Below are 50,217 nucleotides of genomic sequence, written 5' to 3'. Positions count from 1 at the left end.
GGAGCTTTGTTAACCTTTTGGAACCGCCGTATGCGGACCCGCATGTACGGTGGTGTGAGAGGACGGGGGCTTGCCGCCCCCTCCTACTCGATTGCCTTGCCGGACCGTTCCTAAGATAATAAGCCCTGCTATCACCGTCGGGAGCGGATTAAAAGGGTTGCCACATCAGCTTGCGGGCAGCGGCATAACGCTCGGAGACATATGGCCAGTTGACCACCTTCCACCAGTCTTTAGTGTAATCGGCGCGGTTATTCTGGTGCTTGAGGTAGTAGGCATGCTCCCAGACGTCCAGCGCCAGCAGCGGGACAACATCCCATTGCGACAGATTCTGGTGCTTCTCCGCGGTAAGGATCTCCAGCCGGCGGCTGCGCGGGCTCCAGACGAGAAGAGCCCAGCCGCCGCCTTCAACCTTATTTGCCGCCTCCGTGAACTGGGTCTTGAAAGCATCGTAGCTACCGAAGCTGCGTTCAATCGCGTCCAGCAAGGCTCCGGTCGGCCGCCCTCCGCCCTGGGGTGACATGACGTTCCAGAAGATAGTGTGCAGATAATGTCCTGCCCCGTTAAAGGCCAGCTCCCGCTCCCAATGTTTGACCAGATCAAAATCGCCGTTCTTGCGGGCTTCTGCCAGCTTGAGCTCGGCTTTGTTCAGTCCGTCTACATAGCTCTGGTGATGCTTGTCGTGGTGGATGACCATTGTTTTCTCATCGATGTAAGGCTCCAGTGCATTATAGGCATAGGGCAGCGGCGGGAGGGTGTGGCCGCCGACCGGTACGGTGCCCGGCTCACGCAGCTCCGGCTGCGGAGCCCCTGGGAAGGATGGTGCAAAAGGATCTGCGGACTCAGCCCTGAAGTCCGGCTGATACAGCTCCGGCTGGTCTATGGCGGCTTCCCGCATCAGTCCGGCAACCTGCCCCGGCGCGCTCAGCGTTCCGAGTACTGCCAGGAAATACTCTGATTCGCGGATAATATGCACAATCACGATTCCGGCAAGCGGCTGGGCATTTACCGCCGCACTCGCTTCCCGCAAAGCGTACAGCTGGCGGATGAACTCGCGGGACTGGCCGCAGGCGGTGTGGACCAGCTGCTCCGTATCGGCAGCAAGCCCGGTGTGCCCGGCAGGGCCTGATTCAAGCGACACCTCCAGCAGGCGCCGTGCGGCCTGCTCCGCTGCGCCGAAGACAACAGCCCATTCATCCAGCAGCTTGACGTAAGGCTGCTCCAGGCGGGGAACAATGCCTTTTATAACTTCGGTATGCTCCTTCTCCTGGGTTTTCCAGAAAATAATCTCTTCGAGAATGCGCACAGGCAGCAGCGGCCCGTAAATATACAGCATGGCTGGCAGACCTCCTGTCTTGGGCTCAATAACGGTTCATTATATGAGTCCGGAGAAGAGAATATGAGGATTACCGCCGGTCCTGTAAGATAACGCAAAAAAACGTGCAGAGCTGTATAGATACATTTCTGCACGTTTGGTATAGGGGCTTTTGCCTGTTATTTGCTTGCTGTGGAGGTTTTACTGCCCTCCAGTGACTGGGCCAGCTGCACATTGCCGAGAAAAGCAGAGACACGGCGCAGATACTCGCGCGGATGCTCCCGGAACAGCAGCTCATGGTGACTGTCCTCAATAATCCAGGAATCGGAGTAAGGATTGCTCTGATTGGCTGCCAGCTCCTCGGCAATCGGATAGGGTGCCTTGTCATCCTTCGTGCCGTGCATGAACAGGATCGGGAACGGATAATCCTCTTTTTTCACCTTGGCGTAAGGAATCTGGTTGAGTCCGGTTCCGTTCAGCACCGGGAACAGCAGCTCCATGATCTCCAGGGAAGGCTGGCGCGGAAGATCAATGTTTTGCTTAATATTATGGTACAGCGTATCCGGCTCCAGCAGGAAGGTGCTGTCCAGTATCATAGCATCGACGTCCTTGGTAACAAGCCCGGCCTGGAGCGCAGTGCCTGCTCCCATCGAGAAGCCCCATACAACAATCTCCCTGGCTCCCCGCTCCTTGGCAAAGTTAATGGCGCCGAGCAGCTGCTGGGATTCTTTTTTACCGCCTGTAGCAATATCCTTGTTAATCTGGGAGGCGAAGCCGTAGTCGAACATGACGACGTTGAAGTTCAGGCTGTGCGCGTAGTGGGCCAGATCATACATCGGAACCCAGGACTCCTCGCGGTTGGCGCCGTAGCCGTGGCTGAACACGATCGTCTTGGTTGAGCCTTCGGACGGAATGTACCAGCCCTGCATCGTCCGGCTGCCGTCCTGTGCCGGGAAGCTCACATCCTCATATTCCAATCCCTTGGCAATCATAGGTGTGGAATAGAGGGGGGCTACCGTGGGGTTGGACAGCACCCAGGCTATATAGCCATGCAGTGCGATGAAGCAGAAGACAAAAAAGAAAAAGACCGATAACAGCAACGCCACAATAATATGTTTGACACGGATCATCCGCAGAGAAATCTGATGCGCTGCACCTGGCTTTTGTTTATCAGGCTTGTGTGAGACCGGCGGGCCGGTACGGAGTGTTGCCAGATCCATATTTTCAACTCCCAAAAAGAATAATTCATATATTTAATCGTAGGTTGATGACCCTGCAAAGTCAATGAATTAGCCGCTTTTGTAATCTAAATGTAAACTGCGCTCCAGCCTTTTCCGGGCCTGTTATTATGCTGGACTTTCTCTGGAGTTTTGCTCTAAGATAGAGTTGACTATGTAGAATAATGTAACCGGGTTTCATTTAATGAAACAGGTAAGGGGAGAAGACTGTGGAGGACCGGAAACTGACTGTTCGCGCTGTTGAAAGGGCGCTGGATATATTACTTTGCTTTACCCAGGAGAGCGATTTAAGCCTGACGGAAATTGCCGGAAAAATCAGCCTGCACAAGAGTACAGTGCACCGGCTGCTGACAACGCTTGAGGAAAAAGGGTTCCTGCTGCGCAATGAAGCGACGGATAAATACAGGCTTGGCATCCGGATCTGGGAGCTGTCCACCCATCTGCCGACGCTTGATGAGCCTGCGGTGCTGCTGCTTCCGGCGATGGAGCGGCTGCGTGACCGGCTCGGCGAGACAGTCAGCCTCTATCTGCGCGATGACCTCGAGCGTGTGCGTATCCAGGCTGTCCAGAGCCATCAGGCTATCCGCCGTGTGGCACAGATCGGGGCCCGGCTGCCGCTGTCCGTGGGCGCATCCAGCAAGGTCCTTGCCGCGTACGCGCCATCGGAGGTCCAGGTGCGCCTGCTGGCAGACCCTGCCTGGCCGGAGAGCGTCGACCGCAGCCTCTATCTGGAGCAGCTCAGGGAGATCACCCGCTGCGGGTATGCGACCAGCTTTGAAGAACGGGAGCCTGGTGCGGCTGCAGTAGCGGTGCCGATTATAGGCCGCAGCGGCAAGGTGGTCGCGGCGCTGTCCCTTTCGGGACCGGTCAGCCGGCTGTCACGGGAGACACTGGAGGAATATGCGGTCATTCTGGCAGAAAATGCTGCCGAAATGGGCTTAATGATCGGATAGCCGGGAACCGGCTCCGATCCCGGATTGCCGTTATGAAAGCGGTTAATTTGGTTAAATAAATAGTAAAGCTAAGGTAAAACCGGAGTGAAATGGCAAATGGGGCAACAGCATGCCGGCCTGATCATAAATAGTAGATGAAAAATTGTATCTCCGCCCAAAATGAACTATGATAAAAAGCTATATAGAAGATAAAAAGCTATATAGAAAGTAGGAAGTGGCGATAGTATTGCGTATTTATAAGTTCTTTGATAATTCCGGGCATGGGGTGATTCTATGAACACAGGAGTACCCGATTCTTTGATGGGAGAAATGCAGCAGCTGCAGGATATGTTCGCAGCTGCAATGGATCAGGCAATAATGCTCACCGACCGGGAGGGGGTCATGATTACCCGTCCTGCCGCCGCCGGCAGGCATTACAGAGAAATGCTGGATTCCCTGCAAGACTCATTCCGGACTAATGGGCAGGTGCTGCAGCAGCTGGAGGGCTTGGCTGATCCTGCCGTCATGGAGTGGGTTCCGGGGCTGAATATTGTAGTTACCCCGCTGGCTGCGGGCTACGGCCGGATGTACTATCTGTGGGCAGGGTTTTACATGGAACGCGGCACGCGGGAGCAGGTGCTGACAGTGTTCGAGGACCGGATGCGGGAGCATCCTGCTTATGAACAGCTGCGGGCCGGCCTTGGTGAACTGCCGGAACTCGGCCGGGAGCGTATCGCAGAGCTCAGGAAGAGCATCGCAGCGCTCGGCAGCATCATATGCAGGCTGCTGTGCCCGGCACAGCTGGGCAGGGAAGGGGCGCTGCGTCTAAAGGAAGCGGCAGCACAGCTGCAGCATGCCGGGTCGCTCCAGGAGCTGGGGACGCTGCTGCTTGATGTGGTGACGGGTCTGCCCGTCCTGCTGTCTTCGGTACTGGTGCATTTCCAGACCGGGGAGCATGCCGCTCATACATACTATGCGAGGGGCTGGACACCGGAATCCGGAGAGGACTACGTAAGTGATCTGGAGGCCCGCTATACTCCTCAAGCGTTTCTGTCATCGGCCATAATCCGCGAGGCTGAGGCCAAGCAGATTCTGCTCGAATGTCCATTGCTGTCCGGAAATGAATTCAAAGGAGTCCTCTCTGTCGGATTCAGGCAGCGCGGTGAGGCTGAACAGTGGATGATCCAGCTGGAAACTATCGCGGCGATGGCCGGCGCGGCCATCCGCCTGATCGAAAGGGACAGCAGATACTCCAGGCAGTCTGAAGTGTTTCTTACCAATTTCCGCGATTTTCTCCAGAATAACAATGCACAGCTGTACTATCTTTCACTGGATGCTTCGGAGCTGGCTCATGATTTCGCACGCTATATGGGGCGCCCGGAGGCTGAAGCTGAATTGCTGAAGCGCGCGTGTCTGCTTGCCCCGTTCCGCAGCGATCTGTTGAGTGAGTATGGTTTCTTCCACTGGGAGATTGAGCTGATTGAGAAGGTGGGCCGGCTTCGTCTACAGCATCCGGCGGAAGATAAGCAGGGACTGCCGTTAACGGCTGAGCTGCTTCTGCTTGTTCTGCGGCACATGAGCGGACAGTCGGACCGCGAGCAGCTTGCCGGCCAGCCGCACAAGTGGATTGATCCATCCCGGTTCATTCTGGAGCCTGATGCGACAGATGCAGTTGAGGATGAACCGCTGTCCTTGTTCCAACAGTTTCTGCGAAGCCGCACCGATTCCCGGCCCAAGAAACGGGTTGTAAACGGGTCGAGGCTGCTGGACAGTGCGGCGCTGACACTTTCCAAGGAGGAATGGGGCATATCCCCGCGCGAGGAAGAGGTGCTGGAGCTGATTGTACACGGCAAAACGAACAAAGAGATTGCCAGCGCCCTGTTCATCAGTGAGCATACCGTCAAAAACCATCTGAGCCGGATTTTCAATAAAATGAATGTGACCGACCGCTCGCAGATCATTGCCCTTATTTATAAACGGATTCTGAATTCGGAACGGATTGAAATCTGATAGGTCCGATAAATAAAACAGCCCCCGCTGCTTCTTCTGGAAGCAGCGGGGGCTGTTTTATTTGGTCCGGCCGGCGGGCCGGATTATTCAAGCTGATAATTATTCTACAGGTAACGCAGTTTCCGAAGCGGTAGCATCAGCCAGCATCTGGCGGAGAACCGTCTGCAGAATACCGCCATTGCGGTAGTAGTCGATATCCACAGTGCTGTCCAGGCGGGCTATAACCGGGAACTCGAACTGTGTGCCGTCTTCACGGGTGGCTGTAACGGTTAGCTCCTGCCCCGGAAGCACATAGTTGTCGAGGCCGGTAATATTGAAGGTCTCGCGTCCGGTCAGCCCCATGCTGCTCCAGCCGTGGCCTTCCTGGAACTGCAGCGGCAGTACGCCCATGCCGACCAGGTTGCTGCGGTGAATCCGCTCGAAGCTCTCGGCGATAACCGCTTTGACGCCCAGCAGCAGTGTGCCTTTGGCTGCCCAGTCACGCGAGCTGCCTGTGCCGTATTCCTTGCCGGCAATAACGACCAGATTCTGGCCGGCCGACTGGTACAGCATGGAAGCATCGTAGATGGACATAACTTCTTCGCTAGGCAGGAAGGTGGTCACGCCGCCCTCTGTGCCCGGAGCAACCGCGTTGCGGATACGGATGTTGGCGAACGTACCACGCATCATCACTTCATGGTTCCCGCGGCGTGAGCCGTAGGAGTTGAAGTCAGCGCGTTCGACACCGTGGCTGCGCAGGTATTCCCCGGCAGGACCCGATGTAGAGATATTACCGGCCGGCGAGATGTGGTCCGTAGTGACGGAATCGCCCAGCAATGCCAGAACGCGCGCATTGTTAATATCCTTGATGTCGCTGACTCCGTCCGCCAGATTCTCGAAGAACGGCGGATTCTGGATGTAGGTGGAATTGTCATCCCACTCATACAGCTCGCCTTCCGGTACAGGAATCGCATTCCAGCGCTCATTGGCGGTGAACACATTCTCATATTTACGGCGGAACATTTCCGGACTGAGCGACAGCCCGATTGCTTCGCGGATCTCGGCAGACGTCGGCCAGATGTCTTTCAGGAAGACAGGCTCGCCCTGCGGATCATAGCCAAGCGGCTCCGTCTGCAGATCGATATTAACCGTACCGGCCAGGGCATAAGCCACAACGAGTGGAGGTGAAGCCAGATAGTTGGCTTTGACCTGGGCGTGCACACGGCCTTCAAAATTACGGTTACCGGATATAACAGCGGCTACTGTCATATCATTGTCAGTGATGGCCTGGCTGACTTCATCCGGCAGCGGGCCGGAGTTGCCGATACAGGTAGCGCAGCCATATCCGGCCAGATAGAAGCCCAGCGCCTCCAGCGGCTTCAGCAGATCGGCCTTCTCCAGGTATTCGGTAACGACGAGGGAGCCCGGGGTCAAGCTGCTTTTTACATAACCCGGTTTGGTCAGGCCCCGCTCTACAGCCTTCTTGGCCAGCAGCCCCGCACCGAGCATAACGCTTGGGTTGGAGGTGTTCGTACAGCTGGTAATTGCGGCGATAACAACGGCTCCTGTGCCCATCTTGCTGGTGGTTCCGTTCTTGTGCTGCACTTCAACCACTTCGGCGATCTTCTCATCGCTCAGGCCGTAGCCGCCTTTATCGACAGGCGTACGGATGATGCCTTCGAAATTCTCTTTCATGTGCGACAGCTCTACACGGTCCTGCGGACGCTTAGGTCCGGCCAGGGACGGAACAACAGACGCCAGATCAAGCTCGATGATATCGCTGAACTGCGGATCAGGTGTATCGGCAGTACGGAACATGCCTTGTGCTTTATAGTAATCCCCGACCAGCTCAACCAGCTCATCCGGACGCCCGGTGCTGCGCAGATAGGCCAGCGTCTCGTCGTCTACAGGGAAGAAGCCGATGGTTGCCCCGTATTCGGGAGCCATATTAGCGACAGTAGCACGGTCAGCGAGGCTGATATTAGCCAGACCCGGGCCGTAGAATTCTACGAATTTGCCGACAACGCCCTTCTTGCGCAGCATCTGGGTAACAGTCAGCGCCAGGTCGGTTGCAGTAGCACCTTCCACCAGACTGCCGGTAAGCTTGAAGCCTACAACCTCAGGTGTGACAAAATACAGCGGCTGTCCCAGCATCCCCGCCTCAGCCTCGATCCCGCCGACACCCCAGCCTACGACACCCAGGCCGTTGATCATGGTTGTGTGGGAGTCAGTTCCGACCAGGGAATCCGGATAGACTACGGTTTCACCGTCTACGGTCTTGGTGGCTGCAACGGAAGCCAGGTACTCCAGATTGACCTGATGCACAATTCCGGTTGCCGGAGGAACGGCGCGGAAATTGTTGAATGCGGTCTGCGCCCAGCGCAGGAAGCGGTAGCGCTCTTCATTGCGTTCAAATTCGACGTTCATATTATATTCGAGTGCATCAGCTGTACCGAATGCATCAACCATGACGGAATGGTCAATAACAAGATCTACAGGAACCAGCGGATTGATCTTCTTAGGGTCTCCGCCAGCCTTCTTGACGGTATCGCGCATGGCTGCAAGGTCGACTACGACCGGTACACCGGTGAAATCCTGCAGCACGATGCGTGCCGGAATAAACGGAATTTCCTTGTTGCGGTCGATGCCGCCGGACCAGCCGGCCAGCTGCTTCACATGATCTTCCGTGATGGCACGCCCGTCGTATTGGCGGACAGCAGCCTCCAGCAGCACTTTGATGGAAAAGGGCAGGGAAGAAATGTCGCCTGCACCTTGTTGTTCGAGGGAATTCAGATCATAGTAACGGTAAGTTTTGCCGCCTGATTCCAGGCTCTTGGACAGCGAAAAATGGTCCTTGCTTGGCATATATGCGCCTCCTTGTTTCATCTGGTGAAACATCATTTCAAATTGCTTATATTTAAAGTATAACGGTTACATAGATGAGAGTAAAGTTTTTTTTGCTGTTTTATCTGCCCGGTTTTGCATGGGCTGCAGCTGGTTTTCCGGTGTTGCCGCATATGTTTTTGTACACTATAACGGGATTTGGCCTGACATTGCAAACGTCCTCTGACTGCGTGAGGGGAAGCCGCCTGTCTGGCGGACCAATTTCCCCGCTCCCGCCTGTTTCTGCCTGTATAGCATCTCCTTTCCGTTCATATACATAGGACAGCAGCCAAATAGGGAGAGGCGGGTATGCAATGGAGCAGGAATGGAAAAAGAGTCTGTACGCTTATGTGGATCTGTTGAATAAAGGCCGGGTCGCTCCGGGATATGCGCTGGTTCAGGGCACCGTAAAGGATGCCCGTTTCTACAAAATGCAGGGTGAGCGTTCGCGCCGCATTGCACAGTGGTATGAACGGCGCAGCATTACGCCGCTTCGCGGCGAGACCGGGGTGCGGACGCTGCGGACTGTGCGGCAGAACCCCGGTGAGCTTGTAGCCGATGTGGCCCTGCACAGTGCTCTTTATTATGAAAAGGGCGGCATTACCCACCGGGAGGATAAAATTGAATCTGAACGGCTGACCTTTGTGCGTACAGGGAGCAGCTGGGAGATCGTGAACATTGAGCGCAGCGTGCCTGAGCGCAATTCCCTGCGGAGAGCGGCTGAGGCAGAACCGGCGGTCCGGCTGTCCAAATGGGGTGAGGTGCTGCCGGCGCCGCAGCCGTCACAGCCGCTGCTTAACCGCAAGATCCTGCGCGGTACTTCCGGTGCCAGAGAGGTGAGGTACCGCCGGGAGGAAGCGGTAGCTTATGCTGACCGGTGGTGGAAGGACGGCAATACGGAGTTTGAAATTTTTGAGGTGGACTGCACCAATTATGTCTCCCAATGTCTCTTTGCAGGGGGAGCACCGATCAACTATACTGGTAAAAGAGAAACGGGCTGGTGGTACAAAGGCTACAACGGAACCCAGGAATGGTGGAGCTTCAGCTGGGCTGTATCGGACAGTCTGGAGCGGTATTTAAGCGGACAGCGCAGCAGCGGACTCCGTGCAGAAGCCGTGGAGCGTCCGGATCAGCTAAGCCTGGGTGACGTCATCCAGTATGACTGGGACGGCAACGGCCATTACCAGCACAGCACAATTGTTACCGCTTTTGATGCGGACGGCATGCCGCTGGTGAATGCCCGGACGGTCTCAAGCCGCCACCGTTATTGGGATTACCGTGATTCCTATGCGTGGACCGACAGAACGGCCTACCGTTTTTTTCATATTAATGACTACTTATAATTCAGAAAGAGGTTAGGGCATGGGGAACACAAAATGTACCGTAGGACTGGTGTACGGGGGCAAATCCGGAGAGCATGAGGTTTCGCTGCAGACGGCATTTGCGGTCATGAACGCTTTTGACTACGATAAATATGAAATTATTCCATTCTATATTTCCAAGCAGGGGCTGTGGAAGGTCGGGGAGGCGCTCGCTGCCCCGTACAGCAAGATTGAGCAGCTGAAGCTGGAGGGCCCGGCCGGAGACATGGGCATGGCACTGAACACAGTATTCAGCGGACTGAGCGGGGAAGAGAAGATTGTCGATGTCATGTTCCCGCTGCTGCATGGCACGAACGGGGAGGACGGCACCATTCAGGGGCTGTTCGAAATGGCTAACATTCCGTACATCGGAGCAGGCGTTTTGGCTTCCGCAGCGGGTATGGATAAGGTTGTGATGAAGAAGCTGTTCGGTGAAGCGGGACTTGAGCAGTGCAAATACTGTTATTTCAGCGCCTCTGCATGGAAACGGAAAGGCCATGAGCTGATAGTCGGAGTGGAGGATAAACTGGGTTACCCGGTCTTTGTCAAGCCGGCCAATCTCGGTTCAAGCGTAGGTATCTCCAAAGCATCGGATAAAGAGAGCTTGATCAAGGCTGTTGAATTCGCTCTCCGGTATGATACGAAGGTTATTATCGAGGAATTTGTGGATGCCCGTGAGGTGGAAGTAGCCGTACTGGGTAATGAAGAGCCCGAGGCATCGGTTCCGGGTGAAATCGTCTCTTCCGGTGAATATTATGACTATGCGGCCAAATACATCGACGGCAAGTCGCAGATGCTGATTCCCGCCCCGCTTGATCCGGAAGTGGCCGACCGTCTGCGTGAAGCGGCGCTGCAGGCTTTCCGTGCCATTGAGGGGAGCGGCATTACCCGGGCAGACTTCTTCCTGCGGAAGTCCGACGGCAAAATTCTGATTAATGAAGTGAATACAATGCCTGGCTTCACCCCTTTCAGCATGTATCCGCTGCTGTGGCGGGAGACTGGCGTGTCTTACCAGACGCTCCTGGACCGTATGGTTGAGCTGGCGCTGGAGCGGTATCAGTTCAGACAAGGCCTTAAATACGATAATGAATAATTTATATTAAGCGAAGCGGCGGAGGCAATCCGGCCGGGAAGGAGAATCGAATAGCAATGGGATTTCTATCGGAATTCAATTCAGTCTGCAAGTTCAAGAATGAGCAGGAGCTATACGAACTGCTGGAGTACGGGCGTACCAAGATGGTCAAGCAGGGCTTCCGCGTCTACCCGACCGGCCAGAAGGTGATTGCCTACACACCAGAGAATGTGGCTGTGGCAATCGTGAAGATTTCCGCTTCCATCGCCGAGATCAATTTTCAGGGTAATGAGGTTACCGCAGTGGAGATGGATCTGGTGCGCAGGCTGAATGAGGAAGAATCACGGGTGCAGACTGCGCTTGCCTACGAGATGTTCTTCGGGGAAGAATAATGATTGTCCGCTTCGGTTATGTGGCCATGTCGACCGTCATCAAAGACTGCTCACCCTCCAAGACCATGACTATGGCCAGCTTTAACAAGCTGGATGACCGGGAGGCCGGCCTGCGGCGCCTGGAGCAGATCGCCAGGATGAACCTGCATAACACGCTGCGCCTCCTGAAGCATAATGTCGGCTCGGAGATTAAGCTGTACCGGCTGACCTCCAAGCTGATCCCGCTATCGACCCATCCCGACTTGCAGGACTGGAACCCTTTTACGGCGCTCGCCGGGGAGTTTGCCGAAGTCGGGGAATATATTATTAAGCACGGACTCCGGGTATCGTTTCACCCGGACCACTTCACGGTGCTGAGCACGCCCCGTCCCGAGGTGCTGGCCAGCTCCGTCCGTGACCTGCAGCACCATACAGACATGCTGGATGCCCTGGGGCTTCCGGCAACGGCCAAGAACAACATCCATATCGGAGGAGCCTACGGGGACAAGCCTGCGGCGGCAGAGCGCTTCAAAACGCATTTCGCCGGCCTGCCCTCCAGGCTGCAGGAGCGGATGACGCTGGAGAACGACGATAAGACCTTTAATGCCCCGGAGACCTTAGCCGTCTGCCGTCAGCTCGGCCTGCCGATGGTGCTTGATATTCACCACCAGTGGGTGAACAACGAAGGTGAGCTGCCTTGGGAGCTCTGGCCGGACATTCTCGATACGTGGAAGAGCAGGCTTGCCCTGACGGATGTAGGCCCGGGAGAGCTGCTCCCGCCTAAGATCCATGTCTCCAGCCCGCGCAGCCCGTCTGATCCCCGGAGCCATGCCGACGGGGTGGAACCGGCTCCGTTGCTTGCTTTTCTGAAGCGGATTGCCGCGGATACACCTGCTGTTGATGTAATGATTGAAGCGAAACTGAAGGACGGAGCGCTGTTCAGCCTGATGGAGGCAATGAAGGAGCTGGCAGAGGCCGGCAACGGAATTACCGTCCTGAGTGGAGGCAGCATCAATGTTGAGCCTTAAACAAGGTTAGACTTGATAAGTGCCCTGAAATAGGGTACGTTGAATGAAACTTAAGCGGCAGGGAGTGTGCTTGCTTATCTTGCAGTGTTTCACGGGAGAGCAATCAAGTTCAAGAAAGCGGAGTGAAGAGATGAATCCTTTGAATTCTGATAAACGGAATGAACGGGAGCCCTATGTGGTAACAAGCAAGGGTTATACGGCAGCGGCGATCAACGCTGCAGCCAAAGCGGGGGAATGGATCAAGAGCAGACAGGGACAAGTGAAGGAACTGGGCAGCAAGACGTCGGCGCAGGATCTGGTTACTGAAGTTGATAAAGGTGTGGAGCAGATGATCCGGCGGCTGATCCTGACCCATTATCCCGACCATGCCATCCTCGGGGAAGAAGGGGTGACTCCCGGTGCAGATGCAGTCACTGCCGCCCTCGAAGAAGGACGCAAGCATGAATATCTGTGGATTGTCGATCCGATTGACGGGACAACCAATTTCGTGCACGGTTTTCCTTTCTACTGTGTATCTATTGCCCTGGCGATTAACGGGGAGCTGTCGGTTGGGGTTATTTATGATCCGATCCGTGACGAAATGTTCGTTGCCGAGAAGGGCAAAGGCGCTTATATGCACGGTATCCCGACCGCGGTATCCAAGGAGACGGAGCCTGGCAGCAGCCTGATTGCCATGGGCTTCCCGCCGGACCGCACCTTCGCACAGCCGGCGAATATGGCCGGCCTGCAGCATATTCTGCCGCAGATCCGCGGCATCCGTGCCGGAGGCTCGGCTGCCCTGCATCTGGCATATGTTGCAGCAGGCCGGGTGGACGGCTATTGGGAAGTCGGCCTGAGCCCTTGGGACTGCGCTGCAGGCGTGCTGCTGGTGCTTGAATCGGGCGGCCGGGTAACCGATACGCTCGGTAATCCTTATGACATCGGTACACGTCATATTGTGGCAAGCAACGGGCAGATTCATGAGTTTCTGCTCTCCTCGCTGGAGGAAGCGGAAGCCACGGGATTCAAGCTTTAAGGAGGCAGCTGAAGGATGGAAGATTACGATTTGGAGCGCAGGCTGAGTGAAATGCTGAGTGAAATGCTGCAGGAAGGTGAAATGGAGCAGAGCGACCGTACAGCCAAGGAGGTCCGCCAGATTTCGCCCAAATACGAAATCCGGATTCAGACTGCACACGACCCGATTGTGGAAGAAACCCTGCGGTACCGCAAAATTGCCCGTGAGCTGGATGGCCGTTACGACAAATATCTGGAGCGTTCCGGTATAATTGATCATCGGCAGGATAAAGACAGCAAGCCGGCTTCAGGTTCCGGAGGCGGGCCGCAATAGAATAAGGTTAAGCTATGGAGCGGGTTTCCGGTTAACGGGAACCCGCTCTTTTGCTGCAGGCCGTTCAGATGATAGAATGGAATTATAACAATGTAGAGGGGTACGATGCTGATGGCTTGGAAAAAACTATGGGCCGCCGGAACAAGCGGCATGCTTCTGTTCACTCTGTTGCTGAGTGCAGGGGCGGAGCAGGCTGATGCTGCTGAAACAGCAGCAGGGCAGGGAACAGGGCAGGATGTCTTTCGCATCGTGGCGTTGGGGGATTCCATCACTGCCGGTTATGAGCCGGGGATGACGGATCCGAATACGAAACCTTACGGATATGCAGAGCGGCTGCTGGAGCAGGGCTGGTATCACGGCAGAAGTGCTCTGAACAATTACGGGATTCTTGGTCTGACCTCGGCAGGTTTACTTAACTATACCGGTGCTATCAAGAACGGCACCGTTATCCCCGCTGACGGTATTCAGGCAGGGCTGCCCGATCCGCGGATCAGCCAGTTTGCCCAGCTGACGCCGCAGATCAAGACGGAGCTTGCCGACGCGGATCTGATTACCATTACGATCGGCGGCAATGATGTCAGCAGCCTGTTTCTGAAGGTGAAGGAGCTGACCGCCGCTGATTTCGAAGCCCAGCTGGAACAACGCCTGACAGCTTACAGCACCAATGTAAAGGCGGCACTGGAGAATATCCGGGCGGTCAATCCTGCGGCAACCATATTGCTGGCGGATCAATATCAACCGGCTCCCAAGATCGCCCTCGGCGCCAATTATGCCACACTGATGGGTGCAGCGGAACGGTTTACGGCAGCTGCGGATAGCGTCACTGCCAGCCTGAATACGGCGGCTGCCCCGGTAGTTACGGCTCATGTTGCTGCCCGGTTCGCCGGAGTCGAGGCATCGCTGACCCATATTATTGGTGCAGGCGCAGCAGATTTTCATCCAACCCAATTGGGCTATGAGAAAATCGCCAGAGTGTTCGCCGAGCTGCAGTGGGGAGAATACCGTACACCTTCAGCTATAGCAATGACGGGTGCAGGTGCTGCGGCGGCTCCGATGTCGATCGTTGTAAAAGGAATAGAGCTGAATACCCCGAATAAGCCTATATTGAAGAATGGCCAGAACTTCCTGGCCTTGAAGGATATTCTCAATGCGGTAGGCGCCACGGGTAAATGGGACAACAAAACGTCCAGCGCAACCATTGTTTACGGCGGACGTACGGTCGTCATAACGATCGGGTCCAAGTTTATCAAGGTTAACGGAGTGAACCAGGCGATTGATACCCCGGCATTCCTGCAAAAAGTGGGCAAAGAGGACAAAACGTATCTGCCGCTCGCCGCACTCGCTACCGGACTTGGTTTTGACGTGAATTACAGCAGCAAGCTACGCACGGCATTCATAAATCCATAACAAGAACAATATTCTAAAGTATTTGTTGACCAGCTAAAAGCAAAGGTGGATGAATTGCGTTGTCTAGTACAAAATTCAAGCCAGACTATATCATTACGATGGATGATATCATTCGTGAGGGCGACCCCGTGCTCCGCAGTGTAGCTGCGCCGGTGGAGCTTCCGCTTGGGGCGGAGGACCGTGAGACGCTTGCATGCATGCTGCAGTTTCTCAAGAACAGTCAGGACCCGGAGCTGTCAGCCCAATATAAGCTGCGTTCCGGCGTAGGGCTGTCTGCGAACCAGATTGGCCTGAAGAAGCGGATGTTCGTCATGTACTCGAAGGATGAAAAAGGCAGAATCGTTGAGCATGCCTGGGTTAATCCGCGGATAATCAGCCATTCGGTCTCGATGGTCTATCTGCCTGAGAGTGAAGGCTGCTTGTCCGTAGACCGGCCGGTGCACGGCTTTGTACCCCGCTATGAAACAGTGAAGGTAAAGGGCTTTGACCTGGAGGGGAATCCGGTTACCCTGAAATTCAAAGGCTACCAGGCCATCATTATCCAGCATGAAATGGATCACCTTGACGGCGTTATGTTCTATGACCGGATCAATCAGGAGAATCCGTTCAAGCTGCCGCAGGATGTAGAAATCCGCAGCTTGTATGACCTGAAATAGTCATACAAATACCCCGCTGCCGGGGAGGCAACGGGGTATTTGTATGGAGCCGGATATGTTGGCGAACAGGTTATTTGTTCTCTGCCGCCATTGCCTGGAAGGACGCTTCAGCCGCCTCCAGGGTAGCATCAATATCAGCATCCGTGTGCGCCGTGGTCAGGAACCAGGCCTCGTATTTGGACGGGGCAAGGTTGATGCCGCGGTTTAGCATATGGCGGAAAAAGCTGGCGAACAGCTCGCTGTCTGTATCCTGTGCCTCGTCATAGTTCGTAATCGGATGCTCGCAGAAATGGGTGGAGAACGCGCCGCGGATGCGGTTGATTGTCAGCGGGATGCCGTGGCGGCCGGCCGAGGCCTGCAGCCCTTCGGTCAGGCGGATGGCCAGACGTTCCATTTCATCGTAGACACCCTCTGCGCTAAGCACTTCCAGACAGGCGATACCTGCCGAGATGGAAGCCGGGTTGCCGGCCATCGTTCCGGCCTGATAGGCCGGTCCCAGCGGAGCGACCTGCTCCATAACATGCTTGCGGCCGCCGTAAGCGCCGATTGGCAGTCCGCCGCCGATGATTTTGCCCAGTGCGGTCAGGTCCGGTGTGATGTCCTCATGATTATCAAGACCGGCATAGGTCTGGGTGGAGCCGTAGTGGAAGCGGAAAGCGGTAATGACCTCGTCATAAATGACGAGTGAACCGTTATCGTGAGCCAGCCTGCACAGCCCTTCAAGGAAGCCTGGCTTCGGCATAACCATACCGAAATTGCCGACAATCGGCTCTACCATTACTGCTGCCACATCTTCTCCCCACTTCTCCAGGGCTTCGCGCAGCCCGTCCAGGTCGTTGAACGGAACGGTGATGACCTCCTGGGCGATGCTGCCGGGTACTCCTGCACTGTCCGGAATGCCAAGCGTGGAAGGGCCGGAGCCGGCGGCAACCAGCACCAGATCGGAGTGGCCGTGATAGCAGCCGGCGAATTTTACGATTTTGCTGCGTTTGGTGTAGGCACGGGCAACGCGGATGGTAGTCATTACAGCCTCGGTACCGGAGTTGACGAAGCGGACCTTATCCATCGAAGGGATGGCTTCCTTGAGCATCTTGGCCAGCCTGATCTCAAGCTGGGTCGGCGTTCCGTACAGAATGCCGTTCTGCGCGGCTTCCGTGATTGCTGCGGTAATATGAGGATGGGCATGGCCGGTAATGATCGGACCATATGCCGCAAGATAATCAATGTATTCGTTGCCGTCCTCATCCCAGAAGCGTGAGCCGCTGGCGCGCTTCATGAATACAGGGGCGCCGCCGCCGACAGCCTTGAAGGAACGGGACGGGCTGTTAACCCCGCCGACAATATGCTGGAGGGCTTCCTGGTACAACTGCTCTGAATTACTGCGGTTCATTCTAATCATCCTTTCATACTGCTTGTGGGGGTGTCTTATGTAACCCTGGGCATGGGAACGGGCGAACAACGGGGAATTCCGCTGTCCGCCCGTCCTTTGGCCGAGTGGGGAACTGCTTAGTGGGCTTCTGCTGTTGCAGAAGGGCTGCTCTCAGGAGATACCTGCGGTGTTGCCGTAGGCTCCGGTTCGGCCATTGCATCCTGTACGAACTGCTTCAGCTCTTCTTCACTCTTGAACCCGATGACCGAGGCGCCGCTGCTGGTTCTTTCTTCAGTCAGCAGGTCCATTGGCGGAATCTGCTCGCTGCCGCCCATGGAGCTGTCATAACCGACTGTACCCAGCTTCCACATATCATTCATGTCCAGGTTCGTATCAATGAAAGGGGTAACCTGGGACAGGATGGACGGAAGCTTGATAATGGAGGTAGTGCTGATTACTTTGTCTGCTACGGCTTTCAGGAAGCCGCGCTGGCGCTCTGTCCGGGTGAAATCGGAGGTTGCGTCATGACGGAAGCGCACATATTGCAGCGCCATACTGCCGTCGAGATGCTGGAAGCCTTTTTTGAGATCAATGTCGTATTCGGGTCCGTCAGCTATGGTCTTGTAGAGCATGTCCTTCTCGACCTCATAATCCACGCCGCCGACTGCATCAACCAGCGCTATGAAGCCCTGGAAATCTGTATAAACATAATATTGAACCGGGATGCCCAGCAGATCGCTTACGGTCTGCATCGCTACCTCGGGACCATGTGTGATTGCTGTGTTAATGCGCTCCTTGCCAAAGCCTGGAATGTCCACGTAGGTATCACGGAGAATGGAAAACACATAAAACTTCTTCTTAACCGGATCAAGAGAGGCAACCAGCATGGTATCCGAGCGCGGAACCTCGCCTTTCTTCACGCCGCGTGCATCGACACCCATAAGCAGGATGTTAACAGGCTCGGTGCCTTCCCATTCAGGAGGCTGTGTAATTTCGGCTGAAGAGGTGGGGACAGCTGCAAAAGGTGAATTTTCTCCGGTCTTATGCAGATTGTCCAGCTGGGTGTAAAGACTGGTAAAGTAGTAAGTGGCGCCGCCGGCAATCAGGAGAAGTATAATAGCCAGAGTCCAGAGCAGCGGTTTCTTTTTTGGCTTGCCGGCTTTTGCGTGCCGGTTCTTTCTTGGAGGCATTTCGTTCTTCCTTTCGCATTCACATTCTCTACATTATAATTTCTTTTAGGAATACAAGCAATTTCGGAATATTTCACCAAAATGTTTAGCACGATCCGAAAGTAACAGATTAGGAGTGGTATACATATGACGAAACCAATCGAAATCGGACAGCAGGTCCCTGACTTCACGCTTCCTGCATCCACAGGCGGCGACATCAGCCTGAGCCAGTATCTTGGGCGTAAGGTGCTGCTTTATTTTTATCCCAAAAATATGACCCCCGCCTGTACCCAGGAGGCCTGTGAATTCCGTGACGCTCATGATGAGATTTCCGCCCGGGGAGCGGTCCTGCTGGGGATCAGTCCGGACAGCCTGGCTTCACACGGCAAGTTCACAGAGAAGAACAGCCTGCCGTTTCCGCTATTGTCTGATGAAGAGCACCGGGTAAGTGAAATGTTCGGCGTGTGGCAGCTCAAAAAACTGTACGGCAAGGAATTTATGGGGATTGTGCGCTCGACCTTCCTGATTGATGAACAGGGAAAACTGGCGGCAGAATGGCGCAAAATCCGTGTGAAAGGCCATGTGGAAATGACGTTGGAAGAGCTTGCGAAATAATTAAGTATGCTGGTAATGATTTGAAATTGTCTGTAACATTTTTAACAGCCTTTATAAGGCGCTCTCATGATATAGTTGCCTCATATTACTTCAAATTTGGAGCAAGGCAAGGGGATGGCATGATGATGCGTATAGGGCTTGATGTCGGATCAACCACGGCCAAACTGGTTGTTATGGAACGGAATACCATTGTTTATCAAGATTATGTCAGACATTTAAGTGATATAAAAAAGGCCGCCCTGTCGCTCCTGTCCGCTGTCCGGGACAGGTTCCCGGACAGGAAGGCGTCGCTCGCTGTAAGCGGTTCCTCGGGAATGTCCTTATCCAAGCTTGGCGGCATCCCCTTTGTTCAGGAGGTCATTGCCTGCACCAAAGCAATCAGCGAGCTGATCCCGCAGTGCGACACGGCCATTGAACTTGGCGGGGAGGATGCCAAGATTATTTATTTAAACGGCGGGATCGAGCAGCGGATGAATACTGCCTGTGCAGGAGGCACAGGGGCGTTCATCGACCAGATGGCTGCGCTGCTGCAGACCGATCCGGCCGGCCTCAATACGCTCGCTGAGAAGCATGAGCGGATCTATCCGATTGCTTCCCGCTGCGGGGTGTTTGCCAAAAGTGACGTGCAGCCGCTGCTAAATGAAGGGGCGCGGCGCGAGGATATCGCCGCTTCGATCTTCCAGAGCATCGTGAACCAGACGATCAGCGGCCTGGCCTGCGGCCGTCCGATCCGCGGCAGGGTGGCCTTTCTGGGCGGGCCGCTGACCTTCCTGCCTGTACTGCGGGAGCTGTTCGCGAAGACGCTCGGCCTTAATGAAGGTGAGGTGCTGTTTCCGGACCGCTCCCAGTATTTTGTGGCGATCGGTTCGGCGCTTTCGCAGGCGGAACCGCTTGTACTGCCGCTGACCGACTGGATTTCCCGGATTGCCGCAGTCGATTTCAAGGCTGACCGCGCCGAGGATGCCGAGCTGCCGCCGTTGTTCGAAACATCCGAAGCGCTGGCGGAATTCCGGCAGCGCCACAGCAGGGCTGCGGTCAAGCGTGCCGAACTGGCGGATTACAGCGGACCCTGCTATCTGGGCATCGACGCAGGCTCGACAACTACCAAGCTGGTTATCACCGGCAGCGATGATCAGATTCTGTACACTTCCTACGGAAGCAACAAGGGTAATCCGTTGCAGTCGGTCAGTGATGCACTGAAGGAAATCTACCGGCTGCTGCCGGAGGACTGTTATATTGCCGGCTCATGTGCGACCGGATACGGCGAAGGCCTGATTAAGGCTGCCCTGCGGACAGACGGCGGAGAGGTAGAGACGGTAGCCCATTATAAGGCAGCCTCTAAATTCATGCCTGAGGTTGATTTCATTCTCGATATCGGCGGACAGGATATGAAGTGCATCAAGATCCGCGGGGGAGCAATCGACAGCCTGATGCTGAACGAGGCCTGCTCGGCGGGCTGCGGCTCTTTCCTGGAGAGCTTTGCTTCTGCCCTGGAGCTGGGCATCGCCGAATTTGCCAAGGCGGCGCTGGAATCAAGCAAGCCGGTTAACCTCGGCTCACGCTGTACCGTATTCATGAACTCCAAAGTGAAGCAGGTACAGAAGGAAGGCGCTTCGCTGGCCGATCTTTCAGCCGGCCTGGCTTACTCGGTGATTAAGAATGCCCTGCAAAAGGTCATTAAAATCCGGAATAGCGAGGATCTGGGGCGCAATATTATTGTGCAGGGCGGAACCTTTTATAATGAGGCTGTGCTGCGGGCATTTGAGCTGCTGACCGGCAGAACAGTGGTACGGCCGGACATTGCCGGAGTCATGGGTGCCTACGGCTGCGCCCTGCTGGCCAAGGAACAGGCCGTTCCCGGCGGAGTGAGCTCGCTGCTCGGGCTGCAGGAGCTTGAGGCCTTTGCATATCAGGTTTCCCCGGGCCGCTGCGGATTGTGCGCCAACAACTGCGCACTGACAATCAGCCGCTTCCCGGATAAGAGCTTCCATGTGACCGGCAACCGCTGTGAACGCGGTGCAGGCGGCAAGAAGACCAAGAACAGACTGCCCAATCTGATGCAGTATAAGTATGAACGTTTTTTTGATTATGAAGGGCTGCCTGAAGAGCAGGCAGAACGTGGTGTTGTAGGTCTCCCAAGGACGATGAACATGTTCGAGAACTACCCGTTCTGGCATACCTTTTTTACCAGTTTGCGTTACCGCACGGTCCTGTCTCCCAAATCCAGCAAAAAGCTCTACGAAAGCGGAATGGATACCATTCCTTCCGAGTCGATCTGCTATCCGGCCAAAATGGCCCATGGTCATGTGCAGAGCCTGGTCGGCAAAGGGGTAGACTTTATCTTCTATCCGGCGGTTGTCTATGAGAAAAAGGAAGACGACGCGGCGACGAACCACTTCAACTGCCCGGTGGTCGCCTCCTATCCCGAGGTCATCCGCAACAATATGGACTGCCTGAAGGAAAAGGGTGTCCCGCTGGTCAGCCCGTTCCTGACCTTTGACGATATTCATGCCCTGACCAAAGGACTGATGAAGACCTTTACCGACATTCCGCGGGAAGAGATTGCAGCGGCTGTTCAGGCGGGGCTGGCTGAAGCGGAGCAGGCCAAAAGGGATGTGCGCACCAAAGGCGAGGAGACGCTGGTATTCCTTAGCGAGACAGGAACCAAGGGCATTCTCCTGTGCGGGCATCCCTATCACGCTGATCCGGAGATCAACCACGGCATTGCCGATATGATCACCGGTATGGGGCTTGCTGTGCTTACCGAGGATTCGGTCTGCCATCTGGACCGCAGCGAAGGCGATGTGGCGGTGGTTAATCAATGGACCTATCATGCCCGGATGTACCGTGCCGCCCGGCTGGCCTCGGCCCGGAAGGATCTGGAGCTGGTCCAGCTGACCTCCTTCGGCTGCGGCATCGATGCCATTACCTGCGATGCCGTACAGGAGATCATGGAGCGGCACAACAAGGTGTATACACTGATCAAGATCGATGAGATCAGCAATCTGGGGGCAGCCCGCATCCGGCTGCGTTCGCTGCTGGCTGCAATGCGCGAACGCGAGAAGAGCGAAGTGCTGCCGCAGCTCTTGTGCAAAAACCAGGCTAATAGCACCTTTACCAAAGAAATGAAGGATACCTATACCATTCTGTCGCCGCAAATGTCACCGGTGCACTTTGAACTGTTTGAACGCGTATTTCAGGGTGCCGGTTACCGGCTCAAGATACTGGAGACTACCGGACCGCAGGAGACGGAGGAAGGGCTCCGCTATGTGAACAATGACGCCTGCTATCCGGCAATTGTCACCATCGGGCAAATTCTGTCAGCGCTTAAAGGCGGTGATTATGACCTGAACCGCACAGCGGTCATCATGTCACAGACAGGCGGCGGCTGCCGGGCAACCAATTACATCTCGTTGCTGCGCAAGGCTCTGAAGGACTCCGGACTGGGGCATGTTCCGGTTATCTCGCTCAATGCTTCGGGCATGGAAAACCAGCCCGGCTTCAAGATCAGCCTCAAGCTGGCCAACCGGCTGGTTGCCGCAGCCTGCTACGGCGATCTGATGATGCGGCTGCTGCACCGGTTCCGGCCGTACGAGCAGATTCCGGGCAGCGCTGAAGCGCTATACCGCAAGGGAATGGAGCGCTGCAAGAGCAGCCTGTCGACCTTCTCCTTCCGGGTATACAAACGGCTGGTCCGGGAGATTGTCGCTGAGTTCTGCCGCCTGCCGGTGCATGATTACGAGAAGCCGAAGGTGGGCATCGTCGGTGAGATTCTGATTAAGTTCCATCCGGATGCCAACAACCGGATCATTGAGATGATTGAAGCGGAGGGCGGCGAAGCGGTGATGCCGGACTTTCTGGACTTTATTTTCTACTGTATCTACAATCCGATTTACAAGGCGGAGCAGTTCGGGAAGAGCAAGAAGCTGGGCTACATCAACCCGATGCTGATCTCTTATCTGGAGATTTACCGCAGGCCGGTGAAGGTGGCGCTGGAGGAGGCGGGCCTGGCGAAGAGCCGCGAGAATATTTACGGGCTGGCCGAGAAGGCAAGCCGGCTTGTGTCGGTCGGCAACCAGATGGGCGAGGGCTGGTTCCTGACGGCCGAGATGATGGATCTGCTGGACAACGGGGTGAACAACATCGTCTGTATTCAGCCGTTTGCCTGCCTGCCGAATCATATCACTGGCCGCGGCACCATCAAAGGGCTGAAGGAGCTCTACCCGGGAGCGAATATTGCAGCGATTGATTATGATGCCGGCGTCAGTGTAGTGAACCAGGCGAACCGGATCAAGCTGATGATGTCCATAGCAAGTGAGCTTGCCGGAGGTACGAAGGCCAGACAGGCGGCAACCCGCCTGGGGAAGCCGGTTAAGCTGGGGACCTTTAGCAGCGGAGTATAATTCGATAAGTCTTGTCCGGGGTGATTTTTCGGCGTGGTGCATACATTTAGGTGGATTTTCGCTACTTAAATCAAAGTTTTTTTAATAGTTCTATTCATTAGTTGGAAAATCGCTGCTTATTTAGGGTCGACCCCCCCCCCCGTTAAGCTGAAAATCATATATTTAAGTGCCTTTTTTCCAACTAACTCCTTCTTTAACGCCTCATTAAACTAATTAGAGTACATTTTTCCACTTAGATTGAGTGGCTGGGCTCTTCAGCAGAGAATGTATGGGAATTGAGGTTCCTTGAAGATCCAAGAACCCGGCTGGCAGATGCCGGATATACGTATTTGCCTACAAAAAGCGGAGCGGGAAAATATCGTGCCCCGCTTTTTTGCTGCTGGTTCACGCTACGGGGAAACCGGCTGCTTCTGCAGCTTCAGCTTTGCCTTCATCGCCTTGTTCAGATGCAGGAAGTTATGCCTGGTGGCCGGCATAAGCACCAGACCGGCTGCAGTTTTGCCGCCCCAGTAATCGAGCAGCCACTGCTCTGATGCTTTGACAGCCTCCTGATCACTGACCTGTCTAAGCCGTGATGCATCTGCTTTAGCCTTCAGTCCAGCAGCGCTTAGTCCGGAAATAATGGAACGGGTCTGTCCGGCGACGGCCAGCCTGTAGTCTTTTAATGCCTCCAAAGACAGATCCGCACTCAGTTCGGCAATCTCTGCCTCGTTCATCCCGTTGCCCGAATGGATGAAACGCGTATTCAGTTTCTCCGCAAATCCTCCGCTGTGCAGCACCTGCTCCCGGCCTGCGACGAGAATATTCATCGTGATGTCTTCAATCCGCGCAGCATGCCACAGATGCCAGGCGATAGAGTTCCTGCTGGCTGCTGTATGTACCGGGTAAGTGCGGAAGGTCTGCTCTGTGAGGCCGCTTAAAATTTTATCCTCATAAGTCATTTGTCCGGAAGACTCAGCTCCTGAGGCATACAGCCAGCGGTGCTGCTCCAGAAATAACGCCACAGCCTCAGGGTGCTGATCAGGCCGGGCGAGCATTTCCGTTAGCGTCTTGTGCTTCACATTCCACGTTTTACGCTGCTCAAGATTCAACAGATTCACCATCTTTCCATAAAATTCCTTTCCTCTTAAATTATAAATAAGAACCGGTCAGAAGTAATTAAAAAAATGAGAACGCAAAGAGGATAACGGTGTAAATGTACTCAGACAGTGGTGTAAATGTACTCAGATAGTATAGTATTGATATTTTCAGAAAATTTCAGCAAAATGTTGACGGGAATATACGTAAAGAGTAAAATAGTTCGTATACGAAATATTAAACAATGAACGAATAAGTGGGGGATTATCGTTGGAGGAAAAAGAACAGCAGCTGGATAATATTCTGTCTTCATTCCGCTGCATCACCCATAATTACCAGCAGCTTTTGTGGAAGGATGCAGAAGAGCTCAATGTCACATCCACACAGCTGATGGTGCTGCGCAAGCTGGCGCTGCATCCCGATATCGGCATCACTGAGCTTGCGGATCTGCTGCACTTAGGCAACAGCGCTGCAAGCGGGGTAGTGGACCGGATGGTTAAGGCGGGCCTGCTGACACGGCAGCGCTCGGACACCGACAGGCGGATTGTGCAGCTGGCGGTGACGGACAAGGGGCAGGAAATCAGGGAGCGCAGCAAGCAGTCAATCCGAAAGCATCTGCAGCCCATGGAGAATATTCCTGCCGAGGATGTCAAGGAACTGCTGCGTCTGCATGGTGAAATTATTAAAATCTTAGTCCAAGGGAGAGAAAATAAGTCATTATGAGTACAATACATGCTAACGCTGCTGGCGGCGCCAAGGCGATCCGCAGAGGGCCGATTATCGCCGCGCTGCTGATCGGTGCTTTTGTCGCGCTGCTGAATCAGACGCTGATGAACGTCGCCCTCCCCAAGATGATGGAGGATCTGAATATTGTGGCCAATACGGCGCAATGGCTGACAACCGGCTTCATGCTGGTGAATGGGGTATTAATCCCGATCAGCGCCTATCTGGTAGAGAAGTTTACCACCAGGCAGCTGTTTATTACCTCAATGATCCTGTTTTCGATAGGTACGCTCATTTGTGCGATCGGAACAGGCTTTGAAATGATTATGGTCGGCCGTGTCGTACAGGCGGTCGGGGCAGGCATTCTGATGCCGCTGATGAATATTGTGTTCCTGCGCATCTTCCCGATTGAAGAGCGCGGTAAGGCGATGGGGCTGATGGCAGTCGCGATGATTTTTGCCCCGGCGGTTGGACCGACACTGTCCGGCTGGGTGGTACAGAACTATTCGTGGCGCGTGCTGTTCTATATCGTACTGCCGCTGGCCATTTTCTCCACTCTGCTGGGGATGAAGGCCATGCAGAATGTAGGCCAGCTGACTTCTCCGAAGCTTGATAAAATCGGGATCGTCCTGTCGACGCTCGGGTTTGGCGGACTGCTGTACGGCTTCAGTGATGCCGGAACCGACGGCTGGAAAAGTGCGACGGTTATTACCTGCCTGATTCTTGGGGCAGTGGCGCTGGTGCTGTTTGTATGGCGTGAGCTTACCACCGACAAGCCGCTGCTGGAGTTCCGGATTTTCCGTTACAATATGTACTCCCTGACTACGGTAATCAACATTATTGTAACCATGGCGATGTACGCCGGTATGATTCTGCTGCCGATTTACCTGCAGACAATCCGCGGCTTTACGCCGATGGAATCCGGTCTGATGCTGCTGCCGGGCGCAATCCTGATGGGGATTATGTCTCCGATCACCGGCATTATTTTTGACAAAATCGGGGCAAGATGGCTGGCTGTTATCGGTCTCCTGATTACCACGATTACGACTTGGGAATTCAGTCAAATCTCTGATACGACAACCTATACGCATCTGATTCTGACCTATACCGCCCGGATGTTCGGGATGTCCATGCTGATGATGCCGATTGTGACAGCCGGACTTAACCAGCTCCCGCAGCGGCTCAGCTCACATGGCACGGCGATGTCGAATACACTGCGCACAGTCGGCGGGGCGCTTGGTATGGCTCTCTTTGTCAGCCTGATGACCAACCGCACGAAGAGCAATATTACCGAAGCCGTAACCAGCGGAGCTGTATCGCAGACGGATAAGGCAGCGATGCTCAAGCTTACACAGGAAGCAACAATCAACGGGATTACACATGCGTTTACGGTTGCTACATGGGTAACAGCAGTGGCCCTGGTGCTGGCCTTGTTCATCAGGAAGACTTCACCGCAGGCAGACTTTATCAAGACAGAGGAAGCTGAGGCTGAAGCCTCCGGCAGCTTTAAAACTCAAACTGTAAAATAACCATAAAAAACGGGATACCTTAAGCAGCCTGGCTGGCTGCAGGGTGTCCCGTTTTTTATGTATTTCCGGAGTCTCCGCATGAGCTGTAAACAGCGGCAATGCCGGCGGCTATTTCGCCCAGTCTGCGCCGGATATGCTCCGGCTCCAGTACCTCTGCTGAGGGTCCAAAGCCGAGAAGGAAGCCGTATAGCCAGTTATCTTCGGGGTAATAGACGGTCACCGTATAGCCGCCTTCTCCGTCCGGATGCAGCTCGCTGCAATCAAAATAGTCTTCTGCAAGATGTCTGCCTGCAGCCGAAAAATGCAGCACAACCGGCGTTGTGCCTGAGGGGTCAGCCCAGCCGCTGCTCCAGGGCAGCTCCTTTACAGGAATGTCCTGGCGGACATACCGGCGCTCCTCCTTGACCAGTGATTTCATGCGGAGCAGCTTGAACAGCCTGAAATCGCCGCGTTCTGTACAGAAGCCATACAAGTACCACGACTGGCCCTTCAGCACCAGTGTGTAAGGCTCTACCGAGCGCCGGCTTACTGCACCGCTGGCAGCAACATATTCGAAAGTGACGGCTGCAGATTCCTCCAGCGCCTCCTTGAGCAGCGCCAGCCGCTCCTCCAGCGGCCCCTGCATTCCCCAGGGGGAAAAATCGACAACCAGCTGGGCGGTTTTGCTGCGGAAGGCGGCGGATTGGGAGGGAGGGATGACACTGCTGATTTTTTCCATGAGTAGTGAATGCTCGGCCCCGCCATAAGAGGACACGCTCTGCAGTGCGGTAAAAATATCAGCCAGCTCATGCTCGGTCAGCAGGTTGCGGTCCAGCCGGTACCCTTCCATTAATCCGATTCCGCCGCCTGCACCCTGGTACGTTACAACCGGGATTCCGGCTCCGTTAATGCTTTCAATATCCCGGTAGATAGTGCGCACGGATACCTCAAACATATCGGCAAGCTCCTTGGCCTGGATCAGGGGACGGTTAATCAGAAGGACCACGATAGAGAGCAGGCGGTCTATTTTCATGGAAGGACACCTCTTTATCAATAAGTTAATTCCGGCATAGCGGTCATCAATCATTTTATATTTTGCGGGGAGTAAAGAAAAGAAGGCATTGCCAATAGCAATAAATTAGATTAATATCTAATTAGATATTATATTAATTAGAATGCGGGGTTATTGCAATGACTAGAAGGATTGCCGGTCCGGGCCTGCGGCAGATGAAGGGCTACTCCAGATTATTTGCTGCCGGGCTGGTCAACGGAATCGGTGACCGTTTCAGCAGTGTAGCGATGCTGGCACTCGTCCTGCAGCTGACGGGCTCGGGCATGGCTGTAGGGATCACGCTTGGTGTCAGGGTGCTGCCCTATTTGTTCATGGCTCCTTTGGGGGGAATGCTGGCAGTCAGGCTTCCGCGCAAAGCGATCTTGATTGCCGTCGATCTCCTGCGTGTCCCGGTCGCACTGTCCTTTCTGCTGGTGGACGGGGAAGACCGGCTGTGGCTGCTGTATGCCGGCAGTTTTATTATGGCTGCCGGAGAGGCAGTCTACAGTCCGGTACGCAAATCCTCCATTCCGCTGCTTGCTGATGCCTCAGCGCTGCTGAAGATAAACGGTCTGGAGCAGCTGATGAACGGCAGCGTACTGATCCTCGGCGCCTTTATCGGCGGTGTGGTATCGCTGTGGTTCGGCCCCGATATGGCTTTTGTCATGAATGCCCTGTCCTTCCTCGCAGCGGCTGTGCTGCTGTGGGGGATTTCGTTTCCACAGACTGAGGCGGCGGGCAGGGCAGGACGGAAGAGGCTTGAGGCTTCCGCAGCGTCTGCGGACGGAGATAGAGTGAGCACAGGAGCGGCTGGTGAATCTGTGAAGGGAGAGCAGACTGACAAAGGCCGTCTGCAGACCCTTAAATTTGTGGCCCGGGGCAGTCTGGCGCTGCAGATTGTAATCGCCTATGAGCTTCTGGTGCCGGTGATCAACGGGTGGGATAATGTGCTGATCAGTGTGTATGCGGTACAGGAGTTTCATGCTGGAGATGCTGGAGTGGGCGCGTTCTATGCAGCGCTTGGAATTGGGCTGAGCCTCAGCTTTTTCGCGGGAAGGCTGCTGACCAAGCGGCTGCTGGCAGCAGCGCTCACCGGACTTCTGCTGGAAGGAATCCTGCTGATGGCCATCAGCAGCAGCGGGAGTTTCCTGCAGGCATTTTTCCTGTACATCCTGCTCGCTCTGGCCGGTGGCGCCGGAAATGCCTGTCTGGATACGTTAGTCATGCGCGAAACGCCGCCCCGGCTGCAGCCGGTTATCTTTGGCATGCTGTCTGCCGCCAGCGGCACGCTACTAGGCCTGTCCATGCTCGGGGCAGGCTGGATGCTTGATTATGTGGAGCCAAGAATGCTCGGCTTTGCGGGCGGAGCCGGGTTCACAGCCATCGCGCTGCTGCTGGCCGGATATGCCGCCTTGCGTGTAAGAATGCGCATTACCGTTAGCGGTACAAAAAGAAGAGGGAGGGCAGGTGAAGGGTGAGAAAGATAACCTTTCAACTAGGAACTGTCCTGCAGGTTTAACAGCCGCTGCGTATAACGGGGATTTTCCGGCGCAGGGCTGTTTTTTTATACAAGGTGTGGTTTAGCGCTCCTTGGATGTTTCTTTCAGCTTGGTCTTCAGTTCAAGCTCAGGGCTACGCCGCAATACCCGGACAGTCAGGATACGCCGGTAGCGAATCAGGACAATCAGCACGGCAAGGGCTGCAGCACCGGAGACAATCCAGAGCGCGTACAGCTCAAACAGGTGGAAGATGCCCGTCCACTGCGGGCCGAACACTTTTCCGATACCCAGAAACAGGATGACCCAGATCAGGGCCCCGCCGTAGGCGTACAAAGCGAACTTCCGGAAGGGCAGAGCGATAATGCCGGCAAAATAGCCGGTAAAATGCCGGACGCCGGGAATAAAATATCCGATGGAAATCAGGAAACTCCCGTAACGCTCGAACCAGCGCTGTGTTTTTTCCAGTTTGGCCGGCGAGAACAGAAACCATTTACCGTATCGCTGGATGAAGGGGAGTCCTGCCTTTAGCCCGATGAAATAAGTGATCGTCATGCCTGCAGTCGTCCCTGCAAAAGCAACAACAACCAGAGTCAGAAAATCCAGCCTCCCGGTATAAGAGAGGAATCCGGCGAAGGCCATCGTGGTTTCCCCAGGAAAAGGTAAAGCCACAAATTCCAGCAAAAGCCCAAAGAACAGCACATTATAGCCATAATTGGCGAACAGCTCCTGAATCCACTTCAGCATTTCCATAATAAAGTCACTCTCCAAAGGCGGCGCGCCTAATTCTATTTCGATGCTTGTCTTCATACACTCTACCAGACAGGTGCCAAGCCAATAGAATGCTGGAGGTAGAGAAGATGAACGGTAGCAAAAGAACCCTGATCCGCCGGATGGCCGTCCGCGGGTTGCTTGCTATGGCTGTTGTACTATTTGTTTTGACCGGTTGGGGCGTACAATCCTTCCCAGACCGGAAGTCTGTCCCTATGCAGGCCGGTGTTGCCGTATCTGTTCTCTCTAAGAATAATCTTCCGGCAGCCGTGACGCAAGATTTGAGCGCTCCGGCTGTAATCCGTCAGAATCGTACAAACATGAATACAGACCGGACGGTACAAGCCTCAGGTATAGAGCCGGTTACTTCGGCACAGCAAAAGGAAACTGCCGCAGCCGCGGTACAGAAGATTAATAAAAAGGCAGGGCAAAAAACGGTCTATCTCACCTTTGATGACGGTCCCAGCAATGTCACACCGGCTGTGCTGGAGATTCTGCGGAAGCAGGATGTCAAGGCGACTTTTTTTGTACTGGGGCAGCAGGCCAAAAGTCATCCTGAACTGATCAACGCCATCTGGGAGCAGGGGCATGTCATCGGCAATCATACCTATAATCATAATTACCATGATTTATATAGCGGATTCACGGAATTTTGGAGTCAGATCAAACAGACCGAAGAGGTAGTGCGGGAAATAACAGGCATCCGGCCTCAGCTGGTACGTGCACCTGGCGGTACGTACGGGCATTTTGACGCTACTTATTTCGAGCTGTTAAAAGAAGCGGGATACACCGTCATGGACTGGACCGTGGACAGCGGGGATTCCAAAGGAAAGGGTGTACCGGCGGCAGAAATCCTGCAGGAGTCAGTGTCGCTGAAGGCCTCCCGGATTATTCTGCTGCTTCATGACGGGGCTGGCCATGCGGAGAGCGCCAAGGCGCTGCCGGAAATTATTGCCCGGTACAAGGCAGCAGGCTACAGCTTCGGTGTACTGGATGCAGATCAGGAGCCGGTACAGTTCAGAGTGTCAGCTGCTGCGGCAGCGGCAGGGCGGACCAAACCATCTGCGGCCTGGGTAGCCTCGAATATTGTACCGAATGCAGGACTGTTCGGGCCCGGGAAGCCGCTCATACTGGAAGTGGGCAAACTGGAAGCGAAGCTGGACCCGGGGGAATTCAGAATCAGCAACGGCCAATATATAGTTCCACTAAGGGCGGTAATTGAGCGGTTAGGAGGGCATGTCGGCTGGGATACAGTCAGCCGGAGCGGCAGCGTGTACTGGAACGGCCGTGAGGTGAATGCGGATGCCGGGAATAAGCGCCTTACCCTAACTACGGATGAGGGTACTCTTATAACCAGAAGTTCGGATATAGAGCTGATCGGCTCTGCCCTGTGGCTTCCGCTGCGTGATCTGCTTGAGGAGGCGGGCCACCCGCTGCTGGAGGTTAACGTAACGGCGGAGGAACGGCGGGTAAAGGCACTTTGAGTATTTGAAAATAAAAATAACAACCCTTATTGTCGAAAAGACATCGGGGGTTTGGGCACCCTTTTACGTGGGAAGAATAGACAATAGTAGGCTCTTGTATGCTGCATTGCCGCATACACCGGAGCTAGTCTATGACCACAAAGGAAGGGTGCCGATTGTCCTCTTCATCACTAATGGAGCAAACGCCCGACAAGCGTTCATCTGACGTCCAGGGACTGTTGTTCCGCCGGAGCCGCAGCATTGCTGCGGAGTGGCTCCGGATGCTGGCAGTTACCCTTGTTCTCGGAATTTTATATGTTTGGCGGGGCGGAGCCTCGCTGCTGTTTCTGCTGATTGTCTGCGGACTGCTGATGGGCTGGGGGCTCCTGCTGCAGGCCTTCGGGCCGCGGCGGTTCACAATCACGCGCAGCATCACCCCGGGCCGTCCTGTAGCCGGGGACAGCCTGCTTGTCGACGTGCAGGTCAGCTTCGCGACCCGGCTTCCGGTTCCCTGGATGATCATAACCGATTATTGGGGAGGGGGCTGGCACCGGGAGCTGCTGTTCCCCGGTTTCCGGCGTTCCTTCCGCTATTCCTACGGGCTTAGTGAGGTACCCCGGGGGATTCACCGGCTGTATGGCAGCCGGGTAAGCTGGGGAGATCCGGCAGGGCTGTTCACGGGGGAAAGCCGGCTTGAAGCCCGGGAGAGCCTGAAGGTGCTCCCCAAACCGCTCTATACCGGAGCGGGTCTGCCGGAGAGCAGCCGCAAGAGCGGAGAAATGCTGCAGAAGCGGGGAAGCAGCGGCGGGGAAGCTGCGGATATCCGCCATTATGTACCGGGTGATCCGCTGAACCGGATCCACTGGAAGAGCAGCGCCAGCAAGGGTGCGCTGCAGAGCCGGGTGCCGGAGAAGGAAGAGGGGCGGATGTCCTGCATAGTGCTGGCCAACTGTCCGGAGGATTATGAGATTCCCTTCAGCGCCTTGTCGCCGCGCAGCCAGCGGGATAAGGCAAATCCGGCCTTTGAGCGGGCGGTCTCTGCAGCGATGGGATTGCTGCTCTCCGCTGAGCGCAGCGGGGGCTATGTCCAGCTCTTCACCGGAGGCTGGCCTGAAGGGATGGCAAGACATGAGGGACTGGGCAAAATCCCCGGCAGGGTGCAGGATATGCTTACGGAAATTATGCCCGGCGGAACACGGAGTCTCAGCCGGCTGCTGGAGGATGCTTCGCAGCACTGGATTCCCGGCATGACGGTGGCTGTCATTACCGGACGGCTGGAGGAAGAAGCCGCCCGCACGCTTGCCCGGTTTCTGGTGCAGGGTGTGAGGGTGGAGCTGTACTATGTATGGGATCAGCCGGCTCCGCAGCCTGAAAGTGCAGCCGCGGGAGCGCTGAAGAACCAGAACTCAGCGGACCCGCGGCCGGGAAGCTTCAGGCCGGCGGCGGGAACGATCAGCGGCAGTCTGGCCCGGCTGGGTGCAAGGCTATACTGTCTGGATCAATCTGCTGCGCCTGGATGGAAGAAGGAGGGGGAGGTACATGAATTTCCGGGGAAACCCACACTGGGGTAGTCCGCTGCAGGGCGGTACCGGGATCACCACGACTTCCCCTCCCGGCTTCGGCGGAGAGGGGCAAAGCCTGAGGGCAGTGTCTGCCTCCGCATACCGCCCGGATATACAACCAACCGAGAACAGCCAGACCGGTAACGGAGACAGCAATCCTCTGTACTACCGTCTGCTGTTCTCTTTGGCTATTATGGGCATGTTCATCAGCTGGCTGATGCCGCTGCATCAGTCCCTACCGGCAGCGGATACAGTGGAGCTGCTGGAGCTGCTGATGTTTGCGGCAGGAGTGCTGCTCTTGTGGGGCAGCTTCCGGGTTCCCGCCGTGCTGCAGTTCTCTGTACAATTTGTCCTTATTGCCCTGACCTGGTACATTGCCTGCGACAGAAATGAAGGTCCGCACTGGCTTGGAGCTTATGCGGCAGGGATTCCCGGGGATGCAGCACGGTTGTTTACCGGCAGAGTGTCGGAGCTTAGCGAGGACAGCCGACTGCTTATTCTGGTTCTGGGCTGGGGCCTGCTGGTTGCTTCCGTACAGCAGCTGGCGCTGTACAGAGGGACCACCACCCTGTTTACAGTCGTTACTGCATGCTATCTCATTGTGCTTGATATTATTTTTGGTATTAATACAACAGGGTGTATAGTAGCGGCCGCAGTGCTGACGCTCTGGATGCGGGGGCTGGCCGGCCTGCAGCGGCTCGGGGAGCAGACGGATCAGAGAGGGCTGCCGTATTACAGCTGGGCAGGCTTTACACTGCTCACTGCTGTGCTGCTGTCAGTAGCAGCCTGGGCGGGCGGGCAGCTGTACGGGCCCCGGCCGGCTGCACCCGTAACCCTGCAGCCGGTGATGGAGCAGCTGAGGCATTGGGTTGAAGGCGGAATTTCAAGCCGTACTGGGAAGGAAACGTCTTCTGCCGGCACTGCGGGAACTACCGGGTATGGAACCGGTGAGGGTGAGCTTGGAGCGCCGCTGACTCCGGGCACTGCACCTGTTTTTACTGCAGCCGTCAGCCGTCCGGTATACTGGCGGGGCGAAAGCCTTGCCTATTACGACGGCCGCCGCTGGATTCGGGAAGGGATTATGTATGAGCCGCTTAATCTGACTGCGCTTCCTTCGGATGAAATGGCTGCTGCTATGGCGGCGGATTCATCATCGGGCAACCGGACGCTGGTTCAGCGGATTGAGCTTGCCGCTCCTGTATCCGGCGGGCTGCCGCTGTTCAGTGCAGGCACGGCAGCTGATGTCGGACGGGTTGAGCTGACGGATGGAAGCAGGCTTGGTTATGTGCTGACGAATCCGGAGAAGGACCGCTTTCGTCTGCCGGTAACCTCCGGTGCAGCCGCAATCCAAGCCTATGAGGTTCAATCGCTGCTGCCGGAAAGTGATCCTGCAGTGCTGCGCGGGCTGAAAGAACAGGATCCGCCGGCTATCGCCTTTCAATATCTGCAGCTGCCGGCACATCTTCCCGGACGGGTCGCTGCACTTGCTGCAGAGCTTACGTCCGGGGCGGAGAACCGGTATGATGCCGCCGAAGCGGTCCGCAGCTACCTCAGCAGCAGTTATCCATACACGCTTGATACCCGGATTCCGCCGGCAGAGGCTGATTTCGTGGATGATTTCCTGTTCGCTGCCAAGCAGGGCTACTGCGTTCATTTTGCTTCGGCGATGACGGTCCTGCTGCGCAGCAGCGGTATTCCGGCCCGCTATGTGCAGGGCTACGGGCCCGGCACTCCTGAGCGCGGGCGCTATCTGATCACCCAGGCGGATGCCCATGCCTGGGTCGAAGTGTACTTCCCCGGCGCGGGCTGGGTCCCCTTTGACCCTACGCCGGGGGTATCCTTCGCCGCCGCTGGCCCGGCGGCGGCCCCTGCCGCGGCGCTGGCCCCCGCGCCGCAGGAGACGTCCGCGCGCAGCACCGCGGACGGCCTGCCCGCCCTGCCGCAGGCGGGCGGGACCCCGGCGCCGCCCGCTGCCGCGGCGGCGCTGCTGCTCGCCGCCGCCTGGCGCTGGCGGCGGAGCCTGGCCCTGCTGCCGGCGCTGCGCCGCGGCAGCAGGGGCCGGGAGCGGCAGCTGCGCGCAGCCGCGCTGGCCTGGCGGGGCCTGGCGGCGCGGTACGGGGCGCCGCCGCCGGGGCTGACGGCCAGGGAGTACGCCGCCTCCCTGGCCATTGAGGACACGCGGCTGCGCGCCGCGGTCCGGCAGTTTGTATGCCAGTGGGAAGCCCTGGCATACAGCGCCGCTCCGCCTCCCGTCCCCGCCTCCCTTGACGCACAGCGTCCGGGTTCCGCGTTATCCGCTGCGCCGCAGGACGAAGAGGCTGCTGATTTCATCAGCCGTTGTCTGGTCATTACCTTCCGGCTGGCGTAATCTGCAGCGGCGTCCGTTTGCCTGCTGGCGTCTGGACAGCATTACCAGCAGGGGCCGGCAGTTTTTCCATTCCGTTAAAGTTCCTTGCTGCTGCTGGACTTTACCACCCAAAAGCACATAAAATGCCTGTCCTCCTTTCCTTGACGGTGAGAATTATCCATGAGTATAATGAATCCAATAATCAAGGGAGGCACGTAATGAACAAGCCAAATGAAATTATCGTCGTTCTCGATTTTGGAGGACAGTATAACCAACTTATCGCGCGCAGAATCCGGGACCTGGGGGTATACAGCGAGCTTCTGCCGTACAATACGCCAGTAGAGAAGATTAAGGCACTTTCACCTAAGGGGATTGTTTTCTCCGGCGGTCCAAGCAGTGTATATGCTGAGGATGCTCCGCATGTAGATCCGGCGGTATATGAGCTGGGCCTGCCGATTTTCGGGATTTGCTACGGCATGCAGCTGATGGCACATCAGCAGGGCGGAAGAGTAGAACGTGCAGCCAAACGTGAATACGGCAAAGCAGACGTAGACTTCCAGCCTGGCTCGGTGCTTGCCGCAGGTCTTGACGGCAGCCAGACCGTATGGATGAGCCATGGTGACCACGTAGTTGAGCTTCCGGGCGGATTTAAGCTGGATGCCGGTACAGAGAGTGCTCCGATTGCGGCAATGAGCAATGACGAGAAGAAGTTCTACGCGGTACAGTTCCATCCGGAAGTGCGCCACTCCGTGAACGGCAACGAGATGATTTCTAACTTCCTGTATGAGGTGTGCGGCTGCGAAGGCAACTGGACGATGGAATCCTTCATCGAGGATGCCATTAAGGATATCCAGGATAAAGTCGGCGACAAAAAAGTACTGTGCGCACTTAGCGGCGGTGTAGATTCCTCCGTTGTAGCCATGCTGATTCACCGCGCAATCGGCGATCAGTTGACCTGTATGTTTATCGACCACGGCCTGCTGCGCAAAGGTGAAGCTGAGAGCGTAATGGAAACCTTTGTCGGCAAATTTGATATTAACGTTATCAAGATCGACGCACGTGACCGCTTCCTCGGCAAGCTGGCCGGCGTATCCGATCCTGAACAGAAGCGCAAGATCATCGGCAACGAGTTCATCTATTGCTTTGACGAAGAATCGGCCAAGCTGGGCGACTTTGCTTTCCTGGCTCAAGGTACACTGTACACAGATATCGTAGAGAGCGGAACAGCAACTGCCCAGACCATCAAGTCGCATCACAATGTCGGCGGTCTGCCGGAAGACATGAAGTTCAGCCTGATCGAGCCGCTGAATACCCTGTTCAAGGATGAAGTCCGCAAGCTGGGTGAAGAGCTGGGTATGCCTCATGCGATCGTATGGCGCCAGCCGTTCCCGGGTCCGGGACTTGCTATCCGTGTACTGGGTGAAGTTACGGAGGAGAAGCTGCAGATCGTTCGTGATTCCGACTACATTCTGCGCGAGGAAATCGCCAAAGCCGGTCTGGACCGTGAAATCTGGCAGTATTTCACTGCACTTCCGAACATGAAGAGCGTGGGGGTTATGGGGGATGAGCGTACTTATTCCTACACCGTAGGTATCCGTGCCGTTACTTCCATCGACGGTATGACTGCAGACTGGGCCCGTATCCCATGGGATGTACTTGAGAAAATCTCCGTCCGCATCGTCAACGAAGTCGACAACGTTAACCGCATCGTGTATGACGTAACTTCCAAACCGCCTGCAACAATCGAGTGGGAATAGATCGGAAGTACTTGAGCTTGGTGATCCTAGAAATTTAGGTTCTCCAAGCTTTTTATATTATTCACACTCAGACTAGGGTTACTTATGGTTTGAAATAATGGTAAAATATTGGAGTCAGGAAAAACATTTTATCATATACTGGGAGTAGTTATAATGCGTTTTTTTCACGGAACCACTAAACAAAATGCTGAAATTATTAAAGCGACTTCATTAAACGAAAGTCCCTTTAGCGTACAAGATTATATTAAACATGCAATTAAAGAAAATGCAGGAAGTATACCCAAGGGATTTTTGGACGAGGATGGGAATTATAACCCTGTTAAATGGCTTGGTAAAGGGATTTATTTATTTGATAAATTTAACAAGCGAGAAGCTATAAGTTGGTGTACAAGATATGGGAAACCTAAGCATCAATTAATGGATTGTACCGCCTTATCTGTAAGCCTCAAAGAAATACCGGAAGAAAATATTTTTGATTTTTTTAGTTATAGTGACATAATGGAGATAAGGACGACGTTAGATAAAAAGCTTGAGGAATACTTAGAGGAGAGAGAAGATCTTTCTGAACAGGAGTTATCTTCATATGTATATGTTCAAGAAGCAATTTTAGCTAATCTAGAGAATTTATTTGAAGGGAAACAATTTTTAGGCGGTGTTGCAGTTGACTTGTATAACTTAATACAAAATAACAAAATTAAATTGATCAGAGGTATTTATAAAAAAGGTAAGCTACCAAACTTGTATTATGATGTTTACTATTGTTTAAAGGACGGACATTTTTTAGAGGAGTTTAAAGTGATATAGCTGCATTGGAGGTTTATTTATGACTATAACAAAAAATGAAAAAAGTGGTTTTGATAACGTAATCAACACTGTCTTCTATCCGGTATTCGAAGATTGTAAAGATGAGATTCAAATAATCCTTGATGCGGATTCTGTTATTAGATCAAAAGTCGAAGAAAGGGTAACAAGAATATTGAAAAACCGAGTTCTTAAAAAAGCCATAAATTCTGAGGCGATTGTTCAGGGAGAGAAATCTAAGGAGTATTCTGGGATTCAATATTCTACAAATACTCCGACTTATTCTGAAAACAAAGTGGTTAATGATTTGGGGTCTCAATTTATATACATTAGTCCAATGAATGAACGTACTTGGGCACCGTGGTTACATGTTTATAATAAAGAACCTAAAGCGTTAGAAGGACATTATGTTTATTCTTTTCAAGAAGCTGTATCGAAGGAAACAAAAGCAAGTTCTGAAAGATCAGATTTAGCGTTAGCCATATAAGTAGGGAGATAATGTTATGAATAAACCTGTAATTTCATTTGAAAAGTATGAAATATTAAGTATTGACTACAAAAAACTTGATGAACCAAGTATAGAAGATGCCAATATTTCTACAGAAGTATCAATTGGGATTTCTGAACAACATGAAGCAGGTAAAGTGGAAATTGATGTTTCCATTTCGGACCCGGTTAATCAGAGGGAGATTAATGTCAAGGTAAGAGGATTGTTTTTAATAGATGAGAGCTTGGAAATCGAGAAAATAAAACAGTTTTTAGCACAAAATGGTACGGCTATGCTATACCCATATGTTAGAAGTATTGTTTCGATGGTCTCTGTTTTGGACTCCGAAACATCCATATTATTACCCACTATAAACACTACAAAATAGCCCAAATTAAGCTTCCTTCAACTGGGAGGCTCTTTTTTAGTCATCCATTTAGAAGGGACTCTCCTTCCTCATTCAAGCCTAGCAATAGACTCTTTACTCCCCTATATTAAACATCTCTTCTTAGCCTAAAAAAATTCAATGGTTCTCTAAGTCAAATTATTTGTTTACAGCGGAAGTTCAACACATTCATAAAAACGCCTAATTTACGAACAATAACAAAAACATTACGTCCAATGTTCGTATTTACCATTGACAAGTCATGTGAGTTCCACCTAAAATAAATAAGCGTTGAGCAACAAAATTATTCGTATAATTCCGGGGATTGGCCTGGAAGTTTCTACGAGGTCACCGTAAGGACCTGGCTACGATTAAAAAGAGCGATTCCATAAGAACCTTAGGCTGTGAGGCTGGAGGGAGATGAGGGACCTTCTCTTTTTTCGGGCCGGTATCGATCAGATGCCGGCTTTTCTGTGGGCTCATACACAACATACACCTTAGGGGGAGAAACAATTGAACCGCTTTTTCAAATTGAAAGAAAACGGCACTACCGTACGTACAGAGATCATGGCCGGTATTACTACCTTTATGGCAATGGCCTACATCCTGTCGGTTAACCCGGGTACGCTGACCGCCTTTGGCCGCATTGACATGGGCTGGTATTCCGTATTCCTGGCAACAGCACTGGCTGCAGGTATTTTCACGATTGCCATGGGATTGTTCATTAACTTCCCGGTTGCGCTGGCACCTGGTATGGGCCTTAATGCATATTTTGCTTCCGTAGTACTCGCTTCACAGACGACCGACCATCCGTTCACCTGGCAGATGGGGCTGACCGCCGTATTCATTTCCGGTCTGATCTTCATTCTCCTTACGGTTACCCGAGTCCGGCAGATATTGCTTACCGCAATTCCGGACAGCCTCAAGCATGCGATTACCGTCGGTATCGGTCTGTTCATCACCATTATTGGCCTCAAGAACAGCGGACTGATGACGATCGGCGTTGAAGCCGGAAGCGACATTCCTGCTAACAAGTTTACAGACGTTCTGTCCTTCGAGACAGTCATTCACATGGGCAGCCTTGAGAACACCAATGTCCAGCTCGTTATTATCGGCCTTCTGCTGATCGCTATCCTGATGGTGCTGCAGGTACGCGGCGCAATTCTGTTCGGTATTCTTGGTACAACGCTTGTAGCTATTCTGATGGGTGCTGTTGATTTCGGTTCGCTGAGCAGTCCGCAAACCCCTTGGGTTCCGGATTTCACCCAGCTGAACTTCATGGAATTTGACTGGGACGGCATCATGCACACCGGTATCGTATCCGCAATCGCCACCTTTACTTTTGTAGAGCTGTTTGATACTTTCGGCACACTGGTAGGTACTGCTGAACGTGCAGGCATTATGAAGAACAAAGAAGAAGGTAAGAGACGTGTCGGTAACGCGATGTTCGTAGATGCGATCGCTGTAACAGGCGGTGCAATGCTCGGTACTTCCACTACTACTGCTTATGTAGAAAGTGCTGCCGGTGTCGCTGAAGGCGGACGTACAGGTCTTACTGCCGTAACAACAGGTGTCTGCTTCCTGCTCGCACTGTTTCTTGCTCCGGTGGTTGCCCTGATTCCAGGTTCGGCTACTGCAGCGGCTCTGATCGTTGTCGGTGTGCTCATGGCCCAATCGATTCGCGAAATTGATTTTCAGGATATGGTTTATGCTATTCCGGCCTTCCTGACCTTTGCAATTATGCCGTTCACTTACAACATCGCTAACGGAATCTCGTTCGGTATCGTTACTTATGTAATCCTTGCTTGTGTAGCCAACCTGGCCGGCAAAAAGAAATATGATATCCACTGGATGATGTGGGTACTGGCGGTTCTGATTGTTATGCGTTATGTATTCTTCGGCAGCGCAGGCTAAGAACAACTCCATTTAATAGAACAACATGACAGCTCCTTCAGGGATGAGGGGGCTGTTTTTTTGTAAATATAAGGATTTATATGTTTTACGCTATAAATCATCCTTATATTTCTCGCAGAAACGGCTACCGTCCTGTTTAGGACGGCTAAGCCGTTTCTACTTGTTATTCCGGCTTTCCGGCTCTATTTGGCCCATTCCTGAACAAAGCGCGGCTGCGGTCTTTCCATCATCCAATATTTAGATTATATTGTTGAAGAGGTGATGTAAGTTGTCCGGCATCCTAAACAGAATGGTTAATTCCTGCAAAAACAACCCCTGGCCGCTGCTGCTGTTCATACTCGGGGTAATTGTAAGGATGGTGTACATAGGTTCGGTTCCGCCCGGCTTGAACCAGGATGAGGCTTCGATCGGTTATGATGCTTACGCTATTCTGCATTATGGAATAGACCGTAACGGTATTCATCTGCCTGTTCATCTGATTGCCTGGGGCAGCGGGCAAAACGCTTTGTATGCCTATCTGTCCATGCCGTTTATCCTGTTGTTCGGATTGACTCCGCTGTCGGTGAGGGCGCTGAGTGTGATCATGGGACTTGCCGGAATGGTTTTCTTCTATTTATTAATGAAACGGATTTTTCCTTCCAGAGCGGCAGGCATAGCTGCCATGTTCTTTATAGCCATTAACCCGTGGCATATTATGATATCGAGGTGGGCGCTGGAATCCAATTTATTCCCGACTTTGATTTTGATTGCGGTATACTTCCTTATGCGTTCGGTTCAATCTGCCGATTTCCGCTGGACTTATGCTTTTACCGCTGTACTGGCTTTATCTTTATATGCATACGGAACTGCCTATTTCTTTGTTCCTGTGTTTGCTGCGGGGACGGCAATTCTTCTATTATATTGCAGGGTGCTTAAAGTGCGGACGCTTGCGTGGAATGCCCTGCTATTTGTATTACTGTCCCTGCCCATATTATTATTTATAGTAATTAATCATTACGAGGGCCTGCAGGCGATCGCTACGCCGCTGTTTTCTGTCCCTAAGCTTACCATGCCGCGGGTGGAACAAATCTCCTCTGTTTTTGGCGGACAACTGCTGCAGACGGCTGCGGCGAATTTCCGTGAATTCCTTTCTATTATCTGGAGCGGAAGCGACGGTCTGCCATGGAACTCTTTATCCTGGTACGGTTATGCTTATCCGCTTGGCCTGCCGTTTGCGCTCATCGGGCTTATTGTCATGGTAAGTACGGCCTGGAAGAACCGGCGCAAGGGAGCGGAACAGGGAATGATTCTGCTCTGGCTGCTGTCAGCAGTACTTATGGCCTTTATCACCACTGTAAACATTAACCGGATCAACGTTGTTTTTATTCCGCTGGTAATGCTCTCGGCAGCAGGCTTCATATGGCTCTATTCCCGTATAAAAATGGTTGCCATTCTTTCTGCTGCTGCCTTTACAGTCATGTTCGGCCTGTTTATCAGCGAATATTTCGGTGAATATCCGGACAGAATCGGCCCGAGCTTTTACGAGTCTGCCGGAGACGCGATACAGTATGCTTCCGGGCATACCACCGGAAATATTTACGTAACAGATGAAATCAATATGCCCTATATCTTCGTCCTGTTTTATGAGAGAATCAGCCCCCATGACTTCCTGGACTCGGTCGTTTACTCTAATCCCGGAGGTGCATTTCAGCAGGTCGCAGCGTTTGGTAGATACAGATTCGGCAGATATGATGTGCTGGAAGCCAATTCAGCATACGTGGTCAGCAATCATTCCGGGATACCGGCAACCGCTGCAGGATATTATACGGTGAAGCAGTTTGCTAACTATACGGTCATTATTACCGGCGATTATGCTGCAGGGGGAGTTCCCTTGAGTACTGAAGTGAATACTGAATTGATTAACGGAGGCTTTGAGGAAGGTCCTGGCGGCTGGACGTTTTCAGCGGGAACGGGAGTTGCCGGCAATAATCCGTACTCGGGGAGCCTACTAGCCTATCTGGATGCAGGGGCGGACAAAACCGTCAGCCAGAGCTTCAGTGTCCAGTCTGAGCCGGGAGAATATACATTGTCCGTTATGGCAAGCGCCGGCGGCAGCGGAGGAAAGATCGGACTGCTCCTGAACGGCAGCATGCAGGCTGAAGCGGAGCTGACGGCTGGAGATGCGTATCATGAAATACGGCTTCCGGCTGTGGCTCTTAAACAGGGAGACCAGGCAGAAATTATTATAACCGGCGGGAACGGCTGGATTAACATTGATGAGGTGAGGTTGGAACGATGAAAAATCTACGCACGGCCGCAGTCTTTATGTTCATGCTGCTGATGTTCGTATTTCCGGTAACCAGCATTTATGCAGAGGGTAATCTGCTGCAAAATCCGGGATTTGAAGACGGGGAGGACGGGGCGCCGGCAGGCTGGACGAAGGATGCCTGGATTGCCGGAGACGGCTCAGGGATTCTCTCTGTTCAGTCTGAGGAGGTTCATTCCGGCAGCAAAGCGGCTGTCATTGAGAATCTTGAACCGAATCATCTGAAATGGGTCCAGACGGTTACTGTCACACCGGGAAGCTACTACAAGATTTCCGGATATATCAAGGTTGCCAGTGTTGCCGGCGAAGGCTTCGGCGCGAATGTCTTTCCGGTCGGCATCGGCGGCGGATACCCGGCTACAACAGATACAGGCGGGGACTGGCAGTACCTGGAGTTTTTCGGCCAGACCGGAAGCGACCAGACCGAGCTTGCCGTCGGAGCGGCCCTTGGCGGCTATGCCAACCTTATTCAAGGGAAAGCCTATTTCGATGACCTGTCTGTAGAAAAGCTGGAGGCTCTTCCCGAAGGGGCAGGCTTCATTTCGCTGGACAGCGGAGCGGCTGCCCCTGCCGATAACAGTGGTGCAGAGGCTGTGCCCCACAAAGTCTCGCCGGCCAAGATTCTGCTGATTTCAGCCGTATTCAGTGTATTTTTTGCCCTTCTGTATAACAGAGGATTGCGCAGCAACAAACTGCTGGCCCAGCCGGATGTCGTGTACACGAGATGGCTGTATGTCGCATTCGCAGGTGCTTTTATTCTGCGGATCTGGATTGGCGTCACTGCACAAGGTTATGAGAATGATATGAACACCTTCATTGCCTGGGGGCAGCGTCTTGTGGACAACGGACCCGGAGGATTCTATGAAAAGGGCTACTTTGCGGACTATCCGCCAGGCTACCTGTACATATTATATCTGCTGAGCGCCATCCGCGGCCTGTTTGGCCTGACGCATGGCTCAGCGGGAGAAATGCTGCTCTTCAAAATGCCGGCGATCCTCTCGGATCTGGTACTCGCCGGCCTCATTTACAAGATTGGACGCAAGAAGCTCGGCGGCGGAATGGCTACCGGTCTCATGCTGCTCTATTTGTTCAATCCGGCAGTGCTGATGGATTCGGCTGCCTGGGGTCAGGCCGATTCCTTCTTTATGATCTTCCTGCTGCTCAGCATTATGGGGGCGGCGGACAAAACCTTTGTCCGCTCAGCGATCTTCTTCGCCATAGCCGTACTCGTCAAACCGCAGGCACTGATCTTTACTCCTGTTCTGATGTTTGCCTTCTATCATCACCGGGCCTGGAAGCAGCTTGCTATAGGTGCGCTGTACGGACTGGGGATCTTTGCCCTGCTGGCAGCCCCGTTCTTCTGGAACAACGGCGGCTTTATCGGGCTGATTAATCTGTATAAGGCTACCTTATCGTCTTACCCATATTCCACCGTCAATGCGTTTAACCTGTACGCACTCACAGGCCCGATGTGGTCGGCTATGGATGTGACATGGCTGGGTATTACTTACCGCGTCTGGGGTTTTATTTTCATCCTGGCCGCTGTAGGAGCCGCAACCTATTATTCATTCCGCAAAGACCGCAAGGACCTGTCCAAATCATATTTTATCGCTATTGTGCTGATTGCCGTCGTGTTTGTACTGGGCACTAAAATGCATGAGCGTTATATCTATCCGGCCCTTATTCTCTCTCTGTTCAGTTATATGGAGAGTAAGGACCGCCGCTTCCTGACGCTATTTCTGGGCTTTACGCTGACGCAATATATCAATGTCGGCTATACCCTGGCTCATCTCAATGCCGGCGGCAACCCGCCGACGGACGGTATTGTACTGGTTACGTCGATTGCCAATCTCGGTTTGCTGGTCTATGCGCTGTTTACCGGGTATATGGTATATATCCGCAAACAGACCAAGCCGCTGGCACCTCCGGATACTGATGCTGAGAAGTATGCTGCCGATCTGGCGCTTGCTGAAGGAATCCGTCCGTTGGAGACCAAAGGGAAGGCCCGGTTCAGACTGCAGCGTAAAGACTGGATCTGGATGCTGGCCATTACAGCAGTCTATACAGCTATTGCTCTGGTTAATCTCGGTTCAACCAAGGCACCTGAAACGTTGTGGGAGCCTGCGGCCAGCGGTGAGAGCTTCTATGTCGATCTCGGCCAGAGCAGACAGCTGGAGCGTGTGAATATATTCGGCGGTGTAGGCACAGGCAAGTTCAAGCTGGAATTCAGTGAGACCCCTGACGTCTGGGGCAGCCCGCTGGATATAAGCGAAGATGTGGGCAATGTCTTCATTTGGAAAAGCCAGCCGTTAAATGTAGCGGCAAGGTATGTGAAGCTGACCGTTACCGAGCCGGGCTTTACCTTGAATGAAATAGCCTTCTATGAACAGGGAGGCGGCACAGCCACGCTTCCTGTTGCCGGTGTGACACCGGGCGCCGGGGCGGCAGCCAAGAGAGGCGAACCGGCCAATCTGTTCGACGAGCAGTCGCTGGTTCCGGAGCATTCGAATTTCATGAACAGCACCTATTTTGACGAAATTTATCATGCCCGGACTGCCTATGAGCTTTTCCACGGGATCGTTGCCTATGAGAATACCCATCCGCCGCTCGGCAAAATTCTGATCGGAGTAGGCATGGAGCTATTTGGCGTTAATCCGTTCGGCTGGCGGATCATCGGTACCCTGTTCGGGGTTGCGATGCTGCCGCTTATCTATATGATGGGCCTGCGGCTGTTCGGCAGAACCCGGTACGCCGCTTTGTCCGCTGGGCTCTTCGCTCTGGATTTCATGCATTTTACCCAGACGCGCATCTCTACAATCGACGTATACGGCGTATTCTTCATCATGCTGATGTTCTATTTCATGCAGCGCTATTTTACAATGAATTTCTACCGTGTTCCGCTGCGCAAAACCCTGGTGCCGCTGTTCTGGTCAGGCCTTTTTTTCGGAATCGGAATCGCCTCCAAATGGATTGTGCTGTATGGCGGTGCCGGACTGGCGGTTATGCTCGCATTGTCCCTGTTTGACCGCTATAAGGAATACCGGGCAGCAGGCCGCATGCTTGCGGAAGGCAAGCTCGGTGATCAGGAGATTAAGACAGCCTGCCGGACAGCCGACAGCTCCTTCTGGAAGAACACGATCATTACATTGGCCAGCTGCGTTGTGTTCTTTGTGGTTATTCCTGCCGTAGTCTACAGCCTGTCCTTTATACCGGTGCTGTCTGTTACGGCAGAAGGTTATACCATTAAAGGACTTATCGATGCCCAAAAAAATATGTTTAACTACCACAGCCAGCTGGTAGCTACGCATCCGTTCTCCTCCTCCTGGTGGGAATGGCCGTTTATGAAACGTCCGGTATGGTTCTTCAGCGGTGGAGAAGGGCTGCCTGAGGGCCGGGTGAGCAGTATTGTTACTATCGGCAATCCGCTGATCTGGTGGACCGGGATATTTGCGATGCTCGGCACAGTATGGCTTACAATCAAGCGCAAAGAGAAGAGTCTGTATATGCTGTGGATCGCCTTTTTCTCACAGTATGTGCCATGGATGCTCGTTCCGCGCGAGACGTTCCTGTATCACTATTTTGCAATGGTGCCGTTCATGATCCTGGCTATTGTTTATGTAATGAAGCTGCTCGACAGCAAGGTTCCGGAAGCCGGAGCCTCCAAAATCCGTTATGCTTATGTGGCTCTCGCCGCTGTGCTCTTTATCATGTTCTATCCGGTGCTATCAGGAATGCAGGTAAGTGCCGATTACGTAAATATTGTGCTGCGCTGGTTCCCTTCCTGGGTATTCTAGGGGGAGCCAGCTTAATGAAGTAAAGCTCCATAAAACTTTTAGGAGGAACAAAGGTGAAAGCCAGATACAGTGTAGTTGTCCCGATGTACAATGAGGAGGAAGTCATTCAGCATACGTATGAGCGCCTAAAGAAGGTTATGGACGAATGCGGTGATTCCTACGAGCTGGTCTTCGTCAACGATGGCAGCCGTGACCGTACAGCTGAGATTATGCGCGGGATCAGCAGCCGTGACGAGCATGTCAAGCTGATCGACTTCTCGCGCAATTTCGGGCATCAGGTCGCTATTACCGCCGGGATGGACTATGCTGAGGGGCAGGCGGTAGTGGTCATCGATGCCGACCTTCAGGACCCGCCAGAGGTTATTTTGCAGATGATTGCGAAATGGAAGGAAGGCTACGAGGTTGTCTATGCCAAGCGGCTTAAACGCCACGGGGAGACGCTGTTCAAGAAGGTAACCGCCAAGCTCTTTTACCGTCTGCTGAGCAGCATGACGAGCGTGGAAATTCCGACCGATACAGGCGATTTCCGGCTGATTGACCGCAAGGTCTGTGATGTCCTCAGAGGGCTGAAGGAAAAGAACCGTTACGTCCGGGGGCTGGTAAGCTGGGTTGGTTTCCGCCAGACGATGGTCGAATATGTGCGTGAGGAGCGTTTTGCCGGAGAAACCAAATATCCGCTGAAGAAAATGGTCCGGTTTGCGCTGGACGGCATCACCTCCTTTTCCCATAAACCGCTCAAAATTGCGTCCTATGTCGGTTTCTTCCTGGCCTTTTCCAGTTTCTTATATCTCTTCTTCATCTTGTTTCAGAAGCTGTTCACGACGTGGGCAGTTCCCGGCTGGACCTCTATTGTAGGAGTCAATCTGCTGTTTAACGGCATCGTGCTGATGCTGCTGGGGGTAATCGGCGAATACATCGGGCGGATCTACGATGAATCCAAAGACCGGCCGCTGTACATTGTACGTGAAACCAGAGGGTACGAGGATGGAGAGTATCCTGGCAAGCGGGAAGGCAAACGTTATGAAAAGTAACAGGCTGAATGCGGGATTTATCCAGTTTTTAAAGTTCAACGCCGTAGGTTTGCTTAATACTTTGATAGATTTTGCAGTATTTACACTGCTGCATTCACTGGGCATGATGAACGCTCCGGCGCAGGTCATTTCTTATAGTGCCGGGACAGCGAACAGTTTTTTCTGGAACAAAAAGGTGACCTTTCGTGACCGGGCAACAAACCATCGCGGCTCCGACCGGCTGCAGCTGGTAAAGTTTATCATCCTCAATCTGGCGGTGCTGGGGATTTCGGTGCTTCTGATGCACTTTCTGACGGGTAGCTTCGGCATTCAGGTGCTGATTGCCAAGGTGCTCGTTACGTTCGTAACGGTGGTTATCAACTTTTTTGGAAGCCGGATGTGGGTGTTCTAGGAAATGAACGGGACAGATATAACCTGTCCTCAACCAAAGAGGGGGATGTTCATGCGCAAATTATCTTATTTGATTATACTGGCGGGCGTCCTTATCATGCTGTATCCCAAAGCAAGCGAGTGGTACAACGACAGGCAGCAGGCTAAATTGCTGGAGGAAGCTGAACAAGCCTACAGCGAACTGGCACCAACAGCCGGGCCGGACCTGCAAAAGCCCTATGCGGAGGTGACCCAGCTGCTGGCTGAAGAGTCGGTGCAGGAGGAAGAGGTACAGCCTTCTGCAGAGCCCGCTGAAGAAATTGCAGTTGGCGGCAAAATCACCGGAATTATTGAGATTGACCGGATTGATCTGAAGCTTCCTGTTCTTGAAGGTGCGACAAAGGCGAATATGAAGCATGCTGCCGCCCATATGAAGGAGACGGCTCCGCTGGGTGGGGCAGGAAATGCGGCTATAGCTGCGCACAGATCCAGAACAGCCGGCAGGCTTTTTAACAGGCTGGATGAAGTGAAGATCGGGGACACCATCACAATCAAGACGAGTGCAGAAGAGTATCAGTACGAAGTATATGATATTTCTATAGTGGAGCCGACGGATGTGTCGGTGCTGAATGGCAATGGTGAAGATAAAATCCTGACTCTGATCACCTGTGATCCGCTGGTTAACCCGACTCACCGGCTGATTATTCATGCTAAACTTTCTTAAAAACAGACAAAAAGGGATTTAGCGCGAATTAGCGAAAATTTTATTGAAAAATGCTGGAATTCTAGTAAAATAGGTCTTGTATCTGGGCGAAAATATGGTAGTATATAACTATAAAAGCACACACGATAACGGCAAACCTATCGAAAGGTAGGGACGCAAAGCTAAAGGGCCTTCCCGTAAGGATGGCAGCCAGCTACCGAATGAAGGGCTTTTTTTGTTGGCTATTCAATCCAAAATCTAGTATTTATGGTAGATTAAGAGATAGATAAAGCTGCAAACGATAATGGCAAACCTATCGAAAGGTAGGGACGCAAAGCTAGAGGGCCTTCCCTTAAGGATGGCAGCCAGCTACCGAAAGGAGTTTTATCCATGAAAAAATTTTATTTCATGCTGTTAACATTGTTCGTAGTTGTCACTTCCGTTCAGACAAGCACAGCTTCAGCTGCAACTGCAGACTCAAGCTGGTTGAATACATCGAAGCTCGATCAAGGTGTTGTTGCAGTATCCTATGATGTACCTGCTGACAAGCGTATCAAGGTTATGATCACCAAGGACGGCAACAGCTACACTTACAATCTGTATGCTTCCCAGTCGACAGAATCCTTCCCGCTGCAACAAGGCAACGGCACTTATAAAGTATCTGTTCTTGAGAACACAACCGGTAACAAATATAAAGTGGTATCTTCTGAAGATGTTGAGCTTAAACTCAGCAATGCTAACGCCGTATACTTGAGCTCCGTACAGAACGTGAAATGGACCTCTTCCGATAAAGCAGTATTGAAAGCTAAACAGCTTACCCAAGGCCTGACTACAGATGAAGCTAAGGTAAAAGCGATCTATAACTACATCGTAGCAAATGTTAAGTATGACAATGCTTTGGCCGCTAATGTAACACCGGACTATATTCCTAACAACGATAATACACTGCTCTCCAAAAAAGGCATCTGCTATGACTATGCTTCCTTGTTCGCTACTATGCTGCGCAGCGAAGGCATTCCAACTAAGCTTGTAATGGGTAACACCAGCTATGTATCGACATATCATGCTTGGAATGAAGTTCTGCTTAACGGCAAATGGGTAACAATTGATACTACAGTTGACGCGGGCCTGGCTAAGAACAACAAAGACGTTGGCCTGACTAAAGTTGCGAGCAAATATAGCGCTGCTAAATTCTACTAAGAACGAAGATAATACGGTGACATGGAGACAACATGCTAATTTATATTAGCATGTTGTCTTTTTTTTGATTAAGGGGTTGCTTTTTGTCAGTGATGTGGGGTATTATAGGTAAGCGTTGTTAGAGCGCGTCAAAGTTTGACTGAAATTGATTGAAAAAATGGATTTCAAAAAAAGCTTGCGCTTCTAAAACAAACGTGATATTATATAAGAGTTGCTGCTGACGAAACATGAACAGTGACAACGAGCTTGATCTTTGAAAACTGAACAACGAGTGAGTATCGGAATTCACTTCGGTGATTCCAAATTAGAGAATGTAACATTCTCGTCAGATGTTTCAAAAT

Annotated in this window: 36 protein-coding genes, 1 pseudogene and 3 riboswitches; of the genes and pseudogenes, 29 read left to right on the top strand and 8 right to left on the bottom strand. The window is 53.4% G+C overall.

Annotation, left to right across the window (positions count from 1 at the left end; genetic code table 11):
• Window positions 1–148 precede the first annotated feature (148 nt).
• Window positions 149–1,333 (bottom strand): Fe-Mn family superoxide dismutase, encoded by a 1,185-nt coding sequence (locus M2108_RS27470; RefSeq protein WP_277472557.1) that lies wholly within the window; start codon window positions 1,331–1,333, stop codon window positions 149–151.
• A gap of 158 nt (window positions 1,334–1,491) precedes the next feature.
• Window positions 1,492–2,532 (bottom strand): alpha/beta hydrolase, encoded by a 1,041-nt coding sequence (locus M2108_RS27465; RefSeq protein WP_277472558.1) that lies wholly within the window; start codon window positions 2,530–2,532, stop codon window positions 1,492–1,494.
• Window positions 2,533–2,759: 227 nt separating this feature from the next.
• On the opposite strand from M2108_RS27465, the gene M2108_RS27460 reads away from it, so the two are divergent.
• Window positions 2,760–3,503 (top strand): IclR family transcriptional regulator, encoded by a 744-nt coding sequence (locus tag M2108_RS27460; RefSeq protein ID WP_277472559.1) that lies wholly within the window; start codon window positions 2,760–2,762, stop codon window positions 3,501–3,503.
• A gap of 1,788 nt (window positions 3,504–5,291) precedes the next feature.
• Window positions 5,292–5,492, top strand: a pseudogene (locus M2108_RS27455) (response regulator transcription factor); the annotation flags it as partial.
• Between the two features lie 99 nt (window positions 5,493–5,591).
• On the opposite strand, the gene acnA reads toward M2108_RS27455, so the two are convergent.
• Window positions 5,592–8,336, bottom strand: a complete 2,745-nt coding sequence (acnA, locus tag M2108_RS27450; protein WP_277472560.1) for an aconitate hydratase AcnA — start codon at window positions 8,334–8,336, stop codon at window positions 5,592–5,594.
• Between the two features lie 332 nt (window positions 8,337–8,668).
• On the opposite strand from acnA, the gene M2108_RS27445 reads away from it, so the two are divergent.
• From M2108_RS27445 to def, 8 genes are all read left to right on the top strand, one after another.
• Complete coding sequence (locus tag M2108_RS27445) at window positions 8,669–9,697, top strand: amidase domain-containing protein (RefSeq protein ID WP_277472561.1); 1,029 nt, start codon at window positions 8,669–8,671, stop codon at window positions 9,695–9,697.
• 19 nt (window positions 9,698–9,716) lie between these two features.
• On the top strand, window positions 9,717–10,808 hold the full coding sequence (locus M2108_RS27440) for a D-alanine--D-alanine ligase (RefSeq protein WP_277472562.1): 1,092 nt from the start codon (window positions 9,717–9,719) through the stop codon (window positions 10,806–10,808).
• A gap of 56 nt (window positions 10,809–10,864) precedes the next feature.
• Window positions 10,865–11,179, top strand: a complete 315-nt coding sequence (locus M2108_RS27435) for a hypothetical protein (protein ID WP_277472563.1) — start codon at window positions 10,865–10,867, stop codon at window positions 11,177–11,179.
• Window positions 11,179–12,186 (top strand): UV DNA damage repair endonuclease UvsE, encoded by a 1,008-nt coding sequence (uvsE, locus tag M2108_RS27430; protein ID WP_277472564.1) that lies wholly within the window; start codon window positions 11,179–11,181, stop codon window positions 12,184–12,186. Before M2108_RS27435 ends, uvsE begins: the two co-directional genes overlap by 1 nt.
• A 130-nt stretch (window positions 12,187–12,316) precedes the next feature.
• Window positions 12,317–13,201 carry an inositol monophosphatase family protein gene (locus M2108_RS27425; RefSeq protein WP_277472565.1) on the top strand — a complete coding sequence of 295 codons (885 nt, stop codon included), beginning with the start codon at window positions 12,317–12,319 and terminating at the stop codon, window positions 13,199–13,201.
• A gap of 15 nt (window positions 13,202–13,216) precedes the next feature.
• Window positions 13,217–13,513 carry a hypothetical protein gene (locus M2108_RS27420; protein WP_277472566.1) on the top strand — a complete coding sequence of 99 codons (297 nt, stop codon included), beginning with the start codon at window positions 13,217–13,219 and terminating at the stop codon, window positions 13,511–13,513.
• Between the two features lie 111 nt (window positions 13,514–13,624).
• Entirely contained in the window at window positions 13,625–14,920 is a 1,296-nt protein-coding gene (locus M2108_RS27415; protein ID WP_277472567.1) for a stalk domain-containing protein, read from the top strand.
• Window positions 14,921–15,018: 98 nt separating this feature from the next.
• The gene (gene def, locus M2108_RS27410; protein WP_277472590.1) at window positions 15,019–15,576 is read left to right on the top strand and encodes a peptide deformylase; all 558 of its coding nucleotides are present in this window, start codon (window positions 15,019–15,021) and stop codon (window positions 15,574–15,576) included.
• A gap of 70 nt (window positions 15,577–15,646) precedes the next feature.
• Here the strand turns inward: def and M2108_RS27405 are convergent, their stop codons facing one another.
• The gene (locus tag M2108_RS27405; protein WP_277472568.1) at window positions 15,647–16,966 is read right to left on the bottom strand and encodes a glutamate-1-semialdehyde 2,1-aminomutase; all 1,320 of its coding nucleotides are present in this window, start codon (window positions 16,964–16,966) and stop codon (window positions 15,647–15,649) included.
• Between the two features lie 116 nt (window positions 16,967–17,082).
• Window positions 17,083–18,135 carry an LCP family protein gene (locus M2108_RS27400; RefSeq protein WP_277472569.1) on the bottom strand — a complete coding sequence of 351 codons (1,053 nt, stop codon included), beginning with the start codon at window positions 18,133–18,135 and terminating at the stop codon, window positions 17,083–17,085.
• Window positions 18,136–18,261: 126 nt separating this feature from the next.
• Between M2108_RS27400 and bcp the strand changes: the two genes are divergently transcribed.
• Window positions 18,262–18,729, top strand: coding sequence for a thioredoxin-dependent thiol peroxidase (bcp, locus tag M2108_RS27395; protein WP_277472570.1), 468 nt, complete (start codon window positions 18,262–18,264; stop codon window positions 18,727–18,729).
• 119 nt (window positions 18,730–18,848) lie between these two features.
• Entirely contained in the window at window positions 18,849–23,132 is a 4,284-nt protein-coding gene (locus M2108_RS27390; protein WP_280777268.1) for a 2-hydroxyacyl-CoA dehydratase, read from the top strand.
• A 389-nt stretch (window positions 23,133–23,521) separates the two neighbouring features.
• On the opposite strand, the gene M2108_RS27385 is transcribed toward M2108_RS27390, so the two are convergent.
• Window positions 23,522–24,235 (bottom strand): DinB family protein, encoded by a 714-nt coding sequence (locus M2108_RS27385; protein WP_277506426.1) that lies wholly within the window; start codon window positions 24,233–24,235, stop codon window positions 23,522–23,524.
• 244 nt (window positions 24,236–24,479) lie between these two features.
• Between M2108_RS27385 and M2108_RS27380 the strand changes: the two genes are divergently transcribed.
• On the top strand, window positions 24,480–24,932 hold the full coding sequence (locus M2108_RS27380) for a MarR family winged helix-turn-helix transcriptional regulator (RefSeq protein WP_277472573.1): 453 nt from the start codon (window positions 24,480–24,482) through the stop codon (window positions 24,930–24,932).
• Complete coding sequence (locus M2108_RS27375; RefSeq protein WP_277472574.1) at window positions 24,929–26,461, top strand: DHA2 family efflux MFS transporter permease subunit; 1,533 nt, start codon at window positions 24,929–24,931, stop codon at window positions 26,459–26,461. Before M2108_RS27380 ends, M2108_RS27375 begins: the two co-directional genes overlap by 4 nt.
• 55 nt (window positions 26,462–26,516) lie before the next feature.
• On the opposite strand, the gene M2108_RS27370 is transcribed toward M2108_RS27375, so the two are convergent.
• The gene (locus M2108_RS27370; RefSeq protein WP_277472575.1) at window positions 26,517–27,473 is read right to left on the bottom strand and encodes a helix-turn-helix transcriptional regulator; all 957 of its coding nucleotides are present in this window, start codon (window positions 27,471–27,473) and stop codon (window positions 26,517–26,519) included.
• Between the two features lie 158 nt (window positions 27,474–27,631).
• Between M2108_RS27370 and M2108_RS27365 the strand changes: the two genes are divergently transcribed.
• Window positions 27,632–28,969, top strand: coding sequence for an MFS transporter (locus tag M2108_RS27365; protein ID WP_277472576.1), 1,338 nt, complete (start codon window positions 27,632–27,634; stop codon window positions 28,967–28,969).
• A 102-nt stretch (window positions 28,970–29,071) separates the two neighbouring features.
• On the opposite strand, the gene M2108_RS27360 is transcribed toward M2108_RS27365, so the two are convergent.
• Complete coding sequence (locus M2108_RS27360) at window positions 29,072–29,740, bottom strand: DedA family protein (protein ID WP_277472591.1); 669 nt, start codon at window positions 29,738–29,740, stop codon at window positions 29,072–29,074.
• A gap of 107 nt (window positions 29,741–29,847) precedes the next feature.
• Between M2108_RS27360 and M2108_RS27355 the strand changes: the two genes are divergently transcribed.
• The 14 genes from M2108_RS27355 to M2108_RS27290 all read left to right on the top strand — a co-directional run bounded on the left by M2108_RS27355 (window position 29,848) and on the right by M2108_RS27290 (window position 49,876).
• A complete protein-coding gene (locus tag M2108_RS27355; RefSeq protein WP_277472577.1) occupies window positions 29,848–31,242 on the top strand; it encodes a polysaccharide deacetylase family protein in 1,395 nt (464 codons plus the stop codon).
• Between the two features lie 155 nt (window positions 31,243–31,397).
• Window positions 31,398–32,792 (top strand): DUF58 domain-containing protein, encoded by a 1,395-nt coding sequence (locus tag M2108_RS27350; RefSeq protein ID WP_280777265.1) that lies wholly within the window; start codon window positions 31,398–31,400, stop codon window positions 32,790–32,792.
• Window positions 32,761–35,151, top strand: a complete 2,391-nt coding sequence (locus tag M2108_RS27345; RefSeq protein WP_277472579.1) for a transglutaminase domain-containing protein — start codon at window positions 32,761–32,763, stop codon at window positions 35,149–35,151. The genes M2108_RS27350 and M2108_RS27345 overlap by 32 nt, the downstream gene beginning before the upstream one ends.
• Window positions 35,152–35,348: 197 nt before the next feature.
• Window positions 35,349–36,887 carry a glutamine-hydrolyzing GMP synthase gene (guaA, locus tag M2108_RS27340; RefSeq protein WP_277472580.1) on the top strand — a complete coding sequence of 513 codons (1,539 nt, stop codon included), beginning with the start codon at window positions 35,349–35,351 and terminating at the stop codon, window positions 36,885–36,887.
• A gap of 153 nt (window positions 36,888–37,040) precedes the next feature.
• Window positions 37,041–37,691, top strand: coding sequence for a hypothetical protein (locus M2108_RS27335; RefSeq protein WP_277472581.1), 651 nt, complete (start codon window positions 37,041–37,043; stop codon window positions 37,689–37,691).
• Window positions 37,692–37,710: 19 nt separating this feature from the next.
• The gene (locus M2108_RS27330) at window positions 37,711–38,175 is read left to right on the top strand and encodes a hypothetical protein (RefSeq protein ID WP_277472582.1); all 465 of its coding nucleotides are present in this window, start codon (window positions 37,711–37,713) and stop codon (window positions 38,173–38,175) included.
• 16 nt (window positions 38,176–38,191) lie between these two features.
• Window positions 38,192–38,563, top strand: a complete 372-nt coding sequence (locus tag M2108_RS27325) for a protein-export chaperone SecB (RefSeq protein WP_277472583.1) — start codon at window positions 38,192–38,194, stop codon at window positions 38,561–38,563.
• Window positions 38,564–38,848: 285 nt separating this feature from the next.
• A riboswitch (purine riboswitch) is annotated at window positions 38,849–38,948 on the top strand.
• Window positions 38,949–39,073: 125 nt separating this feature from the next.
• Window positions 39,074–40,474 carry an NCS2 family permease gene (locus M2108_RS27320; protein ID WP_090715215.1) on the top strand — a complete coding sequence of 467 codons (1,401 nt, stop codon included), beginning with the start codon at window positions 39,074–39,076 and terminating at the stop codon, window positions 40,472–40,474.
• Between the two features lie 268 nt (window positions 40,475–40,742).
• A complete protein-coding gene (locus tag M2108_RS27315; protein ID WP_280777263.1) occupies window positions 40,743–42,752 on the top strand; it encodes a glycosyltransferase family 39 protein in 2,010 nt (669 codons plus the stop codon).
• Window positions 42,749–46,573 carry a glycosyltransferase family 39 protein gene (locus M2108_RS27310; protein ID WP_277472585.1) on the top strand — a complete coding sequence of 1,275 codons (3,825 nt, stop codon included), beginning with the start codon at window positions 42,749–42,751 and terminating at the stop codon, window positions 46,571–46,573. The genes M2108_RS27315 and M2108_RS27310 overlap by 4 nt, the downstream gene beginning before the upstream one ends.
• A 53-nt stretch (window positions 46,574–46,626) precedes the next feature.
• Window positions 46,627–47,604, top strand: a complete 978-nt coding sequence (locus tag M2108_RS27305) for a glycosyltransferase family 2 protein (protein ID WP_277472586.1) — start codon at window positions 46,627–46,629, stop codon at window positions 47,602–47,604.
• Window positions 47,594–47,995 carry a GtrA family protein gene (locus tag M2108_RS27300; RefSeq protein WP_277472587.1) on the top strand — a complete coding sequence of 134 codons (402 nt, stop codon included), beginning with the start codon at window positions 47,594–47,596 and terminating at the stop codon, window positions 47,993–47,995. Before M2108_RS27305 ends, M2108_RS27300 begins: the two co-directional genes overlap by 11 nt.
• 51 nt (window positions 47,996–48,046) lie before the next feature.
• Window positions 48,047–48,697 carry a class D sortase gene (locus tag M2108_RS27295; RefSeq protein WP_277472588.1) on the top strand — a complete coding sequence of 217 codons (651 nt, stop codon included), beginning with the start codon at window positions 48,047–48,049 and terminating at the stop codon, window positions 48,695–48,697.
• A gap of 120 nt (window positions 48,698–48,817) precedes the next feature.
• Window positions 48,818–48,898, top strand: a riboswitch (cyclic di-GMP riboswitch).
• Between the two features lie 74 nt (window positions 48,899–48,972).
• A riboswitch (cyclic di-GMP riboswitch) is annotated at window positions 48,973–49,053 on the top strand.
• A 13-nt stretch (window positions 49,054–49,066) separates the two neighbouring features.
• A complete protein-coding gene (locus M2108_RS27290; RefSeq protein WP_277472589.1) occupies window positions 49,067–49,876 on the top strand; it encodes a transglutaminase-like domain-containing protein in 810 nt (269 codons plus the stop codon).
• Window positions 49,877–50,217: the final 341 nt, after the last annotated feature.

It is taken from the genome of Paenibacillus sp. PastM-3, assembly GCF_029893965.1.
Taxonomy (GTDB): Bacteria; Bacillota; Bacilli; order Paenibacillales; family Paenibacillaceae; genus Paenibacillus_AQ.
This window is presented reverse-complemented; position numbering and strand designations above follow the sequence as displayed.

Coding starts and splice junctions, on each gene's coding strand:
- M2108_RS27470 (WP_277472557.1), bottom strand. CDS start 1,333: ATGCTGTATATTTACGGGCCGCTGCTGCCTGTGCGCATTCTCGAAGAG.
- M2108_RS27465 (WP_277472558.1), bottom strand. CDS start 2,532: ATGGATCTGGCAACACTCCGTACCGGCCCGCCGGTCTCACACAAGCCT.
- acnA (WP_277472560.1), bottom strand. CDS start 8,336: ATGCCAAGCAAGGACCATTTTTCGCTGTCCAAGAGCCTGGAATCAGGC.
- M2108_RS27445 (WP_277472561.1), top strand. CDS start 8,669: ATGGAGCAGGAATGGAAAAAGAGTCTGTACGCTTATGTGGATCTGTTG.
- M2108_RS27440 (WP_277472562.1), top strand. CDS start 9,717: ATGGGGAACACAAAATGTACCGTAGGACTGGTGTACGGGGGCAAATCC.
- M2108_RS27435 (WP_277472563.1), top strand. CDS start 10,865: ATGGGATTTCTATCGGAATTCAATTCAGTCTGCAAGTTCAAGAATGAG.
- uvsE (WP_277472564.1), top strand. CDS start 11,179: ATGATTGTCCGCTTCGGTTATGTGGCCATGTCGACCGTCATCAAAGAC.
- M2108_RS27425 (WP_277472565.1), top strand. CDS start 12,317: ATGAATCCTTTGAATTCTGATAAACGGAATGAACGGGAGCCCTATGTG.
- M2108_RS27420 (WP_277472566.1), top strand. CDS start 13,217: ATGGAAGATTACGATTTGGAGCGCAGGCTGAGTGAAATGCTGAGTGAA.
- M2108_RS27415 (WP_277472567.1), top strand. CDS start 13,625: ATGGCTTGGAAAAAACTATGGGCCGCCGGAACAAGCGGCATGCTTCTG.
- def (WP_277472590.1), top strand. CDS start 15,019: ATGGATGATATCATTCGTGAGGGCGACCCCGTGCTCCGCAGTGTAGCT.
- M2108_RS27405 (WP_277472568.1), bottom strand. CDS start 16,966: ATGAACCGCAGTAATTCAGAGCAGTTGTACCAGGAAGCCCTCCAGCAT.
- M2108_RS27400 (WP_277472569.1), bottom strand. CDS start 18,135: ATGCCTCCAAGAAAGAACCGGCACGCAAAAGCCGGCAAGCCAAAAAAG.
- bcp (WP_277472570.1), top strand. CDS start 18,262: ATGACGAAACCAATCGAAATCGGACAGCAGGTCCCTGACTTCACGCTT.
- M2108_RS27390 (WP_280777268.1), top strand. CDS start 18,849: ATGATGATGCGTATAGGGCTTGATGTCGGATCAACCACGGCCAAACTG.
- M2108_RS27385 (WP_277506426.1), bottom strand. CDS start 24,235: ATGGTGAATCTGTTGAATCTTGAGCAGCGTAAAACGTGGAATGTGAAG.
- M2108_RS27375 (WP_277472574.1), top strand. CDS start 24,929: ATGAGTACAATACATGCTAACGCTGCTGGCGGCGCCAAGGCGATCCGC.
- M2108_RS27370 (WP_277472575.1), bottom strand. CDS start 27,473: ATGAAAATAGACCGCCTGCTCTCTATCGTGGTCCTTCTGATTAACCGT.
- M2108_RS27365 (WP_277472576.1), top strand. CDS start 27,632: ATGACTAGAAGGATTGCCGGTCCGGGCCTGCGGCAGATGAAGGGCTAC.
- M2108_RS27360 (WP_277472591.1), bottom strand. CDS start 29,740: ATGGAAATGCTGAAGTGGATTCAGGAGCTGTTCGCCAATTATGGCTAT.
- M2108_RS27355 (WP_277472577.1), top strand. CDS start 29,848: ATGAACGGTAGCAAAAGAACCCTGATCCGCCGGATGGCCGTCCGCGGG.
- M2108_RS27345 (WP_277472579.1), top strand. CDS start 32,761: ATGAATTTCCGGGGAAACCCACACTGGGGTAGTCCGCTGCAGGGCGGT.
- guaA (WP_277472580.1), top strand. CDS start 35,349: ATGAACAAGCCAAATGAAATTATCGTCGTTCTCGATTTTGGAGGACAG.
- M2108_RS27335 (WP_277472581.1), top strand. CDS start 37,041: ATGCGTTTTTTTCACGGAACCACTAAACAAAATGCTGAAATTATTAAA.
- M2108_RS27330 (WP_277472582.1), top strand. CDS start 37,711: ATGACTATAACAAAAAATGAAAAAAGTGGTTTTGATAACGTAATCAAC.
- M2108_RS27325 (WP_277472583.1), top strand. CDS start 38,192: ATGAATAAACCTGTAATTTCATTTGAAAAGTATGAAATATTAAGTATT.
- M2108_RS27310 (WP_277472585.1), top strand. CDS start 42,749: ATGAAAAATCTACGCACGGCCGCAGTCTTTATGTTCATGCTGCTGATG.
- M2108_RS27300 (WP_277472587.1), top strand. CDS start 47,594: ATGAAAAGTAACAGGCTGAATGCGGGATTTATCCAGTTTTTAAAGTTC.
- M2108_RS27295 (WP_277472588.1), top strand. CDS start 48,047: ATGCGCAAATTATCTTATTTGATTATACTGGCGGGCGTCCTTATCATG.
- M2108_RS27290 (WP_277472589.1), top strand. CDS start 49,067: ATGAAAAAATTTTATTTCATGCTGTTAACATTGTTCGTAGTTGTCACT.